The organism is Arsenicicoccus sp. UBA2120, assembly GCF_002330965.1.
In the GTDB taxonomy this organism is placed as follows: domain Bacteria; phylum Actinomycetota; class Actinomycetes; order Actinomycetales; family Dermatophilaceae; genus Arsenicicoccus; species Arsenicicoccus bolidensis.
This window is the reverse complement of the sequence record NZ_DCYC01000030.1, coordinates 37,469-78,239: the sequence shown is the minus strand read 5'-3', so window position 1 is coordinate 78,239 and position 40,771 is coordinate 37,469. Positions and strand designations below refer to the sequence as shown.

35 protein-coding genes and 2 pseudogenes are annotated in these 40,771 nt (G+C 73.1%); 25 read left to right on the top strand and 12 right to left on the bottom strand.

The window, feature by feature from the left end:
* Positions 1 to 169: 169 nt before the first annotated feature.
* Positions 170 to 1,474, bottom strand: coding sequence for a peptide synthetase (locus B2P18_RS03960; RefSeq protein WP_286955965.1), 1,305 nt, complete (start codon positions 1,472 to 1,474; stop codon positions 170 to 172).
* 233 nt (positions 1,475 to 1,707) lie between these two features.
* On the opposite strand from B2P18_RS03960, the gene B2P18_RS03955 reads away from it, so the two are divergent.
* Positions 1,708 to 2,517 carry an alpha/beta fold hydrolase gene (locus B2P18_RS03955; RefSeq protein WP_286955964.1) on the top strand — a complete coding sequence of 270 codons (810 nt, stop codon included), beginning with the start codon at positions 1,708 to 1,710 and terminating at the stop codon, positions 2,515 to 2,517.
* Here the strand turns inward: B2P18_RS03955 and B2P18_RS03950 are convergent.
* Entirely contained in the window at positions 2,492 to 3,316 is an 825-nt protein-coding gene (locus B2P18_RS03950; protein ID WP_029212369.1) for a hypothetical protein, read from the bottom strand. The two genes, B2P18_RS03955 and B2P18_RS03950, sit on opposite strands and share 26 nt — an antisense overlap.
* A 15-nt stretch (positions 3,317 to 3,331) precedes the next feature.
* A complete protein-coding gene (locus tag B2P18_RS03945) occupies positions 3,332 to 4,204 on the bottom strand; it encodes a RecB family exonuclease (protein ID WP_051274172.1) in 873 nt (290 codons plus the stop codon).
* A gap of 57 nt (positions 4,205 to 4,261) precedes the next feature.
* Between B2P18_RS03945 and B2P18_RS03940 the strand changes: the two genes are divergently transcribed.
* From B2P18_RS03940 to B2P18_RS03920, 5 genes are all read left to right on the top strand, one after another.
* Positions 4,262 to 5,449, top strand: a complete 1,188-nt coding sequence (locus tag B2P18_RS03940) for a M50 family metallopeptidase (RefSeq protein WP_029212371.1) — start codon at positions 4,262 to 4,264, stop codon at positions 5,447 to 5,449.
* A 132-nt stretch (positions 5,450 to 5,581) separates the two neighbouring features.
* Positions 5,582 to 6,751, top strand: a complete 1,170-nt coding sequence (locus B2P18_RS03935; RefSeq protein ID WP_286955960.1) for a tRNA (adenine-N1)-methyltransferase — start codon at positions 5,582 to 5,584, stop codon at positions 6,749 to 6,751.
* The gene (arc, locus tag B2P18_RS03930) at positions 6,748 to 8,382 is read left to right on the top strand and encodes a proteasome ATPase (RefSeq protein WP_019284898.1); all 1,635 of its coding nucleotides are present in this window, start codon (positions 6,748 to 6,750) and stop codon (positions 8,380 to 8,382) included. Before B2P18_RS03935 ends, arc begins: the two co-directional genes overlap by 4 nt.
* Positions 8,383 to 8,486: 104 nt before the next feature.
* Entirely contained in the window at positions 8,487 to 8,717 is a 231-nt protein-coding gene (locus B2P18_RS03925; RefSeq protein ID WP_019284899.1) for a FitA-like ribbon-helix-helix domain-containing protein, read from the top strand.
* Between the two features lie 16 nt (positions 8,718 to 8,733).
* Positions 8,734 to 9,105, top strand: coding sequence for a type II toxin-antitoxin system VapC family toxin (locus B2P18_RS03920; protein ID WP_286955959.1), 372 nt, complete (start codon positions 8,734 to 8,736; stop codon positions 9,103 to 9,105).
* Positions 9,106 to 9,304: 199 nt separating this feature from the next.
* Here B2P18_RS03920 and B2P18_RS03915 read toward each other — a convergent pair whose 3' ends face one another.
* The 3 genes from B2P18_RS03915 to B2P18_RS03905 form a co-directional block, all read right to left on the bottom strand.
* Positions 9,305 to 9,664 (bottom strand): DUF3054 domain-containing protein, encoded by a 360-nt coding sequence (locus B2P18_RS03915; protein ID WP_286955958.1) that lies wholly within the window; start codon positions 9,662 to 9,664, stop codon positions 9,305 to 9,307.
* 67 nt (positions 9,665 to 9,731) lie between these two features.
* Positions 9,732 to 9,941: a hypothetical protein gene (locus B2P18_RS03910; protein WP_286955956.1), complete on the bottom strand. Its 210-nt coding sequence runs from the start codon at positions 9,939 to 9,941 to the stop codon at positions 9,732 to 9,734.
* A 115-nt stretch (positions 9,942 to 10,056) separates the two neighbouring features.
* On the bottom strand, positions 10,057 to 11,403 hold the full coding sequence (locus B2P18_RS03905; RefSeq protein ID WP_286955954.1) for a M20/M25/M40 family metallo-hydrolase: 1,347 nt from the start codon (positions 11,401 to 11,403) through the stop codon (positions 10,057 to 10,059).
* Positions 11,404 to 11,527: 124 nt separating this feature from the next.
* On the opposite strand from B2P18_RS03905, the gene B2P18_RS03900 reads away from it, so the two are divergent.
* The 4 genes from B2P18_RS03900 to B2P18_RS03885 all read left to right on the top strand — a co-directional run bounded on the left by B2P18_RS03900 (position 11,528) and on the right by B2P18_RS03885 (position 15,944).
* Positions 11,528 to 13,594, top strand: a complete 2,067-nt coding sequence (locus B2P18_RS03900) for an MFS transporter (RefSeq protein WP_286955952.1) — start codon at positions 11,528 to 11,530, stop codon at positions 13,592 to 13,594.
* Positions 13,595 to 13,606: 12 nt separating this feature from the next.
* Complete coding sequence (locus B2P18_RS03895; RefSeq protein WP_286955951.1) at positions 13,607 to 14,161, top strand: TetR/AcrR family transcriptional regulator; 555 nt, start codon at positions 13,607 to 13,609, stop codon at positions 14,159 to 14,161.
* 9 nt (positions 14,162 to 14,170) lie between these two features.
* Positions 14,171 to 15,679, top strand: coding sequence for a depupylase/deamidase Dop (gene dop / locus B2P18_RS03890; RefSeq protein ID WP_037212216.1), 1,509 nt, complete (start codon positions 14,171 to 14,173; stop codon positions 15,677 to 15,679).
* Between the two features lie 70 nt (positions 15,680 to 15,749).
* Positions 15,750 to 15,944 (top strand): ubiquitin-like protein Pup, encoded by a 195-nt coding sequence (locus tag B2P18_RS03885; RefSeq protein WP_019284907.1) that lies wholly within the window; start codon positions 15,750 to 15,752, stop codon positions 15,942 to 15,944.
* A gap of 25 nt (positions 15,945 to 15,969) precedes the next feature.
* Here the strand turns inward: B2P18_RS03885 and B2P18_RS03880 are convergent, their stop codons facing one another.
* Positions 15,970 to 17,067: an asparaginase gene (locus B2P18_RS03880; protein ID WP_286955949.1), complete on the bottom strand. Its 1,098-nt coding sequence runs from the start codon at positions 17,065 to 17,067 to the stop codon at positions 15,970 to 15,972.
* Between the two features lie 7 nt (positions 17,068 to 17,074).
* Positions 17,075 to 18,130 carry a DUF917 domain-containing protein gene (locus B2P18_RS03875; RefSeq protein ID WP_286955947.1) on the bottom strand — a complete coding sequence of 352 codons (1,056 nt, stop codon included), beginning with the start codon at positions 18,128 to 18,130 and terminating at the stop codon, positions 17,075 to 17,077.
* Here B2P18_RS03875 and B2P18_RS03870 point away from each other — a divergent pair.
* From B2P18_RS03870 to B2P18_RS03835, 8 genes and pseudogenes are all read left to right on the top strand, one after another.
* On the top strand, positions 18,110 to 18,304 hold the full coding sequence (locus B2P18_RS03870; RefSeq protein WP_376783661.1) for a helix-turn-helix domain-containing protein: 195 nt from the start codon (positions 18,110 to 18,112) through the stop codon (positions 18,302 to 18,304). The genes B2P18_RS03875 and B2P18_RS03870 overlap by 21 nt on opposite strands.
* A 205-nt stretch (positions 18,305 to 18,509) precedes the next feature.
* Positions 18,510 to 18,725, top strand: a pseudogene (locus tag B2P18_RS18855) (hypothetical protein); the annotation flags it as partial.
* Complete coding sequence (locus B2P18_RS03860; RefSeq protein ID WP_376783660.1) at positions 18,656 to 20,017, top strand: diadenylate cyclase; 1,362 nt, start codon at positions 18,656 to 18,658, stop codon at positions 20,015 to 20,017. The pseudogene B2P18_RS18855 and the gene B2P18_RS03860, both read left to right, overlap by 70 nt.
* A 347-nt stretch (positions 20,018 to 20,364) precedes the next feature.
* Positions 20,365 to 20,559: a hypothetical protein gene (locus B2P18_RS03855; RefSeq protein ID WP_029212384.1), complete on the top strand. Its 195-nt coding sequence runs from the start codon at positions 20,365 to 20,367 to the stop codon at positions 20,557 to 20,559.
* Complete coding sequence (locus tag B2P18_RS03850) at positions 20,556 to 20,792, top strand: hypothetical protein (protein WP_286955942.1); 237 nt, start codon at positions 20,556 to 20,558, stop codon at positions 20,790 to 20,792. The genes B2P18_RS03855 and B2P18_RS03850 overlap by 4 nt, the downstream gene beginning before the upstream one ends.
* Before the next feature lie 59 nt (positions 20,793 to 20,851).
* Entirely contained in the window at positions 20,852 to 22,255 is a 1,404-nt protein-coding gene (gene pafA, locus B2P18_RS03845; protein WP_286955939.1) for a Pup--protein ligase, read from the top strand.
* 94 nt (positions 22,256 to 22,349) lie between these two features.
* The gene (locus B2P18_RS03840) at positions 22,350 to 23,369 is read left to right on the top strand and encodes an FKBP-type peptidyl-prolyl cis-trans isomerase (protein WP_286955936.1); all 1,020 of its coding nucleotides are present in this window, start codon (positions 22,350 to 22,352) and stop codon (positions 23,367 to 23,369) included.
* Between the two features lie 51 nt (positions 23,370 to 23,420).
* The gene (locus tag B2P18_RS03835; protein WP_029212388.1) at positions 23,421 to 23,807 is read left to right on the top strand and encodes an FKBP-type peptidyl-prolyl cis-trans isomerase; all 387 of its coding nucleotides are present in this window, start codon (positions 23,421 to 23,423) and stop codon (positions 23,805 to 23,807) included.
* 137 nt (positions 23,808 to 23,944) lie between these two features.
* On the opposite strand, the gene B2P18_RS03830 is transcribed toward B2P18_RS03835, so the two are convergent.
* Together B2P18_RS03830 and B2P18_RS03825 are read right to left on the bottom strand one after the other, a co-directional pair.
* Positions 23,945 to 29,542 (bottom strand): carboxyl transferase domain-containing protein, encoded by a 5,598-nt coding sequence (locus B2P18_RS03830; protein ID WP_286955934.1) that lies wholly within the window; start codon positions 29,540 to 29,542, stop codon positions 23,945 to 23,947.
* Positions 29,543 to 29,615: 73 nt separating this feature from the next.
* The gene (locus tag B2P18_RS03825) at positions 29,616 to 30,734 is read right to left on the bottom strand and encodes a DUF3866 family protein (RefSeq protein WP_286955933.1); all 1,119 of its coding nucleotides are present in this window, start codon (positions 30,732 to 30,734) and stop codon (positions 29,616 to 29,618) included.
* A 43-nt stretch (positions 30,735 to 30,777) separates the two neighbouring features.
* Here B2P18_RS03825 and B2P18_RS03820 point away from each other — a divergent pair, with 43 nt between their 5' ends.
* From B2P18_RS03820 to B2P18_RS03795, 6 genes are all read left to right on the top strand, one after another.
* Positions 30,778 to 31,809 carry a helix-turn-helix transcriptional regulator gene (locus B2P18_RS03820; RefSeq protein ID WP_286955931.1) on the top strand — a complete coding sequence of 344 codons (1,032 nt, stop codon included), beginning with the start codon at positions 30,778 to 30,780 and terminating at the stop codon, positions 31,807 to 31,809.
* Positions 31,806 to 32,831: a helix-turn-helix transcriptional regulator gene (locus B2P18_RS03815; RefSeq protein ID WP_286955930.1), complete on the top strand. Its 1,026-nt coding sequence runs from the start codon at positions 31,806 to 31,808 to the stop codon at positions 32,829 to 32,831. Before B2P18_RS03820 ends, B2P18_RS03815 begins: the two co-directional genes overlap by 4 nt.
* A gap of 158 nt (positions 32,832 to 32,989) precedes the next feature.
* Positions 32,990 to 33,346 carry a Sec-independent protein translocase subunit TatA gene (gene tatA, locus B2P18_RS03810; protein ID WP_286955929.1) on the top strand — a complete coding sequence of 119 codons (357 nt, stop codon included), beginning with the start codon at positions 32,990 to 32,992 and terminating at the stop codon, positions 33,344 to 33,346.
* A gap of 20 nt (positions 33,347 to 33,366) precedes the next feature.
* Positions 33,367 to 34,197, top strand: coding sequence for a twin-arginine translocase subunit TatC (gene tatC / locus B2P18_RS03805; protein ID WP_286955927.1), 831 nt, complete (start codon positions 33,367 to 33,369; stop codon positions 34,195 to 34,197).
* 54 nt (positions 34,198 to 34,251) lie between these two features.
* A complete protein-coding gene (locus tag B2P18_RS03800; protein WP_029212395.1) occupies positions 34,252 to 37,131 on the top strand; it encodes a DEAD/DEAH box helicase in 2,880 nt (959 codons plus the stop codon).
* A 206-nt stretch (positions 37,132 to 37,337) separates the two neighbouring features.
* Complete coding sequence (locus B2P18_RS03795; protein ID WP_286955924.1) at positions 37,338 to 38,216, top strand: DUF3152 domain-containing protein; 879 nt, start codon at positions 37,338 to 37,340, stop codon at positions 38,214 to 38,216.
* A gap of 369 nt (positions 38,217 to 38,585) precedes the next feature.
* Here B2P18_RS03795 and B2P18_RS03790 read toward each other — a convergent pair whose 3' ends face one another.
* A complete protein-coding gene (locus tag B2P18_RS03790; protein WP_286955922.1) occupies positions 38,586 to 39,542 on the bottom strand; it encodes a 5'-3' exonuclease in 957 nt (318 codons plus the stop codon).
* A gap of 85 nt (positions 39,543 to 39,627) precedes the next feature.
* Between B2P18_RS03790 and B2P18_RS03785 the strand changes: the two are divergent.
* A pseudogene (locus B2P18_RS03785) lies at positions 39,628 to 40,053 on the top strand (Lrp/AsnC family transcriptional regulator); the annotation flags it as partial.
* 94 nt (positions 40,054 to 40,147) lie between these two features.
* Here B2P18_RS03785 and ybaK read toward each other — a convergent pair.
* Positions 40,148 to 40,633, bottom strand: a complete 486-nt coding sequence (gene ybaK / locus B2P18_RS03780) for a Cys-tRNA(Pro) deacylase (RefSeq protein WP_239266418.1) — start codon at positions 40,631 to 40,633, stop codon at positions 40,148 to 40,150.
* Between the last annotated feature and the right edge of the window lie 138 nt (positions 40,634 to 40,771).

Sequence of the window (40,771 nt, the reverse complement as noted above, 5' to 3'; positions counted from 1 at the left end):
CGGCCGGCGCGGACGCGGCGTTTGTGAGCTGCGAGCGCACGAACGGCCGGTGAGGACGCCTCGCATCAGACTTTCGTGAGCTCCCAGCGCGCGAACGGCCGGTGAGGGCGCCTCGAATCGCGCTTTCGTGAGCTGCGAGCGCGCCAAGGCCCGAGGAGTCCAGGGCGGGTCAGACCAGGGAGCGCAGACCCTCGACGACCGCGTCCACCCAGGAGCCGACGGAGGCCTGGGCCTGCGGCGTCGCCGGGGATCGCAGGCGCGCGTGCAGGCCGGACCCATCGGCGACGAACCACACCTGCACCCCCTGCGTCGGCGCGACCGCCGACACGTGCTGCGCCCGCCAGGCGGGGTCGAGCGCGACCGGGAGCCGGCGGTGGTCCAGCCACGACACCGCGAACATGCCTGGGGTGACAGGCATCCCGTCATACGGCGCCATGATCGGGGCCAGCGCGTGCGACCCGAGGCCCACCGCCTCGCGCACCGCAGCGCCGCACGCCTGGGGCGTCGGGTCCGCGGACTCCAGGACCGCGTTGGTGATGAACCAGCCGACCGACTGACGCCAGCGCGACTGGTGGCGGCTGTGCACGGGAAGGACGGCTCGCAGGGGCGCGCCGGCCAGGGAGGCCGAGGCCCGCGTCATCACGGAGACGGCCATGGCCAGCGGCCCGACCCCCTCGAGGCTGGCCCGTGCCTCGAGCCGGGCGAGGCCGCGCGGGTCGAGCAGGTCGTGGGTCGAGACCACCTCGGGCCGGGGCGCGGACACGTCACCGAGCGGCAGCGGGAAGGTCGGCATCGCGCCGCCGCCCGCGCCGAGGATCTCGTGCCACCGGCGCAGCACGTGCTCGGGCGCCGGCGGCTGCGCGGCCAGCTCGGCCGTGTGCTCGGCGAAGGACCCGACCCGGGGCAGCCGCGAGGCGGGCACCCGGCCGGCGCGGTGGTCGTCGAGGCAGGAGAGCAGGTCGCGCACGAGCAGGGGAAGGGACCAGGCGTCGACGTGGGCGTGGTCGGCGGCGATCACGACGACCGGGTCGTTGCCGTGGGTCGGCTCCAGCAGCGCCAGCCGGTGCGAGGGGGACTCGAGCGGGGAGCAGGCGGCGTCGAGCAGGGTGCGCAGGGCGGCCCGGGTCGGGGCCGGCAGCGTCGGGTCGGTCGGGTGCTCGACCCAGCGTCCCGGCTCGTCAGCCAGCGCGAGGGGGTGCAGCCGCAGGCCCTCGTCGGTCTCGGCGAAGGCCGAGCGCAGCGTGCCGTGCCGCTCCACGACGGCGCGCCAGGAGGCGGCGAGCTCGTCCGGTCGTACGCCGCCGGGGACGCGCAGCGCCGCGGCCATCCACGAGCCGGGTCGTGCCCCGGCGCGCAGGTGCATACCCTGGTCGAAGGACACCGGCAGCTCACCGGGAGCACGGTGCAGCGGGAGCTCGAGGCTGCGCAGCCGCCCCTCGGGCAGGTCGACCTGGTCGGCGTTGGTCAGGCGCACGGGCGGCCTCCTGCGGGTACGGCGGGGCCTGCGGCCCGGCGGACGACCCGGGCGTCGGTGACCAGGACGGATGTCGGAGCCCCACTGTCGCCGCGCCATACGCGCAGGTCAAGGCGGGTCCACGGTGAGGGATGGTCGTGAACCGCCTTGGCTATGATGGCGACTCACGTGAGTCGCGCCGGGGCGTCACCCCCGGTCCGCGCGGGTGACCGCCTCGGCACCGAGGAGTGGTCATGAGCACGATCGGCGTCGACGGAGCCAGCCTCGACGTGGAGGTCCACGGCAACGGTCCGTTCGTGGTGCAGCTGCACGGCCTGACGTCCAGCCGCCGCGCCAACGCCGACGCCGGCCTGGACCTCACCCGTCACCTGCACGAGCACACGGTCATCCGCTACGACGCGAGAGGGCACGGCGCGTCCACGGGTCGGCCGGAGCCTGGGGACTACGGGTGGGAGACGCTCGCCGACGACCTGCTCGCCGTGCTCGACCGGCTGGCCCCGGGCGAGGCGGTGCACGGCGTCGGGCCGTCGATGGGGACCGGGACGCTGCTGCACGCCGCGGTCCGGGACCCCAGCCGGTTCCGCAGCCTGACGCTGACCGTGCCGCCGACGGCGTGGGAGACGCGGGCGGCCCAGTCGGAGGCCTACCTCGACAGCGCGGAGCTGGTGGAGCGTCGCGGTGTGCAGGCGTTCATCCGGGTGGGGCGGGTCGCCGCCCGCCCGCCGGCGGTCGCGGACCAGGAGGTGCCGGTGCCCGACGTGCGCGAGGAGCTGCTGCCGTCGGTGTTTCGCGGCGCGTCGCAGACCGACCTGCCCGACCCGGACCGGCTGCGTGCGTTGTCGGTCCCGACCCTGCTGCTGGCCTGGCCCGGAGACCCCTCGCACCCGCTCAGCACGGCCCGCGCCCTGCACGACCTCCTGCCGCTGAGCGAGCTGCACCTGGCCCGGGACCCCGACGAGCTGTCGGGGTGGCCGCACGTGCTGGAGCGCTTCCTCACCCGGCAGCGCGCCGCCGGCGTCACCGCGAGGGAGGCCCGCCGATGAAGTCGACCACGGAGTTCCACCGCGCCTCGTGCCGGCGCTCCCGCTCCTCGGCGAGCAGGTCACGCGGGCTGCCCGGCTCATAGCGTCGGGCCCAGCGCGATCGCGGTCGCGCGAGACGCACCGCCCCGACCCAGGCGATCCCCGGCACGAACATCCCCACGACCGCGAGCCACGGCTTGCCCTTGAGCAGGCAGACCACCGCGGCGACGACGTTGACGACGAGGACCCCCGTCACGGCCCAGCGCACGGCCCCCGACCCGCGCGGGGTGGAGACCAGACCCAGCGGGTCGGTGCCGAGCAGGAGGGCCAGGGCGATGATCGCCGTGGTGATGAGGGCCGTCACGGAGGTGCGGCCCTGGGGCGACCAGTAGACGTCCTCGAGGTGCAGCCACAGCGCGAACTGGTCCAGCGTCAGCGCCGCCCCGACCCCGAACGCCGCGGCGGCCACGTCGGCCCACGCCCCGGACGGTCGGTAGGCCACCTGGAGCAGGCCGACGAGCAGGATCAGCAGGATCCCCCACACCTGGTGGTGGATGTGCACGCCGTTGATGAGGATGTCGCGGATCGGTCCGCTGGGCCGAGCACCCGCGGGGGCCCGGTCGGCCCGGTGCCGGATGTAGCGCGTGGCCGCCCGCGTCAGCACCGTCGTGACGACGAACGCCAGCAGCAGCCATAGCAGGGACACCCGCTCCGGCGTGGCGCCCGCCCGCGGCAGCACCTGCGGCAGCACCTGAGCAGCCCCGTCGACGACGAAGGCACACGCGGCAGCGCAGGCGGCGATCGTGAGGGCGGCAGTCATGGCGCCTCGATCATGTCAGGCCTCGAGCGGGTCGTCCTCGTCCTCGACGTCGTGGTCGACCGGGGCCGAGGCGGCCGGGTCCAGCGCGCGGGCGACCGCGCCCTCCGGGATGGGCGGGGGAGTGCCGCCCCACGCGGGGCAGATGTCGCGGTGCGCGCACCAGTCGCACAGCCGCGACTTGTTGGGACGCCAGTCGCCGGTCTCGGCGGCGCGGACGATGGCCTGCCACAGCGCCTTGAGCTTGCGCTCGGTGGCCCGCAGGTCCGCCTCGTCGGGCTGGTAGCGCACGATCTCGGCGTTGCCTAGGTAGACCAGCTGCAGCATCGACGGCACCACGCCTCGCAGCCGCCACAGCACGAGGGCGTAGAACTTCATCTGGAAGAGTGCCTTGCCCTCGAAGAGCACCGAGGGGGAGCGCCCGGTCTTGTAGTCGACCACGCGGATCATGCCGTTGGGCGCGACGTCCAGGCGGTCGACATACCCCCTCAGCAGGAGCCCGTCTAGGTCGCACTCGAGGTAGAGCTCGCGCTCGGCGGGCTCGAGATCCGTCGGATCCTCCAGCCCGAACCACCGCTCGACCAGCGAGGTCGCCGAGGTCAGCCAGGCCGTGAGCTCGGTCGCCTCCTCGCCGTCGCCGATCAGCTCGGCCAGCTCCGGCCGCTCGGCCAGCAGCGCCTCCCACTGCGGACCCACGAGGGAGGCCGCGTGCTCCAGCGTGCGCTCGGGCGCCGGCACGTCGAACAACCGCTCCAGCACGGAGTGGACCAGCGTGCCTCGGGCCGCCGCGGAGGACGGCGGCTCGGGCAGCCGGTCGATGACGCGGAAGCGGTAGAGGAGCGGGCACTGCATGAAGTCGGCGGCTCGGCTCGGGGACAGGGCGGCAACCATGGGACCGACGATAGGACCTCGCACCGACATACCCCCTGCGCCACGTAGGCTCGCGCCATGTCCGACCCGCGTGGACCCCAGCCGACGCCGCCCGACCGCCCCGTCGAGCCGGCCGTCGCGGACGCCGACGTGCAGACCCACCCGGGCTGGCGGATCGGCTCGCTGCGCGGCACCCCCATCTATCTCGGCCGCACCTGGCCCATCCTCGTGCTGGTGATCCTCGCGACCTTCGGTCCGTCCCTGTCGCGGTCACGGCCCGACCTCGGGGCGGGCGCCTACGCCGTTGCGTTCGCCTACGCGCTGCTGCTGCTCGTGTCGGTCCTCGCGCACGAGGCGGCGCACGCGCTGACCGCGCAGGCGTTCGGGCACCGGGTGCACCGGATCGTCGCCGACCTGATGGGCGGGCACACGTCATACCAGTCCGACAGCAACACCCCCGGCCGCAGCGCGATGGTGGCCCTCGCGGGGCCGCTCGCCAACGCGGCCCTGGCCGTGGCGGCCTGGCAGCTCCTCGCCGTCACCCCCGCCGGGGTGCCCCGGCTGCTCATGGGCGCCATGGCCTACTCCAACGCGTTCGTCGCGGTCTTCAACCTGCTGCCGGGCCTGCCCCTGGACGGCGGCTTCGTGCTCGACGCTCTCGTATGGCGGATCACCGGTCGCCGCACCACCGGGCTGCTGGTCGCGGGGTGGAGCGGACGCGTGCTCGCGGCGCTCGTCGCCCTGTGGTTCATCGGGCGGCCGCTGCTGTCCGGTCGTGCACCGGACTTCTTCTCGATCGCGTGGGGCGCGCTCATCGGCAGCTTCCTGTGGGCCGGGGCCGGCGGGGCCATCCGCTCCGCACGCGCCCGCGCCCTGCTCGACCAGGTCCGGCTCGGCGACCTGCTGCACCCCACGGCCCTCGTGCCCGCAGGCTCGTCGGTGGCGGACGCCGTGCGGCTCTACGGCGTCCACGGGGCGCAGGTCGTCGCCGTGCAGGACGCGCAGGGGGTCCCCACCGCGGTCGTCGACCCCCGCGCGGTGCAGTCGGTGCCCGTGGACCAGCAGGCCGCCACCCCCGTCCTCGCCGTCGCGCACCAGCAGCCGGCCGGGTGGGTCATCGACCTCGCGCCGGACGTCCCCGTCACCGACGCCGTCGAGCGCATGGCCCAGCTCGAGGCCGGCGTGATCCTGGTGCGCCTGCCGGGCGGCGGGCACGGCCTGCTGGACGCCGGCGAGGTCGAGGACGCGGCGAGCCGCCGAGCCTGAGCCTGACGCCCGAGCCTTGCTACCGATCCTGACGCCCAAGCCTGACGCCCAAGCCTGACGCCAAGCCCTGCACCCGGGCCCCGCCGGACGCGGTCGAGGTCTGTCGGTGCGGCTCACTACAGTGGAGAGACCATGAGGACACAGCCCGACGCCACCGCGCCCCTCGCCCCACCGCAGCCCACCGGCGCGGCCGGACGCCGAGGCCCCTTCCAGCCCGGCGAGCGGGTGCAGCTGACCGACGCGCGCGGCCGCATGCACACGATCACGCTGGCGGTCGGCGGCGAGTTCCACACCCACCGCGGCCGCATCCTGCACGACGTCGTCATCGGCCTGCCCGACGGGTCCACGCTCACCAACACGGCCGGCGAGGAGTTCCTCGCGCTGCGCCCGCTGCTGTCCGACTACGTCATGTCCATGCCCCGCGGCGCCGCCGTCGTCTATCCCAAGGACGCGGGCCAGATCGTGCAGTATGCCGACATCTTCCCCGGCGCCACCGTGGTCGAGGCCGGCGTGGGGTCCGGGGCGCTGTCCATGTCGCTGCTGCGCGCCATCGGCGACCAGGGGCGGCTGCTGTCCTTCGAGCGCCGGGCCGACTTCGCCGAGATCGCCCGCGGCAACGCCCGCACCTTCTTCGGCACCGACCACCCCGCCTGGACCGTGACGGTCGGCGACCTGGCCGAGACCCTGCCCGAGGTCTGCGCGCCCGGCACGGTCGACCGCGTGGTCCTCGACATGCTTGCGCCCTGGGAGTGCCTCAAGGCCGTCGCCGACGCGCTCGTGCCCGGCGGCCTGCTGATCTGCTACGTCGCCACCGCCACCCAGCTGTCCCGCGTTGCCGAGGGCGCCAAGGAGCACGGCGGCTTCACCGAGCCCCACGCCTGGGAGACGATCGAGCGCGACTGGCACCTTGAGGGGCTCGCCGTCCGTCCGGTCCACCGCATGCACGGCCACACCGGCTTCCTCATCACCACGCGTCGCCTGGCCCCCGGCGTGACGCCGCCCCTGCGCAAGCGCCGCCCCGCCAAGGGCCCGGACGACCCCGAGGAGCAGCCCTTCGGCGTCGAGGTCGACCGCGAGTGGTCGCCAGAGGACGTCGGCGAGCGGGTCGTCTCCGACAAGCGGCTGCGCAAGATCCGCCGCACCGTCACCGGCGAGGCCCCGCCGCCCGACATGCCGCCCAAGCGCCGAGACGCGGACCCCGCGCCTGGCACCGACCCCGCGCCTGACGGCGACCCGGCAGAGACGCCGGCGGAGCGGCATACGGCCCAGGACGACGTGAGCACCCCGGAGGTGGACCAGTGACCTATGACCCGACGAGCGAGGCGCACGCCGCCCGCATCCGTGACCTGACCACCCAGCTGTCCGCGCTGCGGACCGCCAACGGCGCGCTCGGTCAGGCCAACGAGCGACTCACCACGACCCTCAAGGCGGCTCGCGACCAGATCACGGGCCTGCGCGAGGAGATCGACCGGATCGCCGCGCCGCCGTCGACCTACGGGGTCGTGCAGCGCACGTATGACGACGGCACCGCCGACATCACCAGCGCCGGGCGCAAGATGCGGGTCGCCGTGTCGATGGACCTGCCCCTCGCCGACATCCGGCCCGGGCGCGAGGTGCGGCTCAACGAGGCGCTGGTGGTCGTGGCGCTGGCCGACTACGAGCAGGCCGGCGAGATCGTCATCGTCAAGGAGCGCCTCGACGACCACCGGGTGATCGTGCTGCTGCGCAACGACGAGGAGCGCGTCGTCCGCGTCGCGGGGTCGCTGGACGGGGTGCGGCTGCGCCCGGGCGACGCGGTGCTGCTCGACGCCCGCAGCAGCTTCGTGCTCGAGACGGTGCCGCACGCCGAGGTGTCCGAGCTGCTGCTCGAGGAGGTGCCCGACATCTCCTACTCCGACATCGGCGGGCTGACGCCGCAGATCGACCAGATCCGCGACGCCGTCGAGATGCCCTTCCTGCACCCGGAGCTCTATCGGGAGCACCACCTGCGCCCGCCCAAGGGGGTCCTGCTCTACGGCCCTCCCGGCTGCGGCAAGACGCTCATCGCCAAGGCCGTCGCCGCATCTCTCGCGCGCAAGGTTGCGGAGCGCAACGGCCAGACCGGCGAGGACGCGCCCAAGAGCTACTTCCTCAACATCAAGGGCCCCGAGCTGCTCAACAAGTACGTCGGCGAGACCGAGCGGCACATCCGCCTGATCTTCGAGCGGGCCCGGGAGAAGTCCGACGAGGGGACACCCGTCGTGGTGTTCTTCGACGAGATGGACTCGCTGTTCCGCACGCGCGGGTCGGGCGTGTCCTCCGACGTCGAGACGACGATCGTGCCGCAGCTGCTCGCCGAGATCGACGGCGTGGAGCGCCTCGACAACGTCATCGTCATCGGCGCCTCCAACCGCGAGGACATGATCGACCCGGCGATCCTGCGGCCGGGCCGCCTCGACGTCAAGATCAAGATCGAGCGGCCCGACGAGCAGGGGGCGCGCGAGATCTTCGCGAAGTACCTCACCACCGAGGTGCCCCTGCACGCCGACGAGCTCGACGACCACGACGGCGACCCCGCCGCGACGGTCGAGGACCTGATCGACGCCGTGATGGAGCGGATGTTCGCCACCACCGAGGACAACCGCTTCCTCGAGGTGACCTACCTGTCCGGCGCCAAGGAGGTCCTCTACTTCCGCGACTTCGCGTCCGGCGCGATGATCCAGAACATCGTCGACCGGGCCAAGACCGCCGCCATCAAGGCGCTGATCACGACCGGCGAGCGCGGGCTGCGGCTCGAGCACCTGATGGAGGCCTACGTCGCGGAGTTCCGCGAGAACGAGGACCTGCCCAACACCACCAACCCCGACGACTGGGCCCGCATCTCGGGCAAGCGCGGCGAGCGGATCGTCAACATCCACACGCTGGTCGGCGGCAAGGACCTCAAGGTCGACTGAGCACGCCCCACGCGACGGGGTTCACGCGGGCACCGACGGCGATCATTGCGACCGTCGTGAGTGGGGTGCTTGCACAGTGGCGCCGATGGCGCCACACTGGCGCCATGCCCAGCGTGCAGATCAAGGACGTGCCCGAGCAGACGCACGCCGTCTTGCGACGTCGGGCCGCGGAGGCACACCAGTCCCTGCAGGAGTACCTCCTGGGCCGGCTGGTGGACGAGGCGTCCCGGCCGACGCTCGACGAGGTTCTCGATCGCGCCGGCTCTCGGGCAGGCGGAGCGGTGACCCTCACCGAGGCCAGCGATCTGATTCGCTTCGACCGTGATCGTCGTTGACGCGAGTGTCCTGACCGTGGCGCTCGTCGACGACGGTGTCGACGGTGACCGTGCCCGGTCCCGCCTGCGCGGGGAGCGCCTCGCAGCGCCCGAGCTCGTGGATCTTGAGGTGCTGTCCGTCCTGCGAGGGCTGGTGCGGTCCGGGCAGGTGCTGCCGCGGAGGGCCTCACTGGCGATCGATGACCTCCGGGCCATGCCCATCGAACGCGTCCCGCATCGTCGGCTTCTCGAGCGGTGCTGGGAGCTGCGGGACAACATCACACCGTACGACGCTGCCTACGTGGCGCTGGCCGAGGCGCTCGAGGTATCCCTGGTGACAGGTGACGCACGTCTGGCGCGGTCCACGGGACCGCGCTGCCGGATAGAGGTCTTGACGGTGTCCGGCTGAGCACGGCGCAGTGGTGAGGCACCACGACCGGAGCCAGCGTGCACAGTCCGCGCTCCCAGCGCGAGACTCGCACACCCCAAGGCCGTCTCACGTGCCGGCTCCGCGCTCCCAGCGCGAGATCCGCACGCCTGCGGGGCGCCCAGCGTGCCAACTCCGCGCTCCCAGCGCGAGATCGGCACATAGGCGTGGGCTGGGGGCGTCAGGCGTCGGCGCGGCGACCCGAGCGCTGGGCGACGAGGCGGGGGAGCAGCAGGAAGAGCGCGAGGGCCGTGGTCGCGACCAGGACGAAGCTGAACGCGGTTCCGGCGCCGGTGACGGCCCGCAGCAGCATGCCCACCGCCACGGTGCACAGCCAGATCGGGAGGCCGCCGCGCAGCGTGGTGGGGGACAGGCGGGCCGCGATCGCCACGCCCCAGCCGACGAGGGCGCCCACGAGGAAGGGCCACGCCGTGCCGAGGACGGCGAGCAGCGCGCCCTCCTCGGCGTGCGACCGGCGACCGATCACGGCGAAGACGACGACGAGGACGAGATCCAGAGCGAGGAAGGCCGGGGCACGCATGGCCCCGAGCCTACCCGTGAGGTATGCCGCCCCCTGGCCCGGCATACCTCACGGGAGAGGATGGAGGTCAGGACGTCTGCCGACCGGCCGGAGGCTGCGGGACCTCGTCCTCGCGGCGGTGCTGGGGGAGCCAGCCGCCGGCGATGGCGAGGACCGCGATGGCGATGCCGGTGGGGCCGTACTCGACGCCGCGGTTCTCGTGGAGCCAGTAGCCGAGGTAGCCGAGCACCAGGCACAGGATGGGGAAGACGATGGCGTAGTAGCGGTTGCGCGTCATGACTTCATGGTTGTCGGGCGGGCGCTGACGGCATACGCACAGCAGTCAGGGGTGGGGCGTGACAGCTGTCATGCCCCACCCCTGACCGCCCCCCTGACCACGAGGGACGACGAGGTCAGCGGCGTGAGCCCAGCTCGCTGAGGAACCGGATCTGCGCGAGCATGATCCGCTCGATCTCGGCGGGGTCCACGGACTCGTCGGGGCCGTGGATCTTGGCCTTCTCCTCGTCCTCGGGACCCCACAGGATCGCCTCGGCGCCGGGGGAGGCGTGCAGCAGCTCGGTCACCAGGGGGATCGAGCCGCCGGAGCCGACCTGGGCCGGGGTCCGGCCGTAGACCTCCTCCAGCGCCGCGAGCGCGGTCGCCGCGATCGGGCCGGACGTGTCGCCGAGGAACGGCGAGCCCGCCTTGTCGTCCGAGAACTCCAGCGTGGCGCCGTACGGCGCGTGGGACCGCAGGTGCTCCTTGACCGTCTCGAGCTCGCGGGCCATGTCGGCGCCGGGGGCGATGCGCACCGAGACCCGCGCCCGCACCGAGGGGACCAGCGCGTTGGAGCACTGGTCGACGGGCACCATGTCGAGCCCGATGACCGTCGCCGACGGGCGCGACCACAGGCGTGACGCGAGCGGCCCGGTGCCCTGCAGGCCGACCCCGTCCTTGACGCCGGCGGACGCCGCGAACTCGGACTCGTCGACCTCGGCCCCCTCCCAGTCGAAGGAGTGCAGCCCCTCGATGACCGTGTTGCCGTCCTTGTCGTGCATCGTCGACAGCAGCTGGATCATGCCGACCAGGGCGTCGGGCGCCGCGCCGCCGAACAGGCCCGAGTGGACCGCGTTGTCGAGGGTGGTCAGCGTGACGGTGAAGGCGACGTCGCCGCGCAGGCCGGAGGTGATGGACGGCTCGCCTACCTTGGCCGGGCCGGAGTCGCAGATGATGAACGCGTCGCTGCGCACCATGTCGGGGTTGGCGGCCACCCAGTCCTCGATGTGGCTGAAGGTCTCCTCCTCGCCCTCGAGCAGCAGGCGGACCGTGCACGGCGGCGTGCCGTCGAAGGCCCCCATGGTGCCGAGGATCGCGACGACGCCGGCCTTGCAGTCGGCGGTGCCGCGGCCGTAGATGCGCCCGTCGTCCTTGCGCGTGGCGACCCACGGGTCCGAGTGCCACTGCTGGGACTCGGGGCAGGGCTGCACGTCGTAGTGCGCGTACATCGTGACCGTGGGGGAGCCCTCGGGGCCGGGCACCACGGCGTGGATCGCGGGGTAGCCGCCCGGGATGTCGAGCAGCTCGACGTCGGGGACGCCGTTGCGGCGGAACATCTCGAGCAGGTCCTGCGCGATGGCGTCCATGGGCTCCCGGGGGTAGCCGGGGAAGGCGACGGACGGGTGGCCCACCAAGGTGGCGTGGTCCTCGAGCAGTCGGGGCATGGCCTCGCGGGCGTAGTCGCGGGCGGCGGAAAGGTCCATCTGTGCTCCTCGATGAGTGTCGATGCAGCCACCCTATCCACCACCGGGGCTGCGCTATCCTGGACCCAGGTGAACGGATGTTCACCTCGCGATCTACCACTCCTTCCCCGCACGAGAGGCACGCGTGACCGCCGCCCCCACCACCACCCGGGCAGCGCTGCACCGCAGACGCGCCAACCCCACCCTCGTCACCACCGTGCTCGCCCTGACCGGCACGATCGTGGCGCTGCAGCAGACCCTGATGGTCCCGCTGCTGCCGGAGTTCCCGACCCTGCTGCACACGACCGCCGAGGACGCGTCCTGGCTCGTCACGGCCACCCTGCTGACCAGCGCCGTCGCGACCCCCGTCGTCAGCCGGCTCGCCGACATGCACGGCAAGCGCCGGATGATGCTGGTCTGCCTCGTGCTCCAGATCCTGGGGTCGGTGCTCGGTGCCCTCGGGGGGACGCTGGCCGTGGTCGTCGCCGGACGAGCCCTGCAGGGCTTCGCGGCGGCGCTCATCCCGGTCGGCATCTCGATCATGCGCGACGAGCTGCCCCGCGAGCGGGTCGGCGGGGCGGTCGCCCTCATGTCCGCCACCCTCGGCATCGGGTCCGCCGCAGGCCTGCCGCTGGCCGGCCTCATCTCGGCGCACACGAGCTGGCACGCGTTGTTCTGGGTCTCCGCGGCGATGGCGGCGGCCATGCTGGTCGCCATACCGCTCGTCGTCCCGGAGTCGACCCTACGGACCCCCGGGTCCTTCGACGGGGTCGGCGCGGTCCTGCTGTCCCTGGCGCTCGTGGCCTTCCTGCTGCCGGTGACCAAGGGCAGCCACTGGGGCTGGACCAGCGAGACCACCCTCGTCCTGGCCGTGGCCTCCGTCGTGCTCCTCGCGATCTGGGTGCCGTGGGAGCTGCGCACCAGGACGCCGATGGTCGACCTGCGCACCGCGGCGCGCAAGCCGGTGCTGCTGACCAACCTGGCATCCGTGCTGGTCGGCTTCTCGATGTACGGCAACATGCTGTCGACCACCCAGCTCCTCCAGCTGCCCGAGCGGACGGGGTTCGGCTTCGGCCTCGACGTGCTGCAGGCCGGCCTCGCCATGGTCCCCGGCGGGCTGATGATGGTGCTGCTGTCGCCCGCCTCAGCCGCGATCACCCGTCGCTGGGGTGGTCGCACCACGCTGGTCACGGGGGCGCTGGTGCTGGCCGGCGGCTACGTCCTGCGCGTCTTCCTCGTCGACCACCTGTGGCAGATCGTCCTCGGGGCGATGCTCGTCTCGGCCGGCACGGCGATCGCGTATGCCGCCATGCCCACCCTCATCATGGGCGCCGTCCCGATCACCGAGACCGCCTCGGCCAACGGCCTCAACTCGCTGCTGCGCGCCGTCGGCACCTCCTCGGCGAGCGCCGTCGTCGCGATGATCCTCACCACCACCGTGACCCGCGTCGGGGGCGTGGCGCTGCCGACGCTGGACGCGTTCAGGCACATCTTCTGGGTGTGCGCGCTGGCGGCCCTGGTGTCGGCGCTCGTGGCGGCGTTCCTGCCGTCCGCGCGTCCGGCGCCCGCCGTGTCGCCAGGCCGGGCGCGTGCCGACGACGCGGACGAGATCGTCGTGGCCGGCCGGGTCACCGCCACGGGCGTCCGGCCGGTCCGGTCCGCTGTCGTCACCGTGATCGACCTCGAGGGCGACCAGGTGGACTGGGCCCGCGTCGAGCCGGACGGCAGCTACGCGATCGTCCTGCCCGGCCCCGGGGACTACGTGACCGTGACCGCGGCCGACGGCTGGGAGCCGCACAGCGAGGTCGTCCACGTGAGCGGCACGCACGCCCAGGACATCGACCTGGGGGACCGGCTGCAGCTGGCGGGCCAGGTCACCGCCGACGGACGCCCCGTCCCTGGCGCGCTCGTGACCATGACGGCGCTCACCGGTCAGGTCTCGGGCGCGACGCGGACCGGAGCGGACGGGGGCTATGTGCTGCCGCTGTCCACCCATGGGCGCCACGTGGTGACCGCCGCCGACCCGAGCACCGGCCGCACCGGCTCGGTCGGCGTCACCCTCACGGGGGTCGAGCGCCGGGTGGACCTCGACCTCGGCCCCGCTCCCCGCCATACGCAGCCCGATCAGCAGCCGACCGACCAGCAGCCGACCGACCAGCAGCCGACCGACCAGCACGCCGCGGCGGTGCTCGCCGCGAGGGCGACCACCTGAGAGGATCACCGGGTGAGCCAGAGCCGAGAGCTGATCGTCCGAGCCGCGCGGCGCCTGTTCGCCGAGCGCGGCTACTCGTCGGTGTCGGTGCGCGACGTCGCCGCGGAGGCGGGGGTGTCCGCGTCCCTCGTGATGAAGCTCGTGGGCAGCAAGGCCGAGCTGTTCAGCTCCTCCGTCGAGTTCGCCCCCGACGAGCAGGACCTGTCCCACCCCGTCGACCGCCTCGGGCACGAGCTGGTCCGCAGCGTCGTCGGTCGCCTCGGCTCCGACGGGCCCGAGCCCCTCGCCCGGGCAGTCGTGCTCGCACTCCCGGCACCGGACATCGAGCAGGTGCGGTCCCGGTTCCACGCCGCGTATGCCGTCCCCCTCGCCGCCCGCCTCGGGGGTGGCGACACGGCCGAGCAGACCGCCGAGATGGTCGTCGCGACCGTCGTCGGCCTCGCCGTCTCCGCGCGGGTGCTGGGCCTGCTCGGGGACCGGGCCCACGACGAGGACCTGGTGGAGCGCTACGGCGCGGCGGTCCAGCTGATCATCGACCGAGGCGGGGCCTCCGGGGGCTCGCACTAGGGTGGGCGCATGACCGTACGCCGAGTGATGGGCATCGAGACGGAGTACGGCATCTCCGTCCCGGGGGAGCCGCACGCCAACCCGATCGTGCTGTCCGGGCAGATCGTCAACGCCTATGCGACGCGGCCCGAGATCACCGTCTCGCGCACCCGCTGGGACTACGAGACCGAGGCGCCGCTCGCCGACCAGTTCGGCCACGAGATGCCGCGCGCCGTGGCCGACTCCAGCCAGCTCACCGACGAGGACGACGAGATCGCCGCCAACGTCGTGCTCACCAACGGCGCCCGGCTCTACGTCGACCACGCCCACCCGGAGTACTCCTCGCCCGAGGTCACCTCGCCGCACGACGCCGTCGTCTGGGACCGCGCTGGGGAGCTCGTCATGGCCGAGGCCGTGCAGCGCCAGGCCGAGCTGAGCGGTCGGCAGATCAACCTCTACAAGAACAACACCGACGGCAAGGGCAGCTCCTACGGCACCCACGAGAACTACCTGCTGGCGCGGGACGTCGAGTTCGCTGCTGTCGCACGGCAGCTCATGCCGTTCTTCGTCGCGCGACAGGTGATCTGCGGCGCCGGCCGCGTCGGCATCGGGCCCGAGTCGCACCAGGCGGGGTTCCAGATCAGCCAGCGCGCCGACTTCTTCGAGCGCCAGGTGGGGCTCGAGACCACGATCCGCCGCCCGATCGTCAACACCCGCGACGAGCCGCACGCCGACCCCACGCGATACCGCCGCCTGCACGTCATCATCGGCGACGCCAACCAGGCCGAGACCGCCACCCTGCTCAAGCTCGGCTCCACCAGCCTGGTGCTGCGCCTCATCGAGCACGGCGACGTGACGCGGGCCCTCATGCCGGCGGACCCGGTGGCGGCGCTGCGGCAGATCTCGCACGACCCGACGCTGCGGACCACCGTGGAGCTGACCGACGGACGGCGCATGACGGGGCTGGACATCCTGTGGGCCTACTACGAGATGGTCGACGACCACCTGTCGCGTCACTACGGCCACGACCTGGACGAGGAGACGCAGGAGATCATGACCCGGTGGGACCACCTCATGGTCATGCTCGGCGACGACGTCCTGTCGGCGGCCCACAGCGTCGACTGGGTGGCCAAGCTCGCGCTCTTCGAGCAGTACCGCTCGCGCGACGGGCTGGGCTGGGACGACGCCCGCCTGCGCGCCATGGACATCCAGTGGAGCGACGTGCGCCCCGACAAGGGGCTGCACCACAAGCTCGAGGCCGCCGGACGGATCGACCGCCTCACCTCGCCGGAGCAGGTGCGGTCCGCCGTCACCGCGCCGCCCGACGACACCCGGGCGTGGCTGCGCGGCACGATGGTCGAGCGCTATCCGCACGAGCTGCTCGCCGCGTCGTGGGACTCCGTGATCGTGCGTCGTGCCCCGGGAGAGCCGCCGAGTCGCCTGTCGCTGCCCGAGCCCGAGCGCTGCACCCGGGCCCACCTCGAGAGCATCGTCGACGCCAGCCCTACCATGGCCGACCTGCTCGACCGGATCGTCTGACCCCGTCAGCACCAGCACGCACCGACCTGAACGCCCTGACCAGAACGCCCTGACCAGCAGGAGGCACCCCATGTCCCAGGAGCAGATCCAGCCCCAGCGCCGCGAGCCGGACCCCGCGGACGTCCCGGCACCCGTGCCGACGGCCCCGGTCACCACCTCCGTCGACGACGCCGGCCTCGACTCCGTGCTGGACGAGATCGACCTGGTGCTCGAGTCCAACGCCGAGGAGTTCGTCAAGGGCTTCGTGCAGAAGGGCGGGCAGTGACCCGCTGAGGTCTGCGGACGTCCCGTCAGTGCGTGTCGAACATGTCCTGGATGCGCGCCGTGTCGTCCGTGACCGTCAGCGCCAGGGCCAGCAGCGCGCGCGCCTTGTAGGGCCCCAGGTCACCGCCGGCGACGTAGTCGTGCCCCTGGTCGTCATACGCATCCCCCCGGGCCACCGTGCCCCGGGCCACCCGGCTCGACCGGACGACCACCACCCCGGCGGCGCGAGCCCGGTCGAGGGCCTCGGCGACGCGGTCGGGGACGTTGCCGGCTCCCGGCCCCGCGTGGACGATGCCGCGGGCGCCGGTCGCGACGACCGCGTCCACCAGGGCGCTGGACATCCCGGCGCGCGTGACGAGCACCTCCACCGGGGGCAGGTCGTCGAGCCCCTCGAGGGCCTCGAGGTCGTATGCCGACGCGACCCCGTGCAGCCGGCGGGACACGTGCGCGTAGCGGGGCACACCCCCGGCCACCTCGCCGAGCGGCCCGTGCGGCGAGCCGAAGGCCTCCACGCGTGACGTGTGCTCCTTGCGGACCTCACGAGCCGAGTGGATCTCCTCGCCCACGACGACCAGGGTCCCCAGACCACGTGACGACGGGTGGGCCGCCACGCGGACGGCGTTGAGCAGGTTGCTCGGCCCGTCCGCACCAAGGGCATCGGCCGGGCGCATGGCGCCGACCACCACGACCGGCTTGTCCGTGGGCACGACCAGGTGCAGCAGGTAGGCCGACTCCTCCAGCGTGTCGGTGCCGTGGGTGACGAGGACGGCGTCGACGTCGTCACGGGCCGCGAGCTCGGCGACGCGCCGGGCGAGCGTGAGCTGCAGCGGCAGGTCCATCTCGACCGAGTCGATCTGGCACAGCTGCTCGCAGGTGATGGTGGCCAGGGAAGCGAGCTGCGGGACCGCCCCCAGCAGGTCCTCGACCGTCAGGACGCCCGCCTGGTAGTGCTTGGCCGTCGTCGCCGCGGACGACCCGGCGATCGTGCCGCCGGTGCCGACGACGACGACGCGGGGGAGCCGGCCGTCGAGTGCAGGAGCATCAGCAGGTGCCGGTGAGCCAGCAGGTGCAAGAGAGTCAGCAGGAGCAGCGGAGGTGGCGACGTCGGCTACGGCATCAGGCATGCGCCCATCATGCCGTGGGCGCCGAAGGGGTCGTGGACGTCGATGCCGCCGATGCCGCCGAGGCAGGAGTCCAGTCGAGGTCGTAGCCGAAGGACCGAGGCCCCAGCAGCTCGAGACCACGCGACGTCCGCCACGGAGCGGGGGCCGGCAGGACGAGCACGCTGTGCCGCCGGCCGACCTCGACGTCGGGGTTGAGCGCCGGCAGGCCGGACTCGTCGACGAGGACGATCAGGTCGGGGACGCAGGCGTCGAGCGCGCCGTCGCGCCGGGCGAGGATGAACTCGTTCTGCACGTCGATGGCGTAGCGCGAGCCCGCGTCGTCCCGCAGCACGACCTTCCCCCGGCTAAAACCCCCCGCCAGGGCACAGCCGTAGTCGGTCACGACTCCCCGGAACGCCACGTGCCCTCCCGCGTGGGCCGCGATCACGTCGGCGAGCTCCTCGCCGGACGCGCCGGACTCGCGGGCCTCGCGACAGGTCCGCCCGAGCCGGCCGGCCGCGCTGATCGTGCCGGGGATGAGCGCCCCCCGAGCTCTGAGGTCTCGGCCGCGCAGCGGGTGATCGGCCACCCCGACGGAGTGGCCGCTGGCCGCGGAGACCGCTCGCACGAGGTCCTCGGCCCGCTGCTCGGACGCGACGTGGGGGACGACGAGCGTGTCCCCCTGACGGGTCGAGAGGGCCAGCGGGGCGATGGGCAGCCCGACGAGGTGGTAGGTGCTGTGGGACAGCTCGGGCACGGCACGCCCCGCCGGGTCCGCGTCGAGCAGCGGTCGGCCGAGGGCGGCGGCCGCTGACATCGCGTCGGCGGTGTTCTCGGCGCCGAGCTCGGTCGCGACGATCGCCCCGACCGGCTCGCCCAGGTGCTGCTCGAGGGCCAGCAGCGCGCCCAGCGCCTCGGGCGGCACGCCCGGAGCCAGCGGCGGGAGCTCTCCTCCCGGGGGCAGGGCGCCGGCGACGTACGGGCAGGCGGTCCAGGTGTCGTCGGGCAGCTCGGACAGGTCCAGCGCGACACGGCCCGTCGCGACGCGGCGCTGCTGCCCACCGTGCAGGCCTACCTCCGGCACGGCCGCAGCGTCCCGGCGACGGCTCGGGCCTGCTTCGTGCACCACAACACGGTGCGCTACCGGCTGGGCGTGCCCCGTGACCTGCTGCGCGGACGGACCGCGAGCGCCGACCCGCTCGACGACGTCGCCGTCGCCCTGCTCGCCGACGCCGTGCTGAACCCGTCGGCGGACTGACGACGTCGAGCGCCGGCCCCTGCTGCCCGGACGACGGGCATCCGGGTGCGATCTGGTCCGAATCGGCCGAACGCGGGTCAGGTCGGACATATCCTGGCCCGGGCCGTCCGGGTCCGTGGTGGAGGGGACCGGCCGGGGCCCGTCATACCTCCGCAAGGCACCCCGAAGGCAGCACGTGACCGTCAACCCCACCCCCCACCACCTCATGTGGGAGCTCCAGGAGCAGTTCCGCCTCTCCCTGGACCGCGCCACCGACCGCGCGACCGACCAGATCGGGGCCATCGTCTCGGCCGACGCGCTGCTCGTCGGCTTCCTCGCCGACGACGTCACGGTGCCCGGCGCACCCGACGTGTGCATCGCCCCGGCGGACCGCGGCTTCAGCATCCAGGACCTCGAGGGCATCCGCGCGGACGCGCAGCGCCGGTTCGAGGCCCACCCGGCGCACGACGAGACCTACGAGTCGGCCGCGGTCCAGCAGGCCGGCTCGACCACTTCCTCGACGAGACCCGCCGCGAGGCCGTCGCCGCGGCCCTCGACAGCGGTCGGGCCGGCCGCGGGCGCACCTTCTTCATCGGCAGCGGCGCCCGGGTCGGGGACTACGTCGTGCACCCCGCCATCAGCGTGGACAGCAGCGCGTATGCCGAGCTCAACGCCCTCCCGTACGACGAGATCGACGGGGTCCCGCTCACGACCTCGCTCGCGCACGGCATCGTCGTCGAGCTGCTGCGCATCGCCACCCACGCCCTCCTCGCGGCCCGGCCGCCGCGCTCGATCTCGCCGATCGACGACGACGTCCCCAACGACGCGATCCGGCGGTCGGCCAACCACCTCGTCTACTCCGCCGCCCTCATCGCGGGGGAGCGGCTCGGGCAGGGGCTGTTCGACGCGTTCGAGGGCCTGTCGTCGACGCCCTACGAGGGTCGCGTCGGCTCCGGCACCGTCGTCATGGCCCGCGAGGGGCACCCCCGCATCTCCGTCGACGTCCAGCTGCGCTCGGCGGTGTCGGTGCGCGAGCGGCGGCAGTTCCGCAAGCTCCTGGAGATGACCCGCCCCGGGCTGCACCTGCTGATCGACGGCCAGCGCATCTACGGCCTCGGGTCGGTCCAGCCGCTCGCCCACGACGAGCCCGACGACTCCGACAACGACATCTTCCGGTTCACGCTGCTCGAGCAGGGCTCCTGGCAGATGGCCTACAACCGCAACCCGCTCCTGCGGGTGTCCAGCGGCCACCCGCAGCTGCCCCGCCCGCGGATGTCGACCAGCCTGTTCATCGACGCCATGCGGCGCGTATTCGACGAGGTGTCCGACCACGACATACGAGGCATCTGGATGCTGGCCCAGAGCGCGGCGCAGCAGGCCCGCGGCGCCCTGCTCGTCGTCACGACCGCGGCGGCCGAGGAGGCCAGGCGCCTCGCACCCCAGGCCCTCTCGATCCGGCCGCAGCAGCTCAGCCCGGACGTGCTGGACGCGGTCACGCGCATCGACGGCGCGGTCCTGCTCACCCCCGACGGGGTCTGCCACGCGGTCGGCGTCATCCTCGACGGCGTCGCCACCGGGGCCGGCGACCCGAGCCGCGGGTCCCGCTACAACTCGGCCGTGCGCTACACCGAGGCCTCGACGGCGCCCTGCCTCACGGTCATCGTCTCCGAGGACGGGATGATCGATGTCTATCCCGAGCTGGCCCCCCGGGTCCGGCCCGAGGACGGCGAGTAGGCCCTCGCGGACCTCGAGGCCGCCGGCAGCCTGGACGTCGACGAGGCCCGGGACGTCGACCTCGAGGCGTTCTACGCCCTGCACAAGCGCCTGCGCCGGTTCGCGTTCTACCTCTCCGAGAGCCAGTGCGAGCGCGCCTACGCGGTGTGCCTCACCATCGAGGACCTGCGCTGGGAGCGCTCGCGGACCCGGGTGCGCACCGTGCCGTTCCGCACCGACCCCCGCATGAACGCCTCCTTCTTCGCCTGATCTCGGCCTGAGTTTCACCTGACCTCGTGACACCTGTCAGGGGCGATGGGCGTGATGCGACCCCTAATTTCGGAGAGACCGAGATCGAGGGGGATCCGATGGACCTGCGCACCGGGGCGAGCATCGTGGGGCTGCTCGCCGTCATCTACGGCTTCGCGGTGGCGTTCGGGCCACGCGCGCACCAGGACGCCGGCTTCTGGCACCGCTTCACCGTCGTGGGGGCGCTCCTGCTGCTGGTCGCCGTCGTCGTGCTGGTCGGCGTCCCGTTCTACCGAGAGGGAGGTCTGTCATGACCCAGGCTCCATCAGCGCGCTACGGCCGCAACCCCGGCTGGGGCGTCACCGCCGTCCTCGCGATCGTCTACGGGATGCTCGTGGCCTTCGGCGACCTCCTGCACGACGACCGGGTGTTCTGGGACGCCTTCACGATCTGGGCCGGGCTGCCGGTCCTGGCCGTCTTCGTCATCTGCATGGTGATCCCGTTCATCCGGTGGCTCACCTCCTCGCGACAGACCTACCGGCGGTAGGTGCATCAGCCTGGCGGACGAAGGCCGGTCGACGTGACTGCCGCCGGTAGGGTCGTGCCATGGATCGACGCATCTTCGGGATCGAGACCGAGTATGGCGTGACCGCCACCTCCGAGGGCCAGCGGCGACTGACCCCCGACGAGGTGTCGCGCTACATGTTCCGTTCCGTCGTCGCCTGGAGCCGCAGCTCCAACGCCTTCCTCGCCAACGGCTCACGGCTCTACCTCGACGTCGGCTCGCACCCGGAGTACGCCACGGCCGAGTGCGACTCGCTGCTCGACCTCGTCGCCCAGGACAAGGCCGGCGAGCGCATCGTCCAGGGCCTCGCCGACGACGCCCAGCTGCGCATGGCCCAGGACGAGATCGTCGGCGACGTCTACGTCTTCAAGAACAACGTCGACTCCTCCGGCAGCTCCTACGGCTGCCACGAGAACTTCCTCGTGCACCGGTCCACCGACCTGCGCACCGTCACCGACACCCTCGTGCCCTTCCTCGTCAGCCGCCAGATCGCCTGTGGCGCAGGCAAGCTCGTCGTCGACCCCCAGGGACGGCCGACCTACTGCGTCAGCCAGCGCGCCGACCACATGTGGGAGGGCGTGTCCTCCGCCACCACGCGCTCGCGGCCCATCATCAACTCCCGCGACGAGCCCCACGCCGACGCCGAGAAGTTCCGCCGCCTGCACGTCATCGTCGGGGACTCGACGATGTCGGAGACGACGATGCTGCTCAAGGTCGGGTCCGCCGACCTCGTGCTGCGGATGATCGAGGAGGGCGTCCCGCTGCCCCACCTCACCCTCGCGAGCACCACGGCCGCCATACGCACCATGAGCACCGACCCGACCGGCCGCGCCGAGGTCGCCCTGCAGCGCGGCGGGACCACGAGCGCCCTGGCGGTGCAGAGCGCCTACCTCGAGGCCGCGCGACGCTTCGTCGACGAGGGCGGCAGCGACGACCCGGTGCACGAGCGCGTCCTGGACCTGTGGGAGCGGGTGCTGTCGGCCGTCGACTCCGGGCGGCTGCAGGAGGTCGGCACCGAGATCGACTGGGTGATCAAGCGGCGCCTCATCGAGCACTACTCCAGCCGCAACGGCCTGCCGCTCGAGCACCCGCGGCTGCAGCAGATCGACCTCGCCTACCACGACCTGCACCCGCGCCGGGGTCTGTTCAACCTGCTGCAGGCCAGGGGGCTCGCCGCGCGGGTCACCACCGACGAGCAGATCGAGCACGCGGTGACGGCGCCCCCGCAGACGACCCGGGCCAAGCTGCGCGGGGACTTCATCGCCGCGGCGCGGGCGGCTCGGCGGGACTACTCCGTCGACTGGGTGCACCTCAAGCTCAACGACGGCAACCAGCGCACCATCTTGTGCAAGGACCCGCTCGCCTACGAGGACCCGCGGGTCGAGCGGCTCGTCGCGAGCCTCGGCGAGCACCCCGCCCCGGCCGGCACCTGGCCCGGCACCTGAGCCAGGGAGCCGGACGCCGACAGCCCCGCCACAGGATCGCCCGCTAGGGTGGCACGAGCTCAAACGACCCACATCCGAGCGAAGGACCCCTCTTTTGCGCCTGCGCACCAGCTCTGCCCTCGCCCTCGCGGCCGTCCCGGCCATCGCGCTCAGCGCGTGCGGGAGCGGCGGGGCCTCCACCACCACCTCGACGACCACGACCCCCGCGCCGAGCCCCTCGGCACCGGCGACCCCCGCGTCCGCGACGCCCCCGCCGATCACCCCGGCCGCCAAGGGCGACCTCGCGGGCATCACCGTCGGCGGCACGCCCGCCAAGCCGTCGCTCAAGGTCGACAAGGCGCCCTTCACGACCAAGGAGACGACCACCAAGGTCGTCACCGAGGGCACCGGCCAGGTCGTCAAGAAGACCGACATGGTGGTCGCCAACGCGCTGTTCGTCTCCGGCAAGACCGGCAAGACGCTCGAGGACACCTTCGCCGCCAACCAGCCCCAGCAGATCCCCGTCAACCAGTGGATCCCCGGCGTCGCCAAGGGCATGCTCGGCCAGAAGGTCGGCAGCCGCATGCTGATCGCCATGGCTCCCGCCGACGCAGCGACCCTCATCGCCCAGGGCAACCCCCAGTCCGGCCTCGCCGCCGACGAGACGCTGGTGGCCTACGTCGAGATCCAGAAGGTCGGCTTCAAGGGCGAGGCCTGCAAGGTCGTCACCAGCAAGGAGGGCCTGCCCGAGGTCACCGCCGCCGACGGCAAGGCAGCCACCATGAAGCCCACCACGGCCGCCGCGCCCAAGCAGGCCACGGCCTACGTCCTCAAGGAGGGCACCGGCCCGGTCGTCAACGCCGGCCAGACGCTGTCCTCGCACTACACCGGCATGCTCTGGACCAACGGCACCAAGTTCGACTCGAGCTATGACCACGGCGCCGAGCCCACGCCGTTCCCGATCGGCGTCGGCCAGGTCATCCCCGCCTGGGACAAGTGCCTCACCGGTCAGAAGGTCGGCAGCCGCGTCCTCGTCGTCGCCCCGCCGGCCGAGGCCTACGGCGCCAAGGCCCAGGACAAGATCCCGGCCAACTCGACGCTCGTCTTCGTCGTCGACCTCGTCAAGGCCCAGTAGCCGGACCAGCACAACCCGTCATCGCGTCCCCCCGAGCCACCAGGAGGCACCATGCCGTTCGACCCCACCACCACCAAGCCCGAGATCGACTTCCCGGGCGACCAGCCGCCCGCCGACCTCGTCATCGAGGAGGTCTGGGAGGGTGACGGCGCCGAGGCCAAGCCCGGCAACGTCGTCAGCACCCACTACGTCGGCGTGGCCTACTCCACCGGCGAGGAGTTCGACGCCTCGTGGAACCGCGGCGCGCCCCTGGACTTCCAGGTCGGCGTCGGTCAGGTCATCCAGGGCTGGGACCAGGGCCTGCTCGGGATGCGTGAGGGTGGCCGGCGCAAGCTGACCATCCCGTCGCACCTCGCGTATGGCGACCGCGGCGCCGGCGGCGTCATCAAGCCCGGCGAGAGCCTGATCTTCGTCGTGGACCTCGTCGCCGTCCGCTAGGCCTCCCTGCAGCACCCCAGATCGTGAGGGTTTGGTCCAAGATTCTTGGACCAAACCCTCACGATCTTTGTGGTTGGGGGGTGTGTGGGGAGGGCGGGCGGTCGGCATACGGCCGGGTCTGAGGCCCCCCAGCAAGCTCAGCCCCGAGAGGCCCAGCCCTGCAAGGCGGCGATGATCCGCGGGCGCAGGTCGGCCGGGGCCACGACCTCGTCGACCGAGCCGACCTCGACGGCGCGGTGGATGCTGTGGACCGCGTCGAACTCCGAGGCGACCTCGCCGAGCTTCTCGGCGCGGACGTCGCGCCGCGTCTCGACGAGCTGGGCGGCCAGGTCGGCGTGCTCCTCGCCGGTGGCGGCCGACAACCGCTGCTCTAGCTCGGCCACCCGCGGGTCCTTGGCCGCGCGCGCGTCCACGTCGCGGCTGAACACCACGGCGGCGGCCGGCGCGCCACCGAGCACCGAGGCGTAGGACCCCTCGACGGCCAGCACCCGCATCTGCGGGTTGAGGGCCTTGGAGAACACGACGAACGCCCCGCCGTGGTAGCGCGAGATGACGCAGAACACGATCGGCCCGTCGAAGTTGACGATGGCGCGGCCGATCTCGGCGCCGTACTCGAGCTGCAGGTTGCGCAGCGACTCCGGCGAGCCGTCGAAGCCCGACAGGTTGGCCAGGACGACGACCGGGCGGTTGCCGCTGGCGCCGTTGATCGCCCGGGCGACCTTCTTGGACGACCGGGGGAACAACGTGCCGGCGGTGTAGGTGTCGGGGCCGTCGGTGGGAGGGAAGCCGCGGCGCGGGACGGCCTTGGACTCGATGCCCACCAGGCAGACCGGGATGCCGCCGAGGCGCGCGTCGTAGACCACGGAGGTCTCGGCGTCCGCCATCCCGGCCCAGCGCTCGAGCGTCGCGTGGTCCTGGTCGGCCACGGCCGCCATCACCGTGCGGATGTCGAACGGCTTCTTGCGGTCCGGGTTGGTGGCGGGGGAGAAGATGTCGCCGACCGTCGTGAACCCGGAGTCGATCGGGTCGTGCGGATAGGTCGTGACGTCGCGGTCGACCGGGTCGGTGGTCGCGGCGACGCGCGGACCGCTCTCGCCGGGGGCGACGTAGGCGTGGTCGTAGTGCGTCATGAGGATGCCGAGCGCGCCGGCGAGGTCGGGCGCCCAGTACTGCGCCTGGCCGTTGGGGCCCATGATCCGGTCGTAGCCGCCGATGCCGTAGTTGTCTTCGGCCGAGACGCCGCCGGAGAAGTCCAGGGACTGCTTGCCGGTCAGCACCATCGCGCTGTCCGGGGTCATGACGAGGATGCCCTTGGTGTGCATCAGCATCGTCGCCTCGGCGTTCCAGTACGGCTGCGCGCCGACGTTGATGCCGGCGACGACGACGTTGATCTCGCCGCCCGCCTGGGTGAACTCGACGATGCGCTTGAGCGCGCGGGCCACCCAGTCCATGTTCTCCGTGCCGGAGTCCATCGAGATGCGGGCGCCGGCGGACAGGGCGAACCACTCGACGGGCACGCCCATCGACTCGGCCAGGTCGAGCGCGGCGATGATGCGCATGCACTCCGCCTCGGAGACCGCACCGAGGGCCCGCAGCGGGTCGCCGCACAGCAGGACCCGCTTGACCCCCTCGGGGTGGCGCGTGGTGGGGGTCGAGATGACGCCGACGATGATGCCCGCGCGGTTGAGGCCGTAGGGACGGTCGACCGGCACCAGCGCACCGGAGTCGTCGAGGTCGTGCTCGGTCGCGGTGCCGCCGGGCCCCGCGATCAGCGACTGCAGCTCGTAGGGGTAGGCCATGCCACGACGGCGTGCGGTGACGACCTTGCGGGAGTAGTCGTCCAGCGGCTTGAGCCGCTCCTCGGGCGGCCCCTCGATGGAGGTGACGACCCCGGACCCCGGCTGGTAGTGGAAGCGCGCGGCCATCGGCATGGTCTCGCCGCCACCACCGGGCAGCGCCACGGTGCCGTCCAGGAGCACCTCCTCGACGCCGGCGCCGGCCGTCATCGGGGCGATCGTGCGCTTGAGGGTCGTCAGCTCCTCGACGTCACCCTCGATGGTCGGCCAGACGTGGACCCACACGTGGTTCATGTCGAGCCGGGTCCCGGCGGGGCCGCTGCTCGTGCGGGCCCGGCGGATCGCGTCCAGGCAGCCGGCGATGGCCCGCTCGACGTGCGGCAGCCCGGTGACCCGGCCCTGCTCGTCACGGACCACGGCGAGCTGTCGCACCTGCGCCATGGCCACGAGGCGCACGTCGGTGTCGTTGCCCCGCGCGACGCAGCGATAGAGCAGGACGTCCTCGGGCGCCTCGAGGCGGGTCACGTCGAACTCCGTGAGGCGCCACAGGTTGAGCCGTCGCCCGACCATCGGGTGCACGCCGCGGACGAGCTCGTCCTCGACGACCGACCCGGCTGAGCCATCCGTGACGGCAGCGCCGGCAGGATCGTTGTCGGCGGGACGGAAGGTCAGGTAGCGGACCGGCTCCTCGCCGTCGCTGCACGCGCCGACCGCGACGCGACGAACCCCGCGGCCGAGGTCGAGCCCGGAGAGCCGCTGCACGAGCTCGGCCGAGAGCTCGTCGAGCGAGGCCGGCGCGTCGTCCCAGCGCAGGTAGAGGTCGACGACGCTCTGCTGACCGGCACCGGCCTCGGCGACCTCGGAGGCGATGTCCTGGACCAGGTCCGAGCCGGGACGCAGGTCGTCGACCCGCCCGATCGTGGAGACCAGGTGGGTCGGCCGGTCGTCGATGGTGTAGTCCGCGACGACCAGCGGACGCCCGTCGATGCGGATCTCGCGGAAGTCGCGCATGTCGTGGCCGCGGTAGTGGCGCTGGGCCAGCACCGTCAGCATCGGCTCGGAGGACGGCAGCTCGGGGCCGGACAGCCGCTGGGCGAGGAAGCGGGCGATCCGCTCGGGGATGCGCACCAGCGCGTCGATGTGCTCGTCACGCTCCGGGCCCTCCGGGAGCTCGGCGATGCGGGCGATCTCGTCGGCCACGCCCCCGAGCACGCCCTGGCGCTCGGCGTCCACCAGGGGCTGGTCGAACCACCGGAAGCGCACGCTGCGGGCCAGGTCCCCGACGACGGGGATGCGCAGCTGGGTGGCGCGCACGAGGTGGTCGAGGGCTGCGCGGGCGCGGGTGTCCCCGGGTGCCTCGGGCACCGGATCGGTGAGCCACCGCCGCAGCAGCGCGGTCACGACCTGCAGGTCGGGGGTCGACCGCTGCTGCGCGACGAAGACGCGGAAGACGGCCTGCTCGAGCTCGTCCCCGTGCTCCAGGTCGGTGACGCCGTAGCGACGCAGGACGGCCCCGAGGCGCTCCTGGAAGTCCTCGGGCAGGCCGGCCCGGACCGGGTCCAGGCTCTGCAGATAGGTGTGAAAGTGCTCGCGGGGGCTGTGGATGCGGTTCTCGAGGTGCAGGTCGTCGCCCGCGGGACGGTTGCGGGACAGCTCGGCCAGGTCGGCGAAGGCCTCGAGCAGCTCGACCTCCGCGGCCACCGGGCTCTCGCCCCGGGTCGCCTCCTCGTCGCGGACCGCAAGGTATGACGCCAGCACCCGCCCCTCGTCGCGGGCGTCCACGTCGTAGCCGAGGATCAGCGCGAGCAGGTCGCCGCGCAGCCGGCTCGCGCGACGGTGCGGGTCGGCCCCGCCACTGGCTCTCGCGTCGACCGTGCTGCTGTCGACGTCAACGTCGGGCAGGTCCAGGTCCACGCCCGGCAGCTCCTCCGCGGCGGCCTCGTCGCCGTCGCCGACGGGCTCGAGGCGCACGAGCGGGGTGCCGGTCTCGACCTGGCTGCCGACGGACACGAGCAGCTCCCTGACCCGGGCGGCGAACGGCGCGGGCAGGACGGTCTCCATCTTCATCGACTCGAGCACCAGCACGGGCGCGCCCGCGGCGACCTCGTCGCCCACCGACACCGGGGTGGCGACGACCAGCGCCGGGGTGGGGGAGCGCAGCACGCCGCCCTCGTCGAGGCTGATCCGGTGGGTGACCCCGTCGACCTCGACGAGCTGGATGGTGCCGTGCGAGGCGGTGATCAGCCGGTGCTCGCGGCCGCTGACGGTGATGCGGGCGGCGTAGTCGTCGATGCGGTCGAGCTCGGCCTCGACGGCGTGCTCGCCGGCGGGGGAGGTGACGGTGACGCGGAACCGGTGCGGCGCCACGCGCGACACGGTCAGCGTGTAGGCCGTGCCGCGCAGCGTGAGCTCGACCTTGCGCCCCGGGGCGTGCTGCAGCTGGGGGCGGCCGCCGCGCGCCGTCTCGAGCAGGCGAGCGCGGGCGATCGCCTCGTCGGCCTCGTAGGCCTGGATCCCGGCCGCCACCAGGGCGACCCCGGCGTGACGGTGGCTGCTGAGCCGGCCCTCGCCGCGGACCCGGTCGATCCAGCCGGTGTCGGCGCTGCCGTCGATCACCTCGGGGGCGTCGAGCAGCTCGAGGACGAAGCTCTTGTTGGTGGCGCCGCCCTCGATGACGACGGTGGTCTCCTGCATGGCGCGGCGCAGGCGGGCGAGAGCCTCGTCCCGGTCGCGGCCGGAGGCGATGATCTTGGCGATCATCGAGTCGAAGTCGGCGGGGATCGTGTCGCCCTCGGCGACACCCGTGTCGACGCGGATGCCGGGGCCCGCCGGCAGCTCGAGCAGGGCGATGCGGCCCGGTGACGGCGCGAAGTCGCGGTCGGGGTCCTCGGCGTTGAGGCGGGCCTCGACGGCGTGGCCGCTCTCGACGGGCCGCTCGCCCTCGAGCCGACCGCCGGACGCGACGTGGATCTGCAGGCGCACCAGGTCGGTCGCGGTGGTGACCTCGGTGATGGAGTGCTCGACCTGCAGGCGGGTGTTGACCTCGAGGAAGGCGAAGAAGCGCTCGGTGGGGTGGTAGAGGAACTCGACGGTCCCGGCGCCGCAGTAGCCGACCGCGACGGCGAGGCGCTCGGCGCTGGCCTTGAGCTCGGCGACCTCGTCGGGGGAGAGGACGGGGGAGGCCGACTCCTCGATGACCTTCTGGTTGCGGCGCTGCACCGAGCAGTCGCGGACGCCGAGCGCCCAGGCCGTGCCGTGCGAGTCGGCGATGACCTGCACCTCGACGTGCCGCGCGCCGGTGACGAGCCGCTCCAGGAAGACGACGCCGGAGCCGAACGCGCGGGCCGCCTCGTCGCGGGTGCGCTCGTAGGCATCGGCCAGCTCGGCGTCGGAGGAGACCTTGCGGATGCCGCGCCCGCCACCGCCGGCGGTGGCCTTGAGCATGAGGGGGTAGCCGATCTCCTGGGCGGCGGCCACGGCGTCCTCGAGGGTGTCGACGCCGCCGCGGCTCCACGCCGCGACCGGCACGCCGACCTGCTCGGCGATGAGCTTGGAGCCGATCTTGTCGCCGAGCTGACGCATGGCCTCGGGGTTCGGCCCGATGAAGGTCACCCCGATCCGCGCGCACAGGTCGGCGAAGGCCGGGTCCTCGGCGACGAAGCCCCACCCGACCCAGGCGGCGTCCGCGCCCGTCTCCAGCAGGGCGCGCTCGAGCACCGCGTGGTCGAGATAGGGCCGGTCGGCGGCGGGTCCGAGGTCGTAGGACCGGTCCGCCTCCCGCACGAACATCGCCCGGCGCTCGCCCGTCGTGTGCAGGGCCACCGTCTCGATCCTCGGCTCGGCGGACCCGGGTCCGCGGGACGCGTTGAGGTCGCGGACCGCATGGATGAGGCGCATGGCGGCCTCGCCACGGTTGACGATGGCGATGCGGGTGAACATCAGACGGCTACCTCCGAGCGGCACGGTGTGGCAGAGGCCACGCATTCTCCCGGAGGCTAGTCACTGTGGGGGGTTACTCGCGCGTCGGGATGCGCGTGGCGGCGTGGCGACCTGCGACCGCGGCGGCCAGGAAGGACGCCCGGTCGTCCTGCAGACCGCGCCCCATGGTGCTCAGCCGGACGGGGGACGTGGCCAGGGCGGCGTCGAGCCGGTCGGTCGGGACGTCGACCGGCGTGAGCCGCCCGCCCGAGCCCGCGCACAGCTCGTGCGCCTGGCGGCGCACCTCGCGACCGGTCTCGGTGTCCTCCTGGGGGATCGGCACTTCCGCGGGCACCAGGGCGACCCGGCCGTATGCCGTCACGCTGTGATGGCTGACGCCGCGATGCCGCGGGCGCGGGTCGGCCTCGGACACCCGCAGCGAGGCCACCGCGACGCCGCCGAGCGTGTGGGCGGCGTTGACCGCCTCGCCCGCGCTGGTCCCCGAGAAGCCCCAGCGGGTGCCGGTGCCGAGGTTGCCCGGGCCCTGCGCGACCACGGCGACGTCGGCGCCGACCACGAGCCGCGCGGCGAGCAGCCCGGTGTGGACGTTGACGGCCTCCAGGTCCCCGCCGTAGGCCTGGCCCACCGTGATGCAGGACGCCAGCCAACCGGCCTCGCGCAGACCCGCGACCGTCCGGCTGAACCTCGCGGGCAGCGCGCCACCGTCCGTCATGACATAGGCGACGACCGCGTCCGGCCGCTCGGCCCGCAGGCCGGCCAGGACGGCGGGCACCGCGGAGTGCAGGTCGGCCGTGACCACCGGCATCCCGTCGATCGAGTCGGCGTCCGCGAGGAGCACGTGGTGCGGGCTCTCCTGCTCGTCGACGCCGAGCACCATGGCCTGCAGCGGCGTGTAGCGGGCCTTGACGACGTGCCCGGGCCCCGGGGGCGGGTCTTCCGGCATACGGTCCGGGTCGGCGACCACGAGGGCCAGGCCACCGGTGCCGAGACCGCGCTCGAGCGCGGAGACGTTGAGCAGGACGGTGTCGCCCACCTGCGGGCGGCCCACGAGGTCGACGTAGGCGAGGGCCCGACACGCGGTGCCGGAGGCGGCCGCCTCAGCCCCCTCCTCGAACACAGTTACGGCATACTCGACTGCGCCGGGCCACTCGGCCCGGACGGCGTCGACTCGGGCGCTGCGCCAGCGGATCACGGCGCCAGACTAGTGGCCGGACCATCGAAGGGAGGGGCACGACGTGGCTCCTGCGCGGACCCCCATCAGCTCCGCCAAGACCGAGCGGCTGCTCAACCTGGTCATCTGCCTGCTCTACACCCGGCGCGCGCTGCCCAAGTCCAAGATCCGCGAGGCCGTCGCGCAGTACGGCGCGGCGCTGTCCGAGGACGCCTTCAACCGGATGTTCGAGCGCGACAAGGACGAGCTGCGCGAGCTCGGGATCCCGCTCGTGACCGAGGACATCGACCCCCTCTTCGACAACGAGGAGGGCTACCGCATCGACCGGCGCGAGTACGCCCTGCCCGAGGTCGCCTTCGAGCCCGACGAGATCGCGGTGCTCGGGCTCGCCAGCCGCACCTGGGCGCAGGCGTCGCTGGCCGGGCCCGCCGCCCGCGCGCTGCGCAAGCTCGAGGCGGCCGGCGTGGAGCGCGACGACTCCTCGGTGATCGGGCTCGAGCCGCGCGTCCGCACCGCCGAGCCCGCCTTCGCCCGCGCCAAGGACGCCGTCCTGCAGCGACGCCCGATCCGCTTCGACTACCGGCGCTCGGGGACCGGCGCGCTCACCACCCGCCACGTCCAGCCGTGGGGGATCGCGGCGTGGCACGGCCGGTGGTACCTCACGGGCTTCGACACCGACCGCGACGCACCCCGCGTGTTCCGCCTCGGGCGGGTCGAGGGACCCATCGCCTGGGCCGGCAAGGCCGGGTCGTATGCCGTGCCCGCCGACCACGACCCGCTGGGGTCCATCCGGGCCCAGGCCTCCGAGCGCCCCGCGGTCACGGCGACGCTGCGCGCCCGCCAGGGCGCGGGGCACGCGCTGCGCCGCCGCGCCGGGCAGACCGGCCCGAGTAGTGGTGCCGGTGGTGCTGGTGGTGGCGAGGCCGGGACCGGCATGACTGGCGGGTGGGACGAGATCGAGCTGCCGTGCACCGACACGGAGCGGCTCGCCGACGAGCTCGCGGGCTATGCGGCGGACGTCGAGGCGCTGGCGCCCGCCGAGCTCCGCGAGGCCGTCATACGCAGACTGACCGGGGCGCTGGAGGCGAGCCGATGAGCGCCAGGGATCCCCGCGGCAGCGTGGACATGAACGAGTCGGCGACGGCGCGGCTCAGCCGCCTGCTCACGATGGTGCCGTGGCTGCTGACCCACCAGGGCGTCGAGATCGACGTCGCCGCAGCGGAGTTCGGCGTGTCCGAGGCCCAGATCGAGGCCGACCTGGCCCTGCTGTTCCTCTGCGGCACGCCCGGCGGCTACCACGACGACCTGATCGACGCGCAGTGGGAGGACGGGCAGGTCTACGTCTCCAACGCCGACACGATCGCCCGCCCGCTGCGGCTCGGGGTCGACGAGGCGCTGTCGCTGATGGTGGGGCTGCGCGCCCTGGCGGCGGTGCCGGGGCTGGGGGAGCGCGACGCCGTCGACCGCGCCCTGGCCAAGCTCGAGGCCGCCACCAGCGAGGTGTCCGGCGTCGCCGCGCAGGCCGCCCAGATCAGCGTCGACATGCGCGTCGAGGCCGAGGGCGACGGCGCGGAGGGCGAGCGCCTCGAGGGGCGGCTGTCGGCGCTGCGGCAGGCGCTCGCCGGGCGTCGCCGCGTCCACCTCAGCTATGTCGTGCCGAGCCGCGACGAGACCACCGAGCGCGACGTCGACCCCATGCGCCTGGTCAACGTCGACGGGCCGTGGTACCTCGAGGCCTGGTGCCACCGGGCGCAGGACGTCCGCCTCTTCCGCCTCGATCGGATCGCCGAGCTGGAGGTCCTCGACGTCGACGGCACCCCGCCGGCCGACGCGCGCCCGCGCGACCTCGACAACGGGATCTTCCGCCCCGACGAGCTGTCGTTGCGCGTCGTCCTCGACCTCGACCAGCAGGCGCGGTGGGTGCGCGACTACTACCCGTGCGAGTCGGCGCAGGAGCGTGACGGCGGTGGGCTGCGCGTGACGATCGCGACGAGCGACACCGCCTGGCTGCGGCGGCTCCTGCTGCGGCTCGGCGGCGCAGCACGCGTCGTCTCGCCGGACGAGCTGCGGGCCGAGGTGCGGGAGGGCGCCGAGGCGGCGCTCGCGCTCTATCGCTGAACCGTGCCCTGCCGGTGAGCGGTCGCCATCCCGGTGACGCCCTGCCGTTGCCGCATGTTCACCGGCGTTGGTCGTCCTCGGGGTTGACACCCGTAGGATGACGGACCAGGACCTCTCGTCCCTCGTAGGCAGACCCACTGGAAGGCTGGTCGACCCCGATGATCCGCAACGCGTTCGAGCCCTGGCACCTGATCATTCTCGTGCTGGTGATCGTCATCGTCTTCGGGTGGAAGCGGCTGCCGGACGCCGCCCGCAGCCTGGGCCGGTCGATGCGCATCTTCAAGTCCGAGGTGTCCGAGATGAAGAACGACGGCGAGCGCGACAGGTCGAGCACCACGGTCGACGACGAGCTGGCCGAGCCGCACCGCACCACCACGACGACGAGCACCACGCAGACGACCCAGCCGGTCCCGCCCGCGCAGGGTGCCTCGTCCGCCACGTCCGGCGACGAGTTCGTGGTCATCGACGGCGTGCGCTACCGCCGCGAGCCCGGCGACACCGCACCCCGCGCCTGAGCCGGGCGGTCGCCCAGCGCATGGCCCGCGAGCAGTCGACGCGTCCCGGCATCCGCCGCCGGGGACGCAACCCCGAGGGGCGGATGTCCCTCGGTGACCACCTGCGCGAGTTCCGCAACCGCATCCTCATCGCCGCCCTGGCGGTCGTGCTGGCCTCGATCATCGGCTGGATCTACTACGACCCCCTGGTGTTCCGCCTGCAGGAGCCCCTGCGGATCAGCGCCGCCGCACGGCGCGCCAACGTCATCCTGTCCTTCCCCGACATCACCGGCGCCTTCTCGCTCAAGCTCAAGGTCGCGGTGTTCGTCGGCACGATCGTCGCCAGCCCGGTGTGGTTGTGGCAGATCTGGGCGTTCATCGTCCCGGGGCTGCACAAGCGCGAGAAGCGCACGGCCCTGGCCTTCATCACCGCCGCCGTCCCGCTCTTCCTGCTCGGCTGCTGGGGCGCGCTCTACGCCCTGCCCAAGGCGATCGAGGTGCTGCTCGACTTCACCCCGATCGGCGCGTCCAACATCCTGCAGGCGGACTACTACCTCACCTGGGTCACGCGGTTCATCCTGAGCTTCGGCCTGGCCTTCCTGCTGCCGGTGCTCCTGGTCGCGCTCAACGTCATCCACGTCCTGCCCGCGCACATCATGCTCAAGGGTTGGCGGATCGCGGTCGTCCTCATCTTCACCTTCGCCGCCATGATGACGCCGACCCCGGACCCGTGGACGATGTTCGCGCTGGCCCTGCCCCTGTGCGGTCTCTACTTCGCGGCCTACGGGGTGGCGAGGATCATCGACGGCCGGCGCGCGCGGTGCGAGCCCGACTACAGCGACCTCGCCGACGACGAGGCCAGCCGGCTGTGACGCCGGGCGCCGTCATACGAGGGCCTGTCGGTCCTGTCGCGTAGCCTGCTGGACATGGCGCAGCACCCACATCTGGACACCTTCACCGCGAGCTTCCCGTTCGAGCTCGACGCGTTCCAGCTCGAGGCGTGCGCGGCGGTCGAGGACGGGCACGGGGTCCTGGTGGCCGCCCCCACTGGGGCCGGCAAGACGATCGTGGGGGAGTTCGGCGTCCACCTGGCGCTGGCCACGGGGCGCAAGGCGTTCTACACCACGCCCATCAAGGCGCTGTCCAACCAGAAGTACCACGACCTCGTCGCCCGGCACGGCGCCGACCAGGTCGGGCTGCTCACCGGGGACTCGTCCGTCAACGGCGAGGCCCCCGTGGTCGTCATGACCACCGAGGTCCTGCGCAACATGCTGTATGCCGGGAGCTCGTCGCTGCACGGCCTCGGCGTCGTCGTCATGGACGAGGTCCACTACCTCGCCGACCGGTTCCGCGGCGCCGTGTGGGAGGAGGTCATCATCCACCTGCCCCAGGCGGTGCAGGTGGTCTCGCTGTCGGCGACCGTCTCCAACGCCGAGGAGTTCGGCGCCTGGCTGGGGACCGTGCGCGGGGACACCGCGGTCGTCGTGTCCGAGCACCGGCCGGTGCCGCTGTGGCAGCACATGATGGTCGGGCGCGAGCTGTTCGACCTGTTCGTCGACGACGGCGGCGCCATCCTCGGCAAGGACCGCGACTCCCACAACCGGATCACGGACGAGATCGTCAAGGTCAACCCCGACCTGGTGCAGCGGCTTCAGTCGCTGGAGCGGTCGTCCTACGCCGCCGGGCGCGGCATGCGCAGCACGAGCCGGGCCAACGACCCGTGGGGCTCGCGCGGGCGCGGTCGCGGTCGGGGTGGGCCCGACTCGGAGCGCCCTCGCGGCGGTGGGCCGGGCGGTCAGTACTCAGGTGCGGGCGGGGGTTCCGGTGGCGGCGGGGCGCGGGGCAGCCGACCGGGCGGCGCGGCCTCGCGGGCCGAGGTCATCGCGCGGCTCGACCGCGGCGGGCTGCTGCCGGCCATCACCTTCATCTTCAGCCGGGCGGGCTGCGAGGGCGCGGTCGCCCAGCTGCTCGCCCAGGACGTCCGGCTCGTGCCGCCCGAGGAGGGGCGCCGCATCCGGCGCACGGTCGAGGAGCGGATCGCCGGGGTGGCCGACGAGGACCTCGGCATCCTCGGCTACCACGACTTCGTCGAGGCCCTGAGCCGGGGCTACGCCGCGCACCACGCGGGGATGCTGCCGACCTTCCGCGAGATCGTGGAGGAGCTGTTCACCGCCGGGCGGATCCGCGCGGTGTTCGCCACCGAGACGCTCGCGCTCGGCATCAACATGCCCGCCCGCACCGTCGTGCTGGAGAAGCTCGTCAAGTTCAACGGCGACGCGCACGTCGAGCTCTCCCCGGCGGAGTACACCCAGCTCACGGGCCGCGCCGGGCGCCGCGGGATCGACATCGAGGGGCACGCCGTTGTCGTGTGGTCCCGCGGCATCGACCCGCTGGCCGTGGGCGGCCTCGCCTCCACGCGCACCTACCCGCTCAACTCGTCCTTCCGACCGACCTACAACATGGCCGTCAACCTGGTCGAGCGGGTCGGCCGCAGCGAGGCCCGCGACATCCTCGAGACCTCGTTCGCGCAGTTCCAGGCCGACCGGGCCGTGGTCGGTCTCGCGACCCAGGTGCGGCGCAACGAGGAGGCCCTCGAGGGCTACCACGAGGCGATGACCTGCCACCTCGGCGACTTCGAGGAGTACTCCGCGCTGCGCGAGCAGATCCGCCAGCTCGAGAAGTCCATGGCCCGCGAGCGGTCCTCGTCGCGGCGCGCCGAGATCGAGCAGTCGCTCGAGGACCTGCAGCCCGGGGACGTCATCTCGCTGCGCGAAGGCCGCCACACCGGCATGGCGATCGTCGTCAACGCCAACACCGCGGGGCGCAACAACCCGCCGACCCCGCTCGTGATCAACGCCGACGGCCGGGCGCGACGCCTGACGGTCCACGACGTCGACGCGCCCGTGCGCCCGGTCACGACCCTGCAGCTGCCGCGCAACTTCAACGCCCGCAACACCAAGATGCGCAAGGACCTCGCCTCGACGGTCCGGGCCAAGGTGCCCTACGAGCCACCGCCGCGCGGCAAGGGCCGGCGCCCGGGGTCCGACGGCGAGGGGGGATCGTCCGCGGGGGAGCAGGCGGTCGCCTCGCTGCGCCAGCGGATGAAGTCCCACCCCTGCCACCAGTGCCCCGAGCGCGAGGACCACGCCCGCTGGGCCGAGCGCTACCACCGGCTCGCCCGCGAGACGCACGGGCTGCGCCGCAAGGTCTCCGGCCGCACCAACTCCGTGGCCCGGCAGTTCGACCAGATCTGCGACCTGCTGTCCGAGCTCGGCTACCTCGACCCGGCGGGGGAGTCGGTCACGCCGAGCGGGCAGATGCTGCGACGCCTCTACTCCGAGAAGGACCTCCTGGCCGCCGAGTGCCTCGCGCACGGCGTGTGGCAGCGGCTCGACGGTCCCTCGCTGGCGGCCACCGTGTCGGCCCTCGTCTACGAGCCCCGCCGGGACGAGACCGACCCCAAGCCGCGCACCCCCAACGCCGACGTGGCCGAGGCCTACCAGCAGATGGTGCGGCTGTGGTCGACGATCGCCGACCGCGAGGCCGCCGGCCACCTGCCCGAGACCGGCCAGCCGGACGGGGGCATGCTCTGGTCCGTCCACCGCTGGGCCTCCGGCCAGGCGCTCGAGGTGTGCCTGCGCGACTCCGACATGGCGGCGGGCGACTTCGTGCGGCGGTGCAAGCAGGTCGTGGACCTGCTCGGCCAGATCGCGACCTGCGCCCCGCAGCCCGCCCTCGCCGCCACGGCCCGCGCCGCGATCGACCAGGTGATGCGCGGCGTGGTCGCCGCCGACCGCCTCGACTGACCCGCCGCGGGCAGAGGCATCGACCGGCCTTCGTTCAGCGGGCTGATGGGACGGAGGCCGGCTGATCCGCCTGCCCGACCCGTATGACGCGAGCCCGGTCCGTATGACGCGAGCCCCGCCGGATGGCGCGAGCCCGACCGGATGGTCCGGCACCTCGGGCGGCGTGGCACGGGGCCCGACCCGACCGACCTGCCTAGGCTGAGCGAGTGACAGCCCCGCAGTCGCCCACACCCCGCAGGCCGGCGCTCCGCCTCACCCCGCGTGGCCGGGTCGTCCTCGTGGTCCTCGGCCTCGTGGTCGTGCTCGCGCTAAGCCTGCTCGTCCGCAGCTGCACCGCGAAGCCTGCTGGCACAACGACATCCACCGCAGCCGCCACCGCAGCGGCGGCCGGGACCGCAGCACCCTCCGCGGCGGCCGGCTCGTCCTCGTCGCCTGGGGATAGCCCGTCCTCATCACGTAGGGCCAGCACGTCGACGCCGACGACCACCTCGACCAGCAGCGCCGCCACGACCGGGCCGACGAAGGCCGCGGGCGGCGGCATACGACGCTCGGGAGTCAAGGGCGACGGCACCTGGACGGCGGCACCGACCGCGGTCAAGCCCGCACGTCAGACACCCAGCGTCCACCGGTATGCCGTCAAGGTCGAGGGCGGCACCGGCATCGACGCGGGCGCCGCGGCGCGCGAGATCGCCGGTGTGCTCAACGACCCGCGCGGGTGGATCGGCTACCGGGGCGCGTCCTTCGAGCTGGTGCCGGACGCGACGCAGGCGGAGTTCACGATCTATGTGGCCTCACCGCCGACGACCGACCGCATGTGCCTGCCGCTGCAGACCCTGGGGCGGTGGAGCTGCCGGCACGGCGACGACGTGATCCTCAACTCCGACCGCTGGACCCTGCAGACGCCGACCTTCACCGACGTCGCGACCTACCGCGCGTACATGGTCAACCACGAGGTGGGGCACTTCCTCGGTCACGGGCACCGGCAGTGCGGCGGCGAGGGCGAGGTCGCGCCCGTCATGATGCAGCAGAGCAAGGGTCTGGCCGGCTGCCAGCCCAACGCCTGGCCCACCGCCGGCGAACGCTAGCTCCCGCAGACCGCGCTGGTGGGACCGGCGGGATCCGGGACTCGTGAGTGGGCGCGTATGGCGCCCTCCCGGCAGTCCGAGCAACCAGTTCCGCCCTCTCACCGGAATCGCCCACTCGCGTGCGTGGCGCCCACCAGCACCGGTGGCGCCCACCAGCACCGGTGGCCTGCTGCAGCGCGCCACCAGGCAGCGCCGTCACCACCCAGACCGGAACCCGCCACCGGGACCAGATCCCACCAACGGCCCGTGGTCGGCAGCTCGTGAGAGGGCAGCTATGGCGCCCTCCCGGCAGTCCGAGCAACCAGTTCCGCCCTCCCACCGGAGTCGCGCAAGCGCCGGAGTCGCGCGGGCGGTGCGAGCGCGGCGCGGTCAGAGGATGTGCAGCGCCGACAGGACGCGGGTGAAGCTCGACGCCACGCCCAGCTCGTCCGCGACCACCGACATCAGCCGCACGTCCGCCACCTCGGTCGGCAGGCGCAGCGAGCCCAGCGTCACCCCGGGCAGCGGCGCGTCGTGCGCGACCCGCACCACGCGGGGCGCGACGTCGAGATAGGCCGACGCCTCCTCGAGCCGGGTGCGGCGGGCGCCCTTGATGGCGGGATTGCCACCGTCGACGGCGGCCCGCAGTGCGGGCAGGTCGCCATACTGCTGGATCAGGGCGGCGGCCGTCTTGTCGCCGATGCCCTGGACGCCCGGGAGGCCGTCGCTGGTGTCGCCGCGCAGCACCGCCATGTCGGCGTAGGCCGCGCCGGTCGGCACCCCGTGCTTGGTCGCGAGATAGGCCTGGTCGATGACGTCGGCGTCGCGCACGCCGCCGCGCGCGGTGTAGAGCACGCGCACCCCGGAGGCGTCGTCGACGAGCTGGAAGAGGTCGCGGTCGCCGGTGACGATGTCGATGGGGAGCTTGCGGCGGTGCCGGTGGACCAGCGTCCCGATGACGTCGTCCGCCTCGTAGCCCGCCGATCCGACCCGCGAGATCCCCAGCGCGGCAAGGGAGTCCACGATGGCCGGCACCTGTGGGGCCAGCGCCTCGGGGGTGTCCTCGGAGTCCGGTGACCCGTCGGCGAGGCGGTGGGTCTTGTAGGTCGGGATGGCCTCCACGCGGAACGCCGGACGCCAGTCCTCGTCCCAGCACGCGGCCAGGTGGGTCGGGGCATAGGTCGTGACGAGCGTCGCCACCATGTCCAGGAAGCCCCGCACCGCGTTGGACGGCGGCGAGTCCGGCGTCTTGCGACGGTCCGGCACGCCGTAGAAGGCGCGGTAGTAGAGAGACGCCGCGTCGAGCAGCATGAGACGAGGGCTCGCGGAGTGGGGAGGCGGCGTCATGGGGTCAGTCTGCCGGATCTCGGCGCCGCCGTCCGGATGCTCGGGGCATCCGGCCGAGAGCCCCTGCGGCCGCTAGTGTTGCGGGATGGAGTCTGTCGACCAGCAGATCGTCGCGCACCTGTCCCGCGACGGCCGCATGTCCTACACCGACCTGGGCAAGGCGACGGGGTTGTCCACGTCGGCCATCCACCAGCGCGTGCGACGGCTCGAGGAGCGCGGGGTCATCACCGGCTATCGCGCGACCATCGACCCGGACTCCGCGGGGTTGCCGCTGGCGGCCTACATCTCGATCGCGCCGCTCGACCCGACCGAGCCGGACGACATCCCCGACCGGCTGCGCGACGTGAGCGCGATCGAGGCGTGCCACTCGGTGGCGGGGGACATGTCCTACCTGCTCAAGGTGCGGGTCGCCACGCCGCACGAGCTGGAGGAGCTGATCGCGCTGGTCCGCTCGCGCGGCAACGTCTCGACGCGCACCACGGTGGTCCTGTCCACCTCCTGGGAGGGTCGGTCGGCCAGCGGTGGCGGTATGCCGGGCCGCTCGGCGGGCGACACGGCGGCCGCGACGGCGACGTCGGGCACCTCGCCCGGTGACCGCGACGACGTCAGCGAGCGATCGGAGCCGTGACCGCGCGGGTGACCGCGACCAGGTCGGCCGGCGCCAGCTCCAGGTCGAAGCCCCTGCGCCCACCGCTGACGAGCACGGTGCTCTGCTCCACGGCGGACTGGTCCAGGACCGTGGGCAGGGCGCGCTTCTGACCGACGGGGCTGATCCCGCCGACGACATAGCCCGAGCTGCGTTCGGCCGCAGCGGGATCCGCCATCACCACCCGCTTGACGCCGAGGGCGTGCGCCAGGGCCTTGAGGTCCAGCTGCCGGTCGACGGGCACGATGCCGACGGCCAGCCCGGACCCCGTGTCGACGAGCAGGGTCTTGAGGACGCGCGCGGGGTCGACGCCCAGCGCCTCGGCCGCCTCGAGCCCGAACGACGCCGCCGGGTCGTGGTGGTAGGCACGCACCTCGTACGCCACGCCCGCCCGGTCCAGGGCGACCGTGGCGGGGGTCCCGGACGAGGCGTGCTTCTTGGCCATGCCCGTCACTGTATGCCGCAGCCGCTCGCCTCCACGCGGTGATCTGCGTGGCGGCGAGCGGCTCCGTCATACGGCCCGAAGACCCGCCGGGGGTAAAGGCATCGACCTGGCGAACGAAGGCCGGTCGATGCCTCTACC

What these genes read in the sequence shown, in the direction of transcription:
- B2P18_RS03955 (WP_286955964.1), top strand. Translation starts at nt 1,708, where the DNA reads ATGAGCACGATCGGCGTCGACGGAGCCAGCCTCGACGTGGAGGTCCAC.
- B2P18_RS03950 (WP_029212369.1), bottom strand. Translation starts at nt 3,316, where the DNA reads ATGACTGCCGCCCTCACGATCGCCGCCTGCGCTGCCGCGTGTGCCTTC.
- B2P18_RS03945 (WP_051274172.1), bottom strand. Translation starts at nt 4,204, where the DNA reads ATGGTTGCCGCCCTGTCCCCGAGCCGAGCCGCCGACTTCATGCAGTGC.
- B2P18_RS03940 (WP_029212371.1), top strand. Translation starts at nt 4,262, where the DNA reads ATGTCCGACCCGCGTGGACCCCAGCCGACGCCGCCCGACCGCCCCGTC.
- B2P18_RS03935 (WP_286955960.1), top strand. Translation starts at nt 5,582, where the DNA reads ATGAGGACACAGCCCGACGCCACCGCGCCCCTCGCCCCACCGCAGCCC.
- B2P18_RS03925 (WP_019284899.1), top strand. Translation starts at nt 8,487, where the DNA reads ATGCCCAGCGTGCAGATCAAGGACGTGCCCGAGCAGACGCACGCCGTC.
- B2P18_RS03915 (WP_286955958.1), bottom strand. Translation starts at nt 9,664, where the DNA reads ATGCGTGCCCCGGCCTTCCTCGCTCTGGATCTCGTCCTCGTCGTCGTC.
- B2P18_RS03910 (WP_286955956.1), bottom strand. Translation starts at nt 9,941, where the DNA reads ATGACGCGCAACCGCTACTACGCCATCGTCTTCCCCATCCTGTGCCTG.
- B2P18_RS03905 (WP_286955954.1), bottom strand. Translation starts at nt 11,403, where the DNA reads ATGGACCTTTCCGCCGCCCGCGACTACGCCCGCGAGGCCATGCCCCGA.
- dop (WP_037212216.1), top strand. Translation starts at nt 14,171, where the DNA reads ATGACCGTACGCCGAGTGATGGGCATCGAGACGGAGTACGGCATCTCC.
- B2P18_RS03885 (WP_019284907.1), top strand. Translation starts at nt 15,750, where the DNA reads ATGTCCCAGGAGCAGATCCAGCCCCAGCGCCGCGAGCCGGACCCCGCG.
- B2P18_RS03880 (WP_286955949.1), bottom strand. Translation starts at nt 17,067, where the DNA reads ATGCCTGATGCCGTAGCCGACGTCGCCACCTCCGCTGCTCCTGCTGAC.
- B2P18_RS03855 (WP_029212384.1), top strand. Translation starts at nt 20,365, where the DNA reads ATGGACCTGCGCACCGGGGCGAGCATCGTGGGGCTGCTCGCCGTCATC.
- B2P18_RS03850 (WP_286955942.1), top strand. Translation starts at nt 20,556, where the DNA reads ATGACCCAGGCTCCATCAGCGCGCTACGGCCGCAACCCCGGCTGGGGC.
- pafA (WP_286955939.1), top strand. Translation starts at nt 20,852, where the DNA reads ATGGATCGACGCATCTTCGGGATCGAGACCGAGTATGGCGTGACCGCC.
- B2P18_RS03835 (WP_029212388.1), top strand. Translation starts at nt 23,421, where the DNA reads ATGCCGTTCGACCCCACCACCACCAAGCCCGAGATCGACTTCCCGGGC.
- B2P18_RS03830 (WP_286955934.1), bottom strand. Translation starts at nt 29,542, where the DNA reads ATGTTCACCCGCATCGCCATCGTCAACCGTGGCGAGGCCGCCATGCGC.
- B2P18_RS03815 (WP_286955930.1), top strand. Translation starts at nt 31,806, where the DNA reads ATGAGCGCCAGGGATCCCCGCGGCAGCGTGGACATGAACGAGTCGGCG.
- tatA (WP_286955929.1), top strand. Translation starts at nt 32,990, where the DNA reads ATGATCCGCAACGCGTTCGAGCCCTGGCACCTGATCATTCTCGTGCTG.
- tatC (WP_286955927.1), top strand. Translation starts at nt 33,367, where the DNA reads ATGGCCCGCGAGCAGTCGACGCGTCCCGGCATCCGCCGCCGGGGACGC.
- B2P18_RS03800 (WP_029212395.1), top strand. Translation starts at nt 34,252, where the DNA reads ATGGCGCAGCACCCACATCTGGACACCTTCACCGCGAGCTTCCCGTTC.
- B2P18_RS03790 (WP_286955922.1), bottom strand. Translation starts at nt 39,542, where the DNA reads ATGACGCCGCCTCCCCACTCCGCGAGCCCTCGTCTCATGCTGCTCGAC.
- ybaK (WP_239266418.1), bottom strand. Translation starts at nt 40,633, where the DNA reads ATGGCCAAGAAGCACGCCTCGTCCGGGACCCCCGCCACGGTCGCCCTG.